Consider the following 56,196-nt stretch of genomic DNA (forward strand, 5'->3'; position numbering starts at 1 on the left):
ATAGCTCAGGGCCGAGCCCTGGCTGGTGAGGCCCAGATCCTGGAGCGCGCCTTGATCCGCGGCGAAGCCCACCTGCAGATTGCCATCCATGCCGGCGCCGGTATGCAGGGAGCCGGTGGCGCTGACGGGGCCGTCGGCCAGGTCGGCCTCGGACAGGGTCAGGGTGTCGCTCTGACCGATCAGCGGGGCACCGTCGATCACCCGGTTACCCGCGAGATCGGTCACCTCGGCCCGCACCTCATAGGGGCCTGAGAGGCTGGAGAGATCCAGCCCGTTCAGCTGCCAGCGACCGTCGCTGCCCACCAGGGCAGCGCCGCTGTAGAGCGTCTGGCCGTTCTGGCCAATCAGGGTGATGGTGACGCTCTGGCCCGCCTCCACCTGAGTGGTGCTGCCGCTCAGGGTGACGTTGTCGTGGCCCAGGATGTTCTGGGTGTCGAGATCGTCGATGTCGATACCGGCCCGGGTATCGACGGTCACGGTCAGAGTATCGCTGGCCCGGTTGCCCGCGATGTCGACCGAGTCGACGCGAAAATCATAGGCACCGTCGGCCATGTCACTGGGGATCTGATATTGCCAGTTGCCGTTGCCATCGACGGTGAGCACGGTCAGAACCTTGCCCCCCAGGCTCAGGGTGACGGTGGCGCCGGGCTCCCCCTTGCCTTGCAGCAGCGGGGTGGTGTCGCGGGTCAGGTCATCCACCTGGCTGGCGCCGGTGTCGCTCTCGTCGCTCAGGTCGAGGGTGATGGTGGTGATGGTATCGAGCAGGGTCTGGCCGAGATCGCTGGCCCGGTTGCCTGCCGCATCCTGGGTATCGGCCTGGATGCTGAGGGGGCCATCCACCAGCTTGCCGGTGACGTCACCGAAATCGGCCTCCCAGACGAAACCGGGCAGCACCACAGTGGTGGTGGTGAGGCGATTGCCATCCTGATCGATCAGGGTAACGGTGACGGTCTGGCCCACCTCGACGTCTTCGACGGTGCCGCGGATGATGACCCCGGTGGCCTCGTCGGCATTGATGATGTTGTCCAGGGTCTGGGGTTCGGTGATGGTGATCTCGGCGACCTGATCCTGATCTTCCACGTAAGGATCATCATTGCCCTGGGGCAGGCGCTGGTGGTCGGTATCAAACCCGGCCTCGGCCAGGGTGGCATCGTTGGCTCTGTCCACCACCACGAAGCCGCCGGCACTGGAGCCGACGACACCGCCACCGGTGGCGGCGGCCGCGTTGCCGGCCGCGGTCTCTTCAAACACCGCGGTCGGGTCGGCGCCCTGGCGGATGGCCTCCTGCAGGCTGGCCAGTTCGGGATCCACCGCGGCGGTCTGCGCCCCCGGTACCGGGTCGGGTTGAGCGGGTTCATGAGTCTCGCCGGCGGGATCGGCCAGCTCGAATCGCCCATCGGATTCGGCGAGCAGACGCTCGCCAGGCTGCAACTGCATCCCCAGGGTGGCACGGCGCGTGGAGCCATCGGCATCCATGACAAGCACGGTGCCCTCCAGTTGCGTGATAAGGGTCGGTTTCTCGATTCGCAGCTCAGCCATATATCCTCCAACTCATGAACACGGACTCTTTCGTATTCATACGAAGGAATGCGTGGTAAATAGACGGCTATTTTACCGTCTCGAGCCGCAGAGATCCCTTCGACATTTTCGAAAATATCGAAAGAAAACCCCCTCTAACGTCCTATTTAATTCAGCAAAACGTTCGCGTCAGCGCAAAATAACCCTGGAGTGATTAATTTAGCCGCTATTGGCACCGAACATGGCTCTCTTGGCACCCATTTATACGACAACTACTGACATCGAGCCCATTCGGAGATGGTTCTACATTATTTCAACAGCCTGACTGGAGCCCCTGCCAAGCGGCATGGAAAGTGAATTTAAATTCAAACAGGCCTGACGATTCAGAGAGGCGAACACAGCCCGCACGCCCCTGGCCTCCATCGGCAGCGCCTGCGTCCCTCCTCTACCTGCGCTTTTCTCATTGCGGCGCGACATTCGGCACTAAAGCCTCAATACAGTTAAAGAATTAAACCTGGATCTCATTTCTGGCATTTGCCTGCATCGGCAATTGATCTAGCGCAAAGGCGCCGGTGATTAATCATCATCCATATTACCCATTTGGTATCATTCCCCTCGAGTAATCGTATAAAAAGCATTGTTTATGCATCAATAACAATTAATCGACCTGCCATGCCCATCGCCGATGAGCACAGATGTCCACGCAACAAGATGGAACGGTCAGGTCCGGCAATGATATTTATCTGGGAGTGATGACCGTGGGTTCACACAACAAGCTATTCAGGCCGGGCCTCGCCGCCCTGCTACTGACCACCCTGCTGAGCACCGGCAGTTGGGCACAGGCCGATGAGGCCAAGGGCAAGATCGAGGCGCGCAGCGAGCTGTTTGCCAAGGATCACGCCGATCAGTTCAACAGCTGGGAGTCGACCAGCGAGAGCCGGGAGCGCACCGACGCCCTGGCCGAGGATCCCCAGATGGTAGTGCTCTGGGCCGGCTACCCCTTCTCCAAGGATTACAACAAACCGCGCGGTCACTTCTACGCCCTGACCGACGTGCGGGAGAGCCTGCGCACCGGTGCCCCCAAGACCGCCGAGGATGGCCCGCTGCCCATGGCGTGCTGGAGCTGCAAGGGACCGGACGTCGCCCGCGTCATCGATGAGAAGGGCGAGGATGGCTACTTCAAGGGGATGTGGGCCAAGGGTGGCCCCGAGATCGTCAACACCATCGGCTGCGCCGACTGCCATGACACCGCCTCGAAGGAGTTCAAGGAGGGCAAACCCGCCCTGCACCTCTCCCGCCCCTATGCCGACCGCGCCATGACCGCCATCAACAAGCCGTTCAAGCAGCAGGGTCGCTTCGATCAGCAGTCCCAGGTGTGCGGCCAGTGCCACGTGGAGTACTACTTCAACGGCCCCACCAAGGCGGTGAAGTTCCCCTGGGACAAGGGCACCACGGTCGAGCAGATGGAAGAGTACTACGACGAGATCGGTTTCTCCGACTGGGTCCATGCCCTCTCCAAGACCCCCATGCTCAAGGCACAGCACCCCGAATACGAGACCTGGCGCGCCGGGATCCACGGCCAGAACAACGTCGCCTGCGTCGACTGCCACATGCCCAAGGTGCAGAACGAGCAGGGCAAGGTCTACACGGATCACAAGGTGGGTAACCCCTTCGATCGCTTCGAGCAGACCTGCCGCAACTGCCACACCCAGAGCAAGGAGATGCTGCAAGGGGTCGTCAAGCAGCGCAAGGATGCGGTGACCGAGATCAAGCTCAAGGTCGAGAAGCAGCTGGTGCATGCCCACTTCGAGGCCAAGGCGGCCTGGGATGCCGGCGCCACCGAGGCCGAGATGAAGGACATCCTGCAGGACATCCGTCACGCCCAATGGCGCTGGGACTTCTCCATCGCCTCCCACGGGGTGCAGATGCACGCCCCGGAAGTGGCGCTGCGCATGCTGGGCACCGCCCTGGACAAGGCCGCCGATGCCCGCACCAAGCTGGCCCGTCTGCTGGCCGCCAAGGGGATCAGCCACGAGATCGCCATTCCTGACATCTCCACCAAGGAGAAGGCCCAGGCCGCCCTCGGCATGGACATGAAGCAGATGAATGCCGACAAGGCCCAGTTCCTCAAGACCACAGTTCCTGCCTGGGAAGCCGAGGCCAAGGCGGCCGGACGGCTCGCACAGTAACGAGGCCTGCGGGCCCGCAAGCCGGGCCCGCAGCTGGATGGAGGCTTCCTATGGGTGATTTAACGATGGATTTCTTACGATTGATGCTGATGGCAGCCATGCTGCTCACCAGCCTGCAGGGCCAGGCCGCGGACAGCGCCGCCGCCCCGGCCGCACTGCCCCAGACACATGAAGTGGAGTTCTTGCGCAACCCCGACAAGGCCTGCACCGACTGCCACAAGGAGCAGCAGGAGGGCATGCACGGCAAGCATGGCCAGGCGACCAACCCCAACAACCTGGCGCCTGTGACCTGCACCAACTGTCACGGCAACCCCTCCCCCCAGCACCGGGAAGGGGTCAAGGATGTGATGCGCTTCAGCGACAGCTTCAATGAGAAGCAAGGTGACAATGGCTATCCCATCGCGGAGCAGAACGGGGTCTGCATGAGCTGCCACGAGCCCAAACCGCTGCGCGAGGCGCTCTGGGCCCACGATGTGCACGCCAGCAAACTCAGCTGCACCAGCTGTCATGCTCTGCACCCGGCCAAGGAGCCCATGGTGGGCATCCCGGAAAAATCCCGCATCAAGCTCTGCGTCGACTGCCACAGCAAGCAGCATGAAGCCAAGGCGGCCGGCCTGCAGGTCAATGCGGGCAAGGAGGCACCATGAGCTGCTCTCGCCGTCAGTTTATGGCTGGCATGGGAGCGGGTGCGCTGATCATGATGACGGGCCCTGCTCGCGCCAACGCCGGCACCCTCGCCCACAGCCAGACCATAGACGGGGTGCGTTACGGCATGCTGCACGACGAGACGGCCTGCATCGGCTGCACCGCCTGCATGGATGCCTGCCGGGAGGTGAACCAGGTGCCACAGGGGGTCTCGCGCCTCGAGATCCTCCGCACCGGCCCCGTCGGCGAGTTCCCCAACGCCGACTACCACTTCTTTCGCAAGTCCTGCCAGCACTGTGACAACGCCCCCTGCGTGCACGTCTGCCCGACCGGCGCCTCCCACATTCGTGCGGAGGACGGCATCGTCGACGTGAACCCGGATCTCTGCGTCGGCTGCATGTATTGCCTGGCGGCCTGCCCCTATCAGGTGCGCTTCATCAACCCGGTAACCCGGGTCGCCGACAAGTGCGACTTCTGCCGCAAGACCAACCTGGCCCAGGGCAAGGAGCCCGCCTGCGTGGCCTCCTGCCCCACCAGGGCGCTGGTGTTCGGCAATCTGGATGATCCGGGCAGCCCGATTGCAAAACGGCTGGTGAAGGAGACCACCTATCGCTACAAGCAGGCGCTCGGCACTTCGCCCAAGATGTACCGCGTGCCCAAAGGGGAGATCAAGTCATGACGATGCAAGCCGCATTTCACTTCCCTTCACTAGTCTGGGACTGGCCAATCGCCATCTACCTGTTCCTGCTCGGCATCTCCGCCGGGGCCACCAGCCTCTCGGTGCTACTGCGCAGGAAAGGGGCCGGCAGCGAGAGCGGCATCATCAAGGCGACCGCCCTGTTGGCGCCGCTGTGCGTGATGCTGGGGCTGTTGATCCTCATCTTCCACCTGGCCCGCCCCTGGACCTTCTGGAAGCTGATGTTCCACTACCAGTTCGACTCCGTGATGTCGATGGGGGTCATGCTGTTCCAGCTCTACATGGCGGTGCTGTTCGCCTGGCTAGGGGTGGTGTTCAGGGCCGAGATCGAGGCGCTGCGCAGCCGCTTGTTCAAACAGAAGTTTGCCTTCGTGGACGGCCTGATAGGCCTGCTGGCCCGGGTCGAGCGGTTGCTGGCACCGCTGCTGTTGCTGCTGGCGGTGCTGCTCGGTGCCTATACCGGCTTCCTGCTCTCCGCCCTCAAGACCTATCCGCTGCTGAACAACCCTGTGCTGCCGGTGCTGTTCCTGGTGTCCGGCATCGGCTCGGGGATAGCCGCCACCATCCTGCTGGCGGTAACGCTCTTTAAAGAGGATCACCACAGTGTGGGGGTGCACTTCGTGCATCGCTTCGAGCGCCCGCTGCTGGCGGTGGAGATACTGCTGCTGATCTGCTTCTTCACCGGCCTCTATTTTGGCGGCGGTCAGAAGGAGGTGGCCATGTGGGCCGCCATCGGCGGCGGCTTCTGGTCCCAGGTGTTCTGGGTCGGGGTGGTCGGCATCGGCATGCTGTTGCCCCAGTTGCTCGGCCTGCTCACCCCGGCCCCATTGCGGGAGAGGCGCGGCCACCTGGTGCTGGTCTGCAGCCTGACCCTGCTCGGCGTCTTGCTGTTGCGCTACTTCGTGCTCTATGCCGGCCAGATGACAGTGGTATAAGGAGAGAGTCATGATTGGTAGCAAAAGCGGCCATACGACGTCTGCTTGCAGACTAACCCTGATGGACATGCTGCTGTCTGTTGATGCTTCATCCTCGTATGCCCACCAGATGACGGTGGTATAAGGAAAAACCACAAGCGCCAGTCACCCCGAGCGGCTGGCGCTTGTCCGTTGTTGAAGCCCCGCGGTTTCTGGTCATGCCACAGCCTCTGTCACCTCAGACGGCGGATGCGGCAGGACCTGATTGGATTCTGGATGTTGGAGGTTGTGTGCTGGCCGAGCTGGGCTATCTCTCACTGTTGTTGGCGACGGCGCTGTCTCTGGTGCAAGGCACCCTGCCCTGGCTGGGGCTGAGACTCGCCTCGCGCCCGCTGCTCGGCTGCGCCAAACCGCTGGCGCTGCTCAATGCCGCCCTGCTCGGGGCGGCGCTGGGGCTGCTCGCCATCGGCTTTGGTCAAAACGACTTCACCCTGGTGTATGTGGCCCAACACGCCAACAGCGCCCTGCCCATGGGCTTCAAGCTCGCGGCCGTGTGGGGCGGCCACGAGGGCTCCATGCTGTTCTTCGTGTTTGCGCTGGCGCTCTGGGGCGCCCTGGTGGCGCTCTGCTCGATGCGGGTTGATCCGCTGATCAGCGTGCGGGTGCTGGCCATCATGGGGCTGATCGTCGGGCTGTTCGGCCTCTACACCCTCGCCTTCTCCAGCCCGTTCGACCGGCAGTTCCCGGGGCCGCTGGAGGGCCGCGATCTCAATCCCATGCTGCAGGACATCGGCCTCATCATCCATCCGCCCCTGCTCTACCTCGGGTACGTGGGTTTCGCGGTCAACTTCGCCTTCGCCATGGCGGCGCTGCACTCGGGCCGGCTGGATGGCGCCGTCGCCCACTGGAGCCGCCCCTGGGCACTCGGCTCCTGGGTGTTTCTCACCGCCGGCATAGTGCTTGGCTCCTGGTGGGCCTATTACGAGCTCGGCTGGGGCGGCTGGTGGTTCTGGGATCCGGTGGAGAATGCCTCCCTGCTGCCCTGGCTGCTGGGCACCGCCCTGCTGCACGCCCTCGTCGTCTGCGAGAAGCGCGGCGCCTACGGCCACGGCGTGCTGCTGCTCTCCATCTTCACCTTCTCCCTGAGCCTGCTCGGCACCTTCGTGGTGCGCTCCGGGGTGCTCACCTCGGTGCATGCCTTCGCGGTGGATCCCAACCGCGGCCTGACCCTGCTGTTGCTGCTCGGCCTGCTGCTCACCACGGCGCTCACCCTGTTTGCGCTGCGGGCCGATACCCGCTCCCCCTACGCCCGCTTCGGTTTCTGGTCAAAGGAGGGGCTGCTCGGCGCCGCCGTCCTGCTGCTCTGCGTGGCCTGTGCCAGCGTGCTGCTCGGCACCTTCTACCCCATGGTGTTCAAGTCGCTGCACCTAGGCTCGCTCTCGGTGGGCGCCCCCTATTTCAATGCCATCTTCGTGCCGCTGGCGCTGGTGCTGATGGCGCTGATGACCCAGATCCCGCGTCTGCGCTGGCAGGGACTGAAGGCCAGCTCCCCCATCAAGACCTTGCTGCCACTGCTGCTGGGCATGCTGGGGGGCGGCCTGCTCAGCCTCTGTTATCGCGAGCAGGGAGCGCTCAGCTGGACTGGTCTTATCGCCAATGTGGTCAGCCTCTGGCTGCTGGCGAGCCTGCTGCTCAACTTCCCTTTCAAGTCGGGCGGTTTGAGTGCCGCCCGGCTGGGGAGCCTGCTGGCCCACCTCGGGGTGGCGGTGTGCGCCCTCGGCATCAATCAGGTGAGCCACCACAGCCAGGAGGGGGGCACGGTGCTCAAGGCGGGCAGCCCCTACTCGCTCGGCGCCTATGAGTTTCGTTATGAGGGGAGTGAGCCGCTGCTCGGCCCCAACTACACCGCCGAGCGCATCACCCTCAGCGTGCACCAGGAGGGCAAGGAGGTGGCCCGGTTGCAGCCGGAGCGGCGCCACTACAGCGTGCGCACCATGAACATGAACGAACCCGGCATCGCCTGGGGCCTGTTTGGCGATCTCTACGTGGTGCTGGGGGAGAAGATGGGGCCGGACGCTTATGCCATGCGCCTGCACCACAAACCGCTGGTGCGCTGGATCTGGCTGGGGGGCCTGCTGATGATGGCGGGCGGTGCCCTGCGTTTGCTGGGTCGCCGCCCGCTGCTGGTGGCCCAATGTCCCTCCGCCAGTCAGGCATGCAATATCTCGCCGGGCCAAACCCGCCAACCCGAGGAGGCACAATGAGCCGGCTACGCCTCTTTATCCCTCTGCTGCTGACCCTGGGCCTCGGCACCCTGCTCTGGCTCGGGCTGGGCAACGATCCCTACGGCCAGGACGAGGCGACCCTGGGCCGCGGCCTGCCCGACTGGCAGAGCGCGGATCTGTTTGGCGGTGATCCCATCCACACCCGGGCTATCAAGGGGAAGCCCTTCGTGCTCAACGTCTGGGCCAGCTGGTGCCCCAACTGCCGCGCCGAACATCCGCTGCTGGCCGAGCTGGCGGGCACAGTGCCGCTCTATGGCCTCAACTACAGAGACAAGGGGGACGCGGCCCGTGCCTGGCTGAAGGCGGCAGGCAACCCCTATAACGCCGTGCTGGCGGATCCGGACGGCAAGTTGGCGCTGGAGCTCGGCGTCTACGGCACGCCAGAGACCTATCTCTTTGCCGCCGACGGCACCCTGCTCTCGCGCCACACCGGCGAGCTGACTCGCGAGGTGTGGCAGCGCCAGTTTGTGCCAAAACTCAACGAAGCTCGCGCCGCACCCCTGGCATCCCCCGCGCCCGCGCGACAAGAGAGCAAACCATGAAAGCCCCCATCATCCTCTGCGCCCTGCTGCTTGTCGTCGACGTGACCCTGAGCCCGGGCGCCCTGGCCAGCGGGGTCGATACCTATCAATTCCGCCACCCTGAATTGCAGAGCCGCGCCCAGGAGCTGGCCCGCGCCCTGCGCTGCCCCCAGTGCCAGAACCAGAACCTGGTGGAGTCCAACTCCCCCATCGCCCGGGATCTGCGGCTCGAGGTCTACCGCTGGGTGGACGAGGGGCAGAGCGACGAGCAGGTGATCGCCCGCATGACGGCCCGCTTCGGCGACTTCGTGCGCTACGATCCCCCCCTCAAGGCCGGCACGGCGCTGCTCTGGGCCGGCCCGCTGCTGCTGTTGCTGCTGGCGCTGCTGCTCCTGCGCCGTAGCCTGCGGCGCAGGCACCAGGCGCGGGCACCCTTGCTCGGCTATCAGCCGCAGGGGGCTCCCGCCCAGGATCCCAGGGCCGAGCTCAATCGGCTGATCATGGTGGAGCAGCAGGCCGGACTGGCCCCGCACTCGCGCCTCCATCGGGAGCTGGAGCAGGCGCGGCTCGCCAATGCCACCCCAGTTGCCGAGCAAGCCTTGCGGGCCAGACTCGCAGACTCGGGCCCCCTCAGGCCCCTGCCCTGGCTGCTGCTGGGCATGGTGCTGCTGGCGCTGGTCAGCGGTTTCTATGCCAGCACAGGCCGCTATCAGGCCTGGCAGGCCTATCAGTCGCGCCCCGACCCCCTGGCGGGGCTGAGCCCCCGCGACTTGCAGGACAAGGAGCTCGGCGCTCTGCACCGGCGGCTGCAAGACAACCCCCGGGATCTCGATGGCTGGGCCGAGCTAGGTCAGCTTTACCTCTATCGGGACGAATACGAGGACGCCTGGCTCGCCTATCAGCGCCTGGCCCTGCTGGAAGGGGGCGCCAGCGCCGCCACCCTGGCCGCCCAGGCCACGGTGCGCTACTACCAGGCGGGCCAGCAACTCACCCCGGAGGCGCACCGCCTGCTCGACGCAGCCCTAGCACTAGACAAGGGGGAAGTGAGCGCCCTGATGCTGCTCGCCGCCGATCACTTCCTGCACGGCCGCTACGGCGACGCCATCGCCCTGTGGCAGCGGCTGCTCGATGGCGAGCGCCCCCGTATCAACCGCGCCGCCCTTATTCAGGCCATCCAGACCGCCCGCATCATGGGGGGATAATCGAATTGGGAGATGCGGATGCAGAAGATGGCGCAAGCACATCGATCAAATCCATAATGCACACCCTGATTGAGCAACCCCAAGGTGCCCACATGATCCCCATTCGCTGTCACGCCGTTGCCGGTGTGGCGCTATCTGAAATCGATGGCCAGACCAAGATGCTGCTGATGAACAGGGTCAAGGGCGGCTTCTGGTGCCATGTGGCAGGTACGGTCGAGGCGGGGGAAACCGGCTGGCAGACCATAGTGCGCGAATTTGGCGAGGAGACCGGCATCGCGGTCTCCGAGCTGTATAACGGCCAATATCTGGAGCAGTTTTACGAGGCGGCCTCGAATACTGTGATGGTGGTGCCGGTCTTCGTGGCCTATTGCCCACCCGACCAGCAGGTGCGGCTCAACGACGAGCACACCGAGTATCGCTGGTGCAGCCTGGCCGAGGCCAAGACGCTGGTGAGCTTTCCCGGCCAGAAGGCGCTCTATGACCACGTCTGGCACTGCTTCGTGGCCAGCCGCCCCTCGGCGCTGATGAAGGTCAACATAGACCCATAACCCCGAGTGCCGGCGGTCATGTCTGCCCTGTGCGGCATCTCTAGCCCCATATCATAGAAGCAAGGAGATGCCTCCATCCTAGGACAGTTGGCATGTCCTCTGGTCATGGTTTTTCAATCCCGGATGACATTCAGGGACCTGGCTGGGGATAAGGCGACAAGGGGCGTAAAAAGAGTGGTAACGGATGGCCATAACAGGCATATAGTGCACCGCCATGGCGGTGAAAACCCGGGGTCATCAGACCCATCCATGGCCCTGTATTGCCGAATGGGATGGCGCCGTAGTCGCCAGGCGGCTTATTTCAAGACGCGCCACCCCATAAAAATGAAAAAAGGGAACTTTTGGCATTGTGAAGCGTCAGTTCCCGTCATATAACTTAGCCAAATATCCCTGTGAGTCGTAGTAGAGCCCAATCATGAACCTTCGCCCTTTTCTTCCTGTGCTGCTCGGTGCCTTCCTGCTTCCCGTCAGCATGGAAAGCGCCCATGCCAATCCATTTTCTGCGACCTCCTCCTCCACCAACAGCCTGATCCAGACACGCAACAACCTCTCATTGAGTTCGGATGCGTTCGTGGTTGCCAACTCCCGCACCGGCGAGATCCTGGCCGAGCGCAACGCCGACCGGGTAATGCCAATCGCCTCCATCACCAAGCTGATGACGGCGCTGGTGGTGCTGGATGGCAATCAACGCCTCGCCGACCCCATCACCGTCACCATGGACGATGTGGACAGGATCAAGGGCACCGGCTCGCGCCTGGCCATCGGTTCGCGCCTGAGCCGTGCCGACATGCTGCACATCGCCCTGATGTCGTCGGAGAACCGCGCCGCCTCGGCCCTGGCGAGGCACTACCCGGGGGGCCGCCGCGCCTTTGTCGAGGCGATGAACGCCAAGGCTCGCATGCTCGGCATGTGGGACACCCACTTCGCCGACAGCACGGGGCTCAATCCGCGCAACGTCTCCAGCGCCCACGACCTCGCCAAGCTAGCGGCCACCGCCTCCAGCTACCCGCTGATCCGCCAGTACACCTCCACCGAACACAGGCTGGTGCGCAACGGCAAACGCCAGATGCAATACCACAACTCCAACCGGCTGGTGCGGGAGGGCAACTGGCCCATTCTGGTCTCCAAGACCGGCTATATCCGCGAGGCGGGCCGTTGCCTGGTGATGGGCACCACCGTCAGCAACGAACCCGTGATCATGGTGCTGCTGCACGCTGATACCACAGCCGAGCGGGTCGCCGATGCCAAGCGGATCAAGACCTGGCTGGAGACTTCTGGCCGCATGACCCTGACCGCCCAATCCACGCCGCAGACCAAGCTCTTCTCGGCACCCTAAGCCCTCAGACTCCCCGCCAACACCGCAGGCCATCCGCCTGCGGTGTTTTGTTATCTGTTCGCCAGGCGGTCGCCCTCGGCCGGCGCCCGGCGGGGTCGCCTGCATTGGCCGATCTCGGCATGCTTCTCCCCCGTTTTTCCTCAGCATCAAACATCAACGAAACATGAACGGCCATGATGAAACACTGGCGTTGAATGTTAAGGTGGTGATAAATCACATTTTCAAGCCATCGGATTTGCCGATCCCGCTGCCGATGATAACGTGATGGGCAACCGGCGATCTCGGCTCGCAGTCGGCGAGGTTGCAGCAGGATTCAACATGCACAAAGGATGATGTGATGAAGATTGTCGTATTGGGTGGCGGGGTGATTGGGGTGACCAGCGCCTGGTATCTGGCCAGGGCGGGTCATCAGGTGACCCTGCTGGAGCGACAAAGCGGGGTTGCGCTCGAAACCAGCCATGCCAATGCGGGCCAGATCTCCCCCGGCTACGCCTCCCCCTGGGCGGCGCCCGGCATCCCGCTCAAGGCGGCGAAATGGCTGCTGCAGAAGCATGCCCCCTTCACGGTCAGGCCCACCTCGGATCCCTTCCAGCTCAGCTGGATGCTGAAGATGTTCGCCAACTGCACCCCGGCGGCCTATGCCACCAACAAGGGGCGCATGGTGCGCCTCGCCGAGTACAGCCGTGACTGCATGAAGCAACTGCGCGATGAGCTGGCGCTGGACTATGAGGGGCGCCAACTCGGCACCCTGCAGCTGTTTCGCAGCGCGGCGCAGCTGGAGGCCAGCAAGCGGGACATCGCCGTGCTGGAAGAGTACGGCGTCCCCTATCAGGCGCTCGATGCCGACGGCTGCGAAGGGGCCGAGCCGGCCCTGGCCCGGGTGCGCGGCAAGATAGTCGGCGGTCTGCGGCTGCCCGGCGATGAGACCGGCGACTGCTTCCGCTTCACCCAGGCACTGGCGGCCGAGGCGCAACGGTTGGGTGTGGAGTTTGTCTTCAACTGCGCCATCGACGAGGTCGAGCTGGCGGCGGGTCGGGCCGTGGCGGTGCGGGCCGGTGAGCGACGCTGGCAGGCCGATGCCATCGTCTGCGCCCTTGGCAGCTACGGCACCGGCTTGTTGCGCCCGCTCGGGATAGCGCTGCCCGTCTACCCGGTCAAGGGCTACTCCCTCACCCTGCCGATGATCGATGCCGAGGCGGCGCCGCGCAGCACAGTGCTGGACGAAACCTACAAGGTCGCCATCACCCGCTTCGATGAGCGGATCCGGGTCGGCGGCATGGCCGAGCTCAGCGGCTTCAACCTGGCGCTCAATCCCAAGCGCCACGACACCCTGGCCATGGTGGTCAGGGATCTCTTCCCCGACGGTGGCGATCTCGCCCGGGCCGAATTCTGGACCGGGCTGCGCCCCATGACGCCGGACGGCACCCCGCTGGTGGGCCCCAGCCCCATACCAGGGCTCTGGCTCAACACCGGCCACGGCACCCTGGGCTGGACCATGGCGGCGGGCTCGGGTCAGCTGCTGGCGGATCTCATCGGGGGCAAGGTGCCCGCCATCAGTGACGAGGGGCTGACCCTGGCACGCTATGGCTGAGCCCCAGGGCTGAGTCGTTACCCACGGGGCGCACCAGCGCCTTATGCAAGAGGGAGTGCCTGGCACTCCCTCTTGTCATCCCGCCCATTCTGCTCCTTCAATCTCCCCTCGCCGTCAGCCCGGGCAGCGACTGCCAGACCCGTTCGGGGTCTGGCTCCTTGATGGCCGCCGCCACCAGCCGTTCGCTCCAGCCGCGATGCAGCAGCCAAACGCGCTGCCCCAGCGCCCCCTGCTCCTTGGCGTACTGCTTCACCACATCCGCCGTCCGGTAGAAGTAGCGCACCAGCACCTCCAGCTCGGGATCGGGCCAGCGGCAACCGAAGTGACGCAGCCGCTCGGACCAAAAGGCAATCTGGCCCCGCTCGTGCTCCTGCTCGACCTCGTGCAGGGCCGGGATCAGATCCATCGCCTGCCAGAGCGCGCCATAGCCGACGAAGCGGCTGTCCAGCGCGTCTAGCGCCTGATCCAGCAGCAGCAGGGTCTGCGGCCAGCTGTGGGCCTGCTGCCGGATCTCCTCCTGCGCCTGACACACCGCCGCCAGCCAGTCCATGGCGAGCCGGCAGATGATGGCCTCCTTGTTCGGGAACAGGTGATAGAGCGACTTGATGCCCACCCCGGCGCGAGCGGCGATGGCATTGGTGTTGAGGGCCGCAAACCCCTGCTCATGCAGCAGCGTCAGGGTGGCCTGCTCGATACGAGCCGCGACCTCCTGGCTACGTTGCTGCCTAGGTTGGCGCCGCATGCACAGCGCGCTCGGCAATGAATGATCCGGCATTGGCTTCCCTACTCCATGGCGACTGGTTGTCATAACTACATGATGAGACAAGGTAAACACAAGTCAAAAAAAAGTGCAGTAATCACTGGCATTTTTCAGAATAGCTGCAATAAACATAAGTGCTCATATATGCAGTAAAAACTGCAATTAACTAAAGGAGAGCATGCAATGGATAGCAAACAGACCAGATTCAGGCTGAGTGTCGCCGCCCTGTTGGTGGGCGGCCTGCTCGGCTGCCAGCAGGACAGCAGTGAGCCCCCGCAGGAAAATACGCTCTATCTCAACGGCAAGATCCACACCCAGGACGGGCAGCGCAGCCAGGCCGAGGCCATGGTGGTCAGCGACGGCAAGTTTACTTACGTGGGCTCCCGCGAGGGGGCCGAGGCCCTCAAGACCAGCGCCACCAAGGTGGTGGATCTGAACGGCAAGATGGTGCTGCCGGGCCTGCACGACAACCATATCCACCTGCTCGGCACCGTGGCGCTGGACATGTGCGATCTCGACGGCCAGAGCATCGATCTGGACCAGCTGGCCGCCAAGGTCAAGGAGTGCCTGCCCCGTTATGCGCCCAAGGCCGGCGACTGGCTGGTGATCAATCAGTGGTCCCCCTACGATGGCAACACCCCAACCCCGAGCTATGCCACCCTGCTGGCGACCCTGGATGCCATGGCACCGGACAATCCGGTGATGCTGGCCGGGGTCGACGGCCACGCCGGTGCCTACAACTCCCGGGCGCTGGCGTTGGCCCAGGACAAGGATGGCAATGTCGTCGGCCTCAACACCACCACCCTGGCGCCGGGCGGCGTGTTCGCTGAGTTCATTCCCTATGTGGACCTGACCAGCGGGGTGATCCGAGACGCGGCCCGCAGCGCCATTCCGGTGCCCGACAGCGGCGTGCTGAGCGCCAGCGGCGATCAGGCCGCCGCTCAATACGACAAGATCCTGCCCGCCATCTCCGAGTTGATGGCCTCTCGCGGCATCACCGGGGTACAGGATGCCTGCTCCTCCGACTTCATCCGCCAGCGACTGCTCAACATGGAGGCGCAGGATCTGCTGCACATGCGCGTCACCGCCGCCACCTGCTTCAACCAGGACGACTACAGCGGCAAGCTCGATCTCGCGGGCCACCTGGCCAAGGCCAAAGAAGTCAGGGAGAGCTTCGCCGAGGATCCGCTGATCAAGGCCGACGCGGTCAAGATCTTCCTCGACGGCGTGATCGAAGGGGATCCCTTCACGGACCCGGTCTTCCTGCCCAATGCCGGCATGCTGGAGAATTACCACCGCCCCCATCTGGCCATGGATCCCGACAGTGCCGAGGTCACCATCACCGCCGACAGCGAGGACGCCGGCAGCAACGGCATCGTCAACTACCGGGATGCGGATCTGAAGCGCTACGTCGGCGCCCTCGACGAGGCGGGCTTCAGCATCCACATGCACAGCATCGGCGATCGCAGCACCCGGATGGCGCTGGATGCGCTCGAGGCGGCCCGCGCCAGCAACGGCGATCACGGCATTCCCCACACCCTGGCTCACTTGCAGGTGGTTCATCCCGACGATCAGAAGCGCCTTGGCGATCTCGGGCTCTATCTCACCTTCACTTACGCCTGGACCACGCCCCAGCTCGCCTACGACATGCTGGTCAGCCCCTTCATCCAGCCGACCAAGGTGGGGCAAAGCTTGAGCGAGGCGATCTACGATCCCCTTGGCTATCTGCATGAGGCCCTCTACCCGGTCGAGAGCACCCGCAAGGCTGGCGCCGTGCTGGTGGCGGGCAGCGATGCGCCGGTGGACAGCCGGGATCCCCGCCCCTTCGAGAACATGGCCGCCGGCATCATGAAGGCGGCGGATGGCAAGGATGACTATCGTGCCAACCAGCGCATCTCCCTCTCCGAGATGTTGGCCGCCTACACCATCAACGGCGCCAAGGCGGTTCGCCAGGGGGACATCACCGGCTCCATCGAGGTGGGCAAGTCGGCGGACTTCATCGTGCTCGATCGGGATCTGTTCGCCCTGGTCAACGCCGGGACGCCGGAGCAGATTGCAGAGACCCAAGTCGAGCGGACGGTGTTCCAGGGGGAGACGATCTACGGCACCCAGTGACCCAAAACGAAACGGGCCCCGCGAGGGGCCCGTTGCTTATGTGCCGGAGGAGGCGGGCTCATCGACCAAGCCGGGCTGCAGGGCCAGGGTAAAGAGGGCGGCCACCATGTCCGACTGGGTCAGGATCCCCACCAAGCGTTCCCCATCCATCACCGGCATGTGGTGCAGCCCGCCATCGGAGAAGGCCGCCACCAGATCGTAGAGCGGCTGATAGCGCCGGGCCGTGCGCACCTCCCGGGTCATCAGATCCCCCACCCTATGTTGCTCGAAGCAGGCGGCCTCCCTCGGCAGCTGCCGCTCCCGGTCGATCATGAGATCGTGCAGGGTGAGGATGCCGACCAGCCGCTGCGCCTCATCGACCACCGGCAGCGCCTTGACCCTGTGCCGGGAAAGCAGCTCCCATGCCGCCATGGCCGACGCCTCCGGCGAGGTGACGATGAGATCCCGCGACATCACATCCTGACAGCGTACCGTGCCCACCCGCTCGCGTAGGGCGTGCAGTTGCGCCTCCTGCAGCAGCTCCTGCAGATCCTGGCGGCTGATGTCGAGCAGCTCGCCGTGCTTCTCCAGGGCGAAGTCGATGTCCGTGGCCTGGGTCGCCAGCCGGGCGCTCGGCTCGGGATCCGCCGTCTGGTGGCGGTTGGGGGCCGCCTTGCCGCCGTTGGGATAACGGCGCCCCAGCAGGCGGTTGTAGAGCAGCCCCAGGCCCAGCAGCAGCACCGAGTTGATCAGCACAGGCAACAGCACATAGCCCAGCCCGAGCTGGCGGATCCCCTCACCGCCGATGACGGCGGTCAGCGCCACGGCCCCGCCGGGGGGATGCAGGCTGCGGGTGAGGAACATGGCCGCGATGGCCAGCATCACCGCCAGCGCCGAGGCGAGCGCCGGCTCCGGGATCAGGCTGGCGCTCGCCACCCCCATCAGCGCCGAGACCCCGTTGCCCACGACGATGGACCAGGGTTGGGCCAGCGGGCTGGCCGGGGCGGCGAACAGCAACACGGCGGAGGCGCCCATGGGAGCGATCAGCCAGTGGGCATCTATCCCCAGCGCCCACTGACAGAGCCAGCCGGTGCCGAGCAACCCGAGGAAGGCGCCAAGGGCGCCGTAACCACACTCTTTGAGGCCGGTATTGGTCGATACCGGAAAAAAATCCCTGAACTGCATCCTGCTCCCGCCGACGATAACATCTATTTAAAATGCGCAATTTTAGCGAGAAGCCGTGGCAAAAGGCCAGCCCGTCGTGCGCGGCATTGCATGAAGGCTGCAAGGCCCGCCCTGCCCCACATGCTGGCCTCCTCGTCTCGGCCCCTCGCCTCTGCGCCTTCGGATCAAAAAAGAGGGAAGGCCTTGGCCTTCCCTCCCTCGTTTATCCCATCGGCTCTGGTGTTGGCGCCTATACGCCCCGGCGCCTCTCGACTCAGGCCAGCTCGGCGCGCAGCGCCCTGGTGGCATCGACCATGACTTTCAGCGCCGCCTCCGTCTCTTCCCAGCCGCGGGTCTTGAGGCCGCAGTCCGGGTTGACCCAGAGCCGGTCGGCCGGGATCTGTCTGGCCGCCTTGCGGATGAGGTCTTCAATCCAGCCCTGGCTCGGCACGTTCGGGGAGTGGATGTCGTAGACGCCCGGCCCGATCTCGTTGGGGTAGTTGAAGCGCTCGAACGCCTCGAGCAGCTGCATCTGGCTGCGGCTGGTCTCTATGGTGATCACATCCGCGTCCAGCGCCGCCACCGCCTCAATGATGAGGTTGAAGTCGCTGTAACACATGTGGGTGTGGATCTGGGTGCTGTCCACCACAGGGCTTGCGCTCAGGCGGAAGGCGCGCACCGCCCAATCCAGGTAAGCCTGATGATCCTGCTTGCGCAGGGGCAGCCCTTCGCGGATCGCCGGTTCGTCGATCTGGATGATCTTGATGCCGGCGGCTTCTAGATCTGCCACCTCGTCGCGAATGGCCAGGCCAATTTGCAGAGCGGACTGCTCGCGGCTCACGTCTTCCCGGGGGAAGGACCAGCAGAGAATAGTCACGGGCCCGGTCAGCATCCCCTTCACCGGCTTGTCGGTCAGACTCTGGGCGAACTTGGTCCACGCCAGCGTCATGGGGGTCGGGCGGTCAATATCCCGGGTGATCACCGGCGGCTTGACGCAGCGGGAGCCATAGCTCTGCACCCAGCCGAAGCGGGTGATGGCAAAGCCGTCCAGCAGCTCGCCGAAATACTCCACCATGTCGTTGCGCTCGGCCTCGCCGTGCACTAGCACGTCCAGCCCGATGGCTTCCTGACGCGCGATGGCATCCTTGATCTGGGCCTGAATGCCCGCCTCGTAGGCAGCGTCGTCGATGCGACCGGCCCGCCACTCCTGGCGCAGCAACCGGATGTCGGAGGTCTGCGGGAAGGAGCCTATGGTGGTGGTGGGCAGGAGCGGCAGCTTGAGATCAATGCGCTGGGCCTCGGCGCGTACCGGATAGGCACTCAAGCGGTCGAAATCGCTGTTGGTGAGGCTGGCCAGACGGGACTGCACCGCCCGCTTGTGGACCCGGCTGTCGGACTCCCGATCGACGATGGGCTGGCTGTAGGCGCTGATCTTGTCCAGATCCCCTCCGTCCAGGTAGTCGGAGAGCAGCCCCAGCTCGTAGCACTTTTGCAGGGCGAAGGCGAACCAGCTGCGGGTCTGGGGATCCAGTTCATGCTCCAGGGTCAAGTCCACCGGGCTGTGCAGCAGGGAGCAGGAAGAGGCAACCCAGAGGCGCTCGCCGAGCTTGGCTTTCAATGCTTTCAGGGTCGGCGCCAGCTTGCCCAGGTTGGCACGCCAGACGTTGCGGCCGTTGATGACGCCAGCGGAAAGCACCCACTGGGCCGGCAGATGCGGCACCAGGGTCTCCAGCTGCTCGGGGGCGGCCACCAGATCCAGGTGCAGGCCATCCACCTTCAGGCTGGTGATGATGTCGCGCTGATGGGCCACGGAACCGAAATAGGTGGTGAGCAGCAGCTTGCAGGGACCGCTCAGGCGCTCGTAGGCGTTGAGGTAGGCCAGGCGCCACTCGTCCGGCAGGTCCAGCGCCAGGGCCGGCTCGTCTATCTGTACCCATTCCACTCCCTGGGATGCCAGTTTCGCCAGGATCTCCTGATAGACGATCAGCAGGCGGTCGAGCAATTCCAGACGAGAGAAGCCGCTCTCTTTCTCCTTGCCGAGCCAGAGGTAGGAGACGGGCCCCAGCAGCACCGCCTTGACCGGCAGTCCCAGCGCCTTGGCCTCTTCGACCTCTTCAAAGAGTTGGCTCCAGCCCAGCTTGAAGCGCTGGTCGCGGCTGAACTCGGGCACCAGGTAGTGGTAGTTGGTGTTGAACCACTTGGTCATCTCGGCGGCGGCAGCTGCGGGGCCGGTGGGCGCACGGCCACGGGCCACCCGGAACAGGGTGTCGAGATCGGTGTCCCCATGGCGGTGACGGGCAGGCACGGCGTCCACCAGCAGGCTGGTGCCGAGCACCTGATCGTACCAGGCGAAGTCGCCCACCGGCAGCAGGTTGACCCCAGCGGTGCGCTGGGCCTGCCAGTGGCGCTCACGCAGGCTCTTGCCCACGGCGACCAGCTCGGCCTGGGTGGTCTCGCCGCGCCAGTAGGATTCCAGGGCAAATTTCAACTCGCGCTTGGCGCCGATACGGGGGAAGCCCAGGGTGTGTGCTCGTGTCATAGGTCCAATTCCTTATGCTCATTCATCTGATGGGAAACTGGATGATTTAGCCATCCAGATGTTTACACATCTAGAGTGACGAGATAAGGTGGCCTTGGCTATTGAATCCTCTTCAACTGGCTCTCAAGAAATCCTCAACTGACGCACAAAGGAGTAGTGCCATGGGTGTGCCCAACCAGTCGACCAGCCATCAGAACACCAACGCGGGCATAGATCTCAAGCACCTGAAGACCATCAGCGCCCTGGCCGAGCAGGGTTCACTGGCGGGGGCGGCCCTCTGCCTCAACCTCACCCAGTCCGCCCTCTCCCACCAGTTGAAAGAGCTGGAGACCCGCCTCAACCTGGAGCTTTATCTGCGCAAGAGCCGCCCCCTGGTGCTGACGGCGGCCGGCCAGCATCTGCTGGCCCTGGCCCGTCAGGTGCTGCCCGCCCTGGCCCAGACCGAGCGCCAGCTGCTGGCCCTGCACAGCGGCGATGCGGGCAGGCTGCACCTGGCGCTCGATTGCCACAGCTGCATCCAGTGGCTGCTGCCGCTGTTGCCGGGCTTTCGCCGCCAATGGCCAGGGGTGGCGCTGGAGGTGGAGTCGGTACCCGGCTTCGATGCCATCAGCGCCCTGCTCGGCGGCCAGCTCGACTTGCTGCTCACCTCGGACGTGCAGGCCCGCGGGGATCTCCACTTCGAACCCCTGTTCGCCTTCGATCTCACCCTGGTGATGGCGCCCGATCACCCCCTCTGTCACCAGGCCAAGATAGCCCCGGAGGATCTCAAGCAGGAGGTGCTGCTGGTCTACCCGGTGGAGCGGGCCCGCATGGACGTGTTCAGCCGCTTCCTGCAACCGGCCGGGGTGGAGCCCGCCCGCTGCAAGCCGGTGGACAACACCTCGGTCATGCTGCAGATGGCCGCCGCCGGGCTCGGTGTCGCCGCCCTGCCGCGCTGGGCCAGCGAGGGGTTCGTGCGCCAGGGCTTGCTCGAGGCGCGTCCCCTGGGCAGCGGGATCCGCCGCCATATGTACGGGACCGTGCGCGCCGCCGACAAGGATCAAGCCTGCCTGCAGAGCCTGTTCGAGCGCATTCGCAGCAAGATGGGCGCCTGACTCAGGACATAAAGCAAAGGCCGCCCAAGGGCGGCCCTACCAACCGTTCAATCCTTTATTCCTGTGCGTGCGCCACCCCATCGCCACAGTGGGCCTGAGGATCCTGCTGCCTTGGGCAGTTGTCGCACAGGCTGCCGTCGCTGCGCTTGTGGTGCAGGCAGCAGCGCTGGCGCACATAGCCGGGAGCGGCGCTCGCCCCACCGGCCGGATCCACCGCCAGGCGCCAACCCGCCAGATGCTCGGCCGGCAGGCCGCAGGCGGCCAGCCAGAGCGGCGCATCGGCCGCGACCTGTTCGCGGCTCACCTCGTCGAAGAAATCCGGTACCCGCACCAGGGCCGCCAGCAGATCGTCCGCCAAGAGCGGGCGCACGAAACCGGGCCTCAGCCGCTGCCCGCTGGCCATCGCCTCGAACAGCGCCTGCCAATGACGGCGCAGCCGCCTGCCCGCCGCCTCGATCAGCACCTCCCGCTCGCCCTTGATCATGGGCACCAGTGGCAGACTGAAACCCGACACCAGCCCTGCGTTATAGCCCTGCCCCATCCGATCCAGGGCGGGCACGGCGCCAATCCGATAGACGGCGACCATGGCGAGGTAGATGGATTGCCAGCAGAGCATGCCCCAGCTGCGGGTCAGCCAGTAGGCGGGGCCCGCCTCCGGGTGTGCCAGCCGCCAGTGATCGTGCAGCGCCAGCGTCACAGCGCCGGGGGCCATGTCGACACCAGCCATCGCCAACAGCGGCATCTCCCCGGCCACCAGCCGCCCCTTGAGGGAGGGAATGAGCTGCACGGCGGCGGCGAACAGGGCATCGTGCTCCGCCTGGTGACGGGCCTGCCGATGGGCGGTCAGACCACCGAACCCCGGCGGCGTGCTGCCAGAGGAGCCGCCACGCGCCGGCATCCCGTGATGAGAGGGCCCCGGCGTCTGGCCGGGGCGCAGGCTTAGAATACGTATTTGAGTCGAGCCTCCACGTTACGCTCGGCGCCGAACCAGCAGTTGTTCTGGTCGTAGCAGGAGTAGTAGGTCTTGTTGAACAGGTTGCTCGCGCTGAGGGATGCCCCCACCCCCTTCAGGCTCGCGCTGAGGGCGGCGAGATCATAGGAGGCGGACATGTCCATCAGCACATAATCCGGCACTGTGTCGGTGTTGGCGGCGTCGAGCTGGGCCTCCCCCACGTAGCGCAGGCCGGCGCCGATGCGCATCCCTTGCAGGCTGCCGCCCGCCTGATAGTTGCTCCAGAGCGACGCCATCTGCTTGGGCACCCAGACCGGGGTCTTGCCCTGCAAGTCTGTGGTGTCCCTGGTGATCTCCATGTCCTGGCGGGTATAGCTCAGCGCCAGATCCAGGTTATTGGTGAGGTCGGCCCGCCCTTCCAGCTCTATCCCCTTGGAGACGATCTCGCCGGTCTGCAGCTTGGGCCCGTAGATGTTGTCCGGATCCATCACCAGGGCGTTCTCCTTGGTGATGTGGAAGGCGGCCACGGTGAAGGTCTTGCTCATATCCTCGGAGAGGAACTTGAGCCCCCCCTCCCACTGCTGACCGGTGGAGGGGTCGAAGGCCTTGCCGCTCTTGTCCGCCCCCGGCACCGGCTCGAAGCTCTCGGCATAGCTGACGTAGGGCGAGAAGCCGTAATCGAGCTCGTAGAGGGCGCCGAGGCGGAAGGAGAGATTGTCCTGATCGATCCGGGCGAGGGACTGGCTGGCGGCGCCCTGGTAGAGGGTGTCGCTGTCGGTGTCCATCCGGTAGCTGTCATAGCGGGCGCCGCCGATGGCCACCAGCCGGTCCAGACGCACCTGATCCTGCAGATAGACGCCGGTCTGGGACTGGCGAATAGTCTTTTTATCCTGATAAGGGAAGCTCAGGGAGTCCGGCACTATCTGGTCGTGGTTCGGGTTGAAGATATCGATGGGGGGCGCCGAGTAGTCGAGCGTGTCCTGGTAGAGGATGTGCGCATCCAGATACTGGTAGTCGAGCCCGAGCAACAGGTTGTGCTGGGCCGCGCCGGTCTGCAGCTTGCCCGCCAGCTGGTTGTCGATGACGAAGCCCCTCGAGTCTTCATCCGTCAGGTAGGCGTTGCGAGCCAGGGTGCGGTTGTCCGCCGCCAGCGGCGCGTTGTAGGTATTGCGCTGATAGGCCGAGGCGTCCATGTAGCGGGCGTTTTGCAGCACCTGCCAGTTGTCGCTGAAGTCGTGGCTCAGCTTGTAGCCGAGCAGGGTCACGTCCCGGTTGTACTCATTCCAGTTCTCGTCGCCGAGGAAGGTATCGCTGCCCAGCTGCCCCAGGGGGTTGCTCTTGACCGAGCCGCTGGCCGGCACCGTGGTGTAGATGCCCGCCTCGGGATCCTTCTGGTAGTAGAGGTTCAGGTTGAGCAGGGTGCGCTCGCCGAGCTGCCAGTCCAGGGAGGGCGCAAAGACATAGCGCTCCTCTTCCGAGGTCACCGCCTGCCCCTCCTTCTGGCGGGCCAGCCCCACCACGCGGTAGGCGAGCTGCTCATTGATGGCGCCGGTGCTGTCGAGGGTCATCTCCTTGAGGGTGCCGGTCCCCGTGGCCAGGCTGACGCTGTGCTTGGCTTCCCGCTGCGGGCGCTTGGCGATCAGATTGACCATGCCGCCGGGCGGCATGCTGCCGTACAGCACCGAGGTCGGCCCCTTGAACACCTCCAGCTGCTCTATGGCCACCGGATCTATCTGGGGTTGCAGGTTCCACTCGTTGTACTGCAGCAGCAGGCCGTCATAGAAGCTCTGGTAGTTGTCAAAGCCGCGGATGTTGAACAGGTCCAGCCGGTTGACAGCCCCGCCGCGCAGCTCGGTGTTGACCCCCGGCACGTAGCGCAGCGCCTCGCTCACCGAACTGACGCCCCGCTGCTCCAGGGTCTCGCTGTCGACCACCGAGATGGCCTGGGGCGTCTCGATGGGATCAAGCTGGGTCTTGGTCGCGGTGTTGCGATAGGTCTGACCCAGCACGATCAGGGTCTCGTCGACCGCACCCTCCTGGGACTCCAGGGGGGCGGCGGCCAGTGCTGAGCCTGCCAACAGGGCGGAAATGGTCGCGGCGACCACGGTCAATGGGGGGTGAACAAGTTGCATCTGATCCTCGACTGCCTACTGCATGTGAATAGTAACAAATCTCATTTGTATTTTATTGTTCTATTTTGCCCCTGAATTAACAATTTGGGGCATGTTGGCAGGCAGAGAGGGGAAAAATGGGCGAGAACAGCCTCAGTCGACAACATGTTGCGTCGATGAGAAAGGGCTATGAATTCAAATGGCTATCTTTTCTGAGGGCGGGCGTTTATTGGGTTTGTTATCAACATCTAGGCGGCTTCGTGCCTGTGCCCCGAGGGGATGGAGCTAATGGGGGTGCCAGGACTCAGTCCTGGCAGGGGGCGATGGGCAGCCAGTACTCCATGCGGGCATCGGCCTGCTGGCCATCGAAATGAGGGGCGTAGCGCTCCAGCTCGAAGCCATCCAGCCCCCGGTAACAGGAGGCGGGCAGCCAGTGCAGGATGAACCAGTTGAGGGTCTCCGCCAGCCGCGCTATGGGACCCACGTGGCTGAGCACCGCATACTCCTGAGGCGGCACCGTCAGACGGGCCAGCCCCGCCGGCAGCGCCGTCCCCTCCTCGACCGCCACCCCCGCCCAGTAGGGCAGTGACGCCCCCGCCTCCGACACATCCACCACCCCGAGCCAGTCGCTGGCGGCGGGCAGACCGCCGGCCTCCCGCACGGCACGCCAGATGGCGGGCACCGTCTGCTGAAAATCGGGCTCGTCGGCGAACAGGCCGCGGATCTGCCCCTTGACCCCCTGCAGAGTGAAGCCAGGCCGGCTCTCGACCCGCACCTGTACCAGTCTGGGCATGCTCGCGAGCGGCATGGGTGCCCGCACCAGGGGAGTGCGCAGCCCCAGCCGCACGCCGCGCTTGCGGTAGGCCAGCGGCGAGCAGCCAAACTGCTGCTTGAAGGCTCGGCTGAAGCTCACCTCGGAGCCGAAGCCGTAGATCAGCGCCAGATCCAGCACCCGCTGCCGGCTCGAGAGCAGGGCCTCCGCCGCCAGGCTCAGCTTGAGCTCGCGCACATAGTGGGCCACCGTCAGCCCAGTCTCGTGCAGGAACACCCGCTGCAACTGCCAGCGGGACCAGCAGCTCTGCTCGGCCAGCTGCTCCAGCGACAGCGGCTCATCCAGATGGGTGTGGATGTAGTCGAGCACCCGCTCGATGCGGGTGAAGTGGGAGCGGGCCTGGGGCACAGGGCCCGGCAAAACGGGGGGAGCGGATGTCATGATGGGCTCGGATCTCTGCCGGCACGGGCAGTGGCTGTCCAAGTGGGCCCATTAAACATGGCCGTGGTGCCGGCGGCAAGCCTTCTGCCGACACTGCCAGCCATGAAGGGGCTCTGCCGCCCCCCACGGGCTTGACCGCTCAGGGCGATAGCCATGTGCTTCAACCGCTGTGCCCCCTGCACTTGGCCATCCCGCAGACTCATAGCGGGCGGGATGAGGCGGCGCCCTGCCCCTCGGCGAAGTGGCTGCGCAGGGCATCGATCACCCGCCGCACCTTCTCCAGGATCTCCCGCTGGGGGGTGATGGCGTGGATCTCCATCGGCGCCACCCGGTAGCCGGGCAGCAGCTCCAGCAGGCGACCAAGGGCCAGATCCTCGGCGATCTCCCCCTCGGGTTGCAGCGACACCCCCTGCCCCGCCAGGGTGAACTGGCGCAGCGGCAAGACGTTGATGCACAGCACCCGTGGCTTGGGCTTGACCCTGTGCCCCTGCCCCTTCTCATCGAACAGGGTCAGCCCCCCGCTCTGCATCTCCGCCGCCAGCCAATCGTGGGCCAGCAGATCGGCCGGGCTGCGCGGGCTGCCCTTGCGCGCCAGATAGGCGGGCGAGGCGCACAGCAACATGCGGGTCTGCCCCAATCTGCGCGCCACCAGGCTGGAGTCGGACAGGCTGCCGACCCGCAGCGCCACGTCGATGCGATCCTTGATGAGATCCCGCTTCTCGTCGTCGGCGATGATCTGGATGCAGAGGCCGGGATGGGCCTGCAGCAGCGGCGACAGGGCCCGGGCCAGCGGCTGGCCCGCCATGCCCACCGGCGCGGTGATCCGCACCTCGCCGAGCAGGCTGTCGCGCACCTCCGAGAGCCGCAACTCGGTCTGGTTCAGGGTCTGTTGCAGCGACTGGCATCCCTGCCACACCACCTCCCCCGCCTCGGTCAGGTTGAGCCGGCGGGTGGAGCGGTGCAGCAGGCTGAGGCCGAGCAGGCTCTCCAGCTGGCTGATGTGCTGGCTGACGGCGGAGGGGGTCATGCCGAGGGCCTTGGCGGCCCCCGTCATGCTGCCCGCCTCCACCACGGCGGCGAAGATGGCGTAGCGTCTGAGCTGTTCCATTATTAAATCCAGCTTACAAGTGAATGTATTTTATGATGGATTATTAAATCATATCCGGGGGCGTAGGATGAGCTCATTCCAACAGTGAAGGAGAATCCCCCATGAAAATTGCCCTGATCGGTGCCAGCGGTTTTGTCGGTACAGCCATCCTCAACAACGCCATCAACCGTGGCCACAGCGTCACCGCCATCGTCCGTGATCTCAGCAAGATCAAGCCCCACCCGCTGGTCACCGCCGTCGCCGTGGATGCCCAGGACCCGCAGGCACTGGCCGAGGTGCTCAAGGGGCACGACAGGGTGATCAGCGCCTACAACCCGGGCTGGGCCGCGCCCGACATCCATGATCAGTACCTCAAGGGAGCCAAGGCCATCATAGCGGCGGCCGTGACCGCCCACAGCTGGCTGCTGGTGGTCGGCGGCGCCGGCAGCCTGGAGATAGCCCCCGGGGTGCAGCTGGTAGATACCCCGGACTTCCCGGCCGAGTGGAAGCAGGGCGCCCTGGCGGCCCGCGACGGTCTCACCGCCCTGCGCCGTGAAACCGCCCTCGACTGGCGCTTCGTCTCTCCGCCGGTGTTCCTCGAGCCCGGCGAGAAGCGCGGTGGCTATCGACTCGGGGACGATCGGGTGCTGTTTAGCGGCGACCAGCCTGCCGGGATCACGGTGGGGGATCTGGCCGATGGGATCCTCGACGAAGTGGAGAAGCCGGCCCACCTGCGCCAGCGCTTTACCCTGGGCTACTGATCCGGCCCATGATCAGGGAGACCTACACCTCCCTGATCACCTTTATCTCACTTGCCGCAGAGCGGCCTCACCACGCCCCCCACCCGACCTTGCCCGCACCCCGTCTTCCCTCCCCGGCACTGGGCATTCGCCAGCTTCGCACGGCAAACCAGAGTGAAATCCGCACAGGATTCGAATTCTATTTCGATTTTTGTATATAACTAAGAATATTTTGTTGTTTCCGTCTTATAACCCAGAACCGTAGCATCACCTCAAGCCAATTGGCGCCATGCGGTGCCAGCCAGCCGGATACCGACATTTCGTCAGCGGGACCAATACCCCGCCACTGGGACAGGAAGAGGTGCACATGGAACATTCATCACTGCCAATCATCGACTATGCCGCCCTGGGTGGCGCCCCCGAGGCTCGTCGCCAGATGCTGGCCAAGCTGGGCCAGGCGGCACGAGAGGTGGGCTTCTTCTATCTGACCGGCCATGGTCTGAGCGAGGCGCAGCAGAAAGAGACCCTGGCGCTGGCGGCCCGCTTCTTCGCCCTGCCCGAGCAGCAGAAGCGCGCGGTGCAGATGGTGCACAGCCCCCATTTTCGCGGCTACAACCAGGTAGGTGCCGAGTTGACCCGGGCCCGGCCGGATCGGCGCGAGCAGTTCGATATCATGGGGGAGGCAGCGGCGCTCAATCCAGACGACATTAGCCAACCCTGGCAGCGGCTGATCGGCCCCAACCAGTGGCCCGCCGCCCTGCCCGGGATGAAGGACCAGTTGCTGGCCTGGCAGGCACGCTTGACCGACATCACCCTCAACCTGCTCTCGGCCTTCGCCGAGGTGCTGGAACAGCCGCAGGGGGTGTTCGATGCCAGCATAGCCGGCGGCCCCTATCAGCACATGAAGCTCATCCACTATCCGGGGCGCGAGGCTGGCGGCAGCGCCCAGGGGGTCGGTGCCCACAAGGATCCGGGCTACCTGACCCTGGTGATGCAGGACGATCACTCCGGGCTCGAAGTGGAGAGCGCCGCGGGCTGGATCCCGGCGCCGCCCCTGCCGGGGGCCCTGGTGGTCAACATCGGCGAGCTGCTGGAGCTTGCCTCGAACGGCTACCTCAAGGCGACCCTGCATCGAGTACAGAGCCCGCCGCCCGGGGTATCGCGCCTCTCCTGCGCCTTCTTCATGGCGGCCAGACTCGATGCCACAGTGCCGCGGCTGAGCCTGTCGCCGGCGCTGGCGCTGGCGGCCCAGGCCGAGGGACCCGAGAGCGATCCCGCCAACCCGCTCTTCTATCAGGTTGGGGAGAACGTGCTCAAGGGGCGGCTGCGCTCCCACCCGGATGTGGCGGCCCGCCACTATGCTTCGGAGCAGACACAGAATACAGTGCGGCGGGAGCCCGAGCCGGCCTGACCCAGGGGAGCCTGCCTCCCTGCCATTCCATTCGACGGGGGATGTCACTGCGTCCCCCGGCAAACCTAAAACAAGCAGATCAGCCAGAGCCTGGCAACACGGAGTAAAGCGATGAAATTCAAGACCATGAGCGTGCACAGCGGCCAGCGGATCGATCCCCAGACCGGCGCCCTCACCACCCCGCTCTACCAGAGCAGCACCTTCAGCTACGTCAACGCCCAGGCGGGCAAGGAGCGGTTCGCTGGCCAGGCCCCCGGCTTCATCTACAGCCGCTTCGGCAACCCCACCACCGCCGAGCTGGAGCAAAAACTCGCGGCGCTGGAGGGGGCCGACGAGGCGCTGGTGCTGGCGAGCGGCATGGCAGCGGTGAGCGCCATCCTCTATGCCCTGGCAGACAGCGGCGATGAGGTGGCCTACATAGGCCCGCTCTACGGCGGCACCGATGCCTTCCTCAAGCAGACCTTCAGCCGCGCCGGCATCAGGGTCTCCGCCTACGACAGCGATCAGGATCTCTTGGCCAACATCAGCCCCGCCACCAAGGTGGTGCTGTTCGAAACGCTGACCAACCCCACCCTCAAGGTGGTGGATCCGCGGGTGGTGGTCGAGGCGGCCCGCAAGGTGAGCGCCATCAGCGTCTGTGACAACACCTTCCTCACCCCCTATCTGCTGCGCCCCCTGGAGCTTGGCATCGATGTCGTGATGCACAGTGGCACCAAGTACCTGGGCGGCCATGGCGACATCATCGCCGGGGTGGTGGCCGGCCGCCACGAACTGATGAAAACCATTCGTACAGTGGCACTCAAGCACATCGGCTCCCCCATAGGGCCGCAGGAGGCCTACCTGCTGCAACGGGGGGTCAAGACACTGCCGCTGCGCATGGATGCCCATCTGCACAACGCCCAGAGAGTCGCCGACTTCCTCGCCGCCCACCCGGCGGTGAAGAAGGTGATCTACCCGGGACTCGCCAGCCACCCGGGTCACGACGCCCTCGGCGCCTTCGCCAGCGGCTTCGGCGGCATGGTGAGCATAGAGCTGGAGGGGGGATTCAAGCGCTGCGCCACCCTGCTCGACAACCTGCAGTTGTTCGTGCAGGCGGTGAGCCTCGGCGATCTCGAGAGCCTGGCCTGCCACCCGGCCAGCACCACCCACGCCGCCATGGACGAGGCGAGCCGGCTGGCGGCCGGGGTGAATGATGATCTCATCCGCTTCAGCATAGGGGTGGAGGATGCCGACGATCTGATCGCCGATCTGGCGGCGGCCCTGGCCATCAGTTGAGAGCCCCCCTGCGAAGGGGATATGGATGATCGGAAACAATAAAGGGAAGGCCAGGCCTTCCCTTTTATCTTGCATCGCCCCTCGCGTGCGCGGCGAGGGCGCTCGTGCCGATCAGGCGTCGTGATAGTCCTGACAGGCGCTCAGGGTGTTCTCCATCAGGCTGGCCACCGTCATGGGGCCCACCCCACCGGGTACCGGTGTGATGAAGGCGGCGTGGCTGCGCGCCGTTTCAAACTCCACATCCCCGACCAGGGAGCCGTCGGCCAGGCGGTTGATGCCCACGTCGATCACCAAGGCGCCCGGCTTGATCCATTCACCGGGAATGAAGTTCGGCTTGCCCACCGCCACCACCAGCAGATCGGCGCGGCGAACCTGGGTCTCCAGATCCTGGGTGAAGCGATGGCAGGTGGTGGTGGTGCAGCCCGCCAGCAGCAGCTCCAGGGTCATAGGACGTCCCACGATATTGGAAGCACCGACCACCACCGCATGCAGGCCGTGGGTCTTGACCCCGGTCGCCTCGATCAGGGTCATGATGCCCTTGGGGGTGCAGGGGCGCAGCGCCGGGATGCGTTGTGCCAAGCGGCCCACGTTATAGGGGTGGAAGCCATCCACATCCTTGTCGGGACGAATGCGCTCCAGCACCTGGGTCGTGTCGCAATGGGCCGGCAGGGGCAATTGCACCAGGATCCCATCCACTTCTGCGTCCTCATTGAGCCGATCGATCAAGGCCAGCAACTCTGCCTGACTCGCGGTGGCACTCAAGTCATAGGAGCGGGAGACAAAGCCCACCTCTTCACAGGCGCGGCGCTTGCTGCCGACATAGACCTGAGAGGCCGGATCCATCCCGACCAAGATCACCGCCAACCCCGGCGCCCGCTTGCCCAAGGCCAACCGCTGTTGGACCTTCGCAGCGACCTGACTGCGAATCGTTTGCGCAACCTGTTTTCCATCAATGATTTTGGCAGACATCGTTCTTCACTCACCATGTGTTCAACTGCCGCGCATTGTCGCATTTTTTTGGCACGGATGTTAGCGGCTCGCGCTGGGCGGGCAATAAGTAGGCATTTGAATTTACTGACGGAAAAAGTCGTTGACGCTGCGTTTGTCGCTTGGGTATGATGCCCGCCCGTTGCCCAGCCGCCTCGCTCTGAGTATGCTGGACGGATAATTTCTCGGTGATTAGCGCAGCCCGGTAGCGCATCTGGTTTGGGACCAGAGGGTCAAAGGTTCGAATCCTTTATCACCGACCAAGTTCATCGAGGTGTCAGATAGACTTCTCGATACAGAGCGCCCTTAGCTCAGTCGGATAGAGCAACGGCCTTCTAAGCCGTGGGTCGCAGGTTCGAATCCTGCAGGGCGCACCATTAATGTTTACCCTCGTCTGGGGGTGTTCATTAACGGACAATTTCAGTGGTGGCTGTAGCTCAGTTGGTAGAGTCCCGGATTGTGATTCCGGTTGTCGTGGGTTCGAGCCCCATCAGCCACCCCATTATTTTCTGTTTGTGCCTTAGCGCCAACAGAGATCAGTCTGACTGACCGCGTGCACGCCTCGTCGCACGCTCAAGAACCGGCCATGTGCCGGTTTTTTTGTTTTTGGCGCCGGCATTTGCGAAACCGCCAGCCGCCCTCTTCCTCTTTCTCTCCTGCCCGCCGTGCCCTCCCCTGCGCGTATGTCCCTCTGCCTGATCCTGTCGGCACCGCGCTAAGCGCCTCTGGACCCATCCTCTATCCCGGCAAGAGCATCGCCAAAATAACTAATGATTCATGTAGTTAGCCTGAGGTCACAGAAATGAACTGGGCCATACTCCCTGCCTGACCTATCCCTAGGCACCATGACGCAGCGCAAACTTTGCCGCTTGGCACTGTGCTATTGCTGCAGGAACGCATGCATTCTGTTCACATATTGCCAACCGGGAGCGCTCGCCCAGGCAGAGCCATGCTGGGCACCGCGGTGAGGGTGCAAGAGAGCCGGATCAAGAGTTATCGGGGACGCTGCGCCACCTGGGGGTAGCAATCGTGAATATATTGTTAAAATAGATAGGCTTAATCCAATTCTTCGCGCGCCAGGCGCGAAACAAATGAACAACATACTGATAAATAAGGATTAATGGATAATGGCCCTGCCAGGTGATGACGACGGCCGTGCAATAACCACAGATAGCAAAGTGGAAATCTTCCCCATAATGAGTTGTTAGCCTTACAAACGACAGCCAAGGAGAGACTGAGATGAGTGAAGAAAGCAAATGCCCCTTCAACCACACCGCCGGCGTCGGCAGAACCAATCGGGACTGGTGGCCGAGCCAGCTGCGGCTGGATCTTCTGCACCAGCATTCCTCCAGCTCCGATCCCATGGACAAAGACTTCGATTACGTCAAGGCGTTCGAGAGCCTTGACTACAAGGCGCTCAAGAAAGACCTGGTCAGGCTGATGACCGACTCTCAGGAGTGGTGGCCGGCGGACTTCGGCCACTACGGACCGCAGTTCATCCGCATGGCCTGGCACGCCGCGGGGACCTATCGCACCACAGATGGCCGCGGCGGCGGCGGCCGCGGCCAGCAACGCTTCGCCCCCCTCAACAGCTGGCCCGACAACGTCAACATCGACAAGTCACGGCGCCTGCTCTGGCCCATCAAGCAGAAGTACGGCAGCCAGATCTCCTGGGCCGATCTGCTGATCCTCGCCGGCAACGTCGCCCTGGAGTCGATGGGCTTCAGAACCTTCGGTTTTGGCGGTGGCCGCGCGGACGTGTGGGAGCCGGATCAGGACGTCAACTGGGGCGATGAGATCGCCTGGCTCGGGGTTGATCCCGATCGGGTCAAAGGCGACCGCGAGCTTGCGGCCCCCTTTGGTGCCACCCACATGGGGCTGATCTACGTCAACCCCGAAGGCCCCAATGCCAGCGGCGACTACATGGAGGCGGCCAAAGACATCCGCTCCACCTTCGGCCGCATGGCCATGAATGACGAAGAGACGGTCGCCCTCATTGCCGGTGGCCACACCTTCGGCAAGGCCCACGGCGCCGCCCCCGAGTCCCACAAGGGGCCCGAGCCGGAAGCCGCGCCCCTGGAAGCCCAGGGCCTCGGCTGGGTGAGCAATTACGGCAGCGGCCATGGCAAGGACACCATCTCCAGCGGCATCGAGGTGACCTGGACCAAGACCCCGGCGCTGTGGAGCAACAACTTCTTCGAGAACCTGTTCAACTACGAGTGGGAGCTGACCAAGTCACCGGCTGGCGCCAAGCAGTGGGTGGCCAAGGATGCACCGGAGATCATTCCCGATGCCCATATCCCGGGCAAGTTCCACAAGCCGACCATGCTGACCACCGACTTGACCCTGCGGTTCGATCCGGAATTCGGCAAGATCTCCCGCCACTTCTACGAGGATCCGCAGGCCTTCGCCGACGCTTTCGCCCGTGCCTGGTTCAAGTTGACCCACCGCGACATGGGCCCCGTGGCTCGTTATCTGGGCCCGGAAGTGCCGAAGGAAGAGTTGATCTGGCAAGACCCCATCCCCGCCGTCAATCACGAGCTGGTCGATGACAAAGACGTCGCCGCGCTCAAGGAGAAGATCCTCGCCTCCTCCCTGTCCGTCGCCGAGCTGGCGTCGACCGCATGGGCTGCGGCCTCGAGCTTCCGTGGCTCAGACAAACGCGGCGGCGCCAACGGTGCGCGCATCCGGCTCGCCCCGCAAAACCAGTGGGAAGCCAACCAGCCGGCACAGTTGGCGAAGGTGCTGAAGGTGCTCGAGGGTATCCAGGCGGACTTTAACAAGGAGGCCAAGGGCGGCAAGCGGGTATCCCTGGCCGATCTGATCGTGATCGCGGGCGGTTCCGGCGTCGAACTGGCGGCGAAGAAAGCCGGTGTCGTGGTGACGGTGCCGTTCAGGCCAGGCCGCATGGACGCCTCCCAGGCACAGACCGACGTCGAGGCGTTCGCCGTGCTGGAACCCCTCGCAGACGGTTTCCGCAACTATCTGGGCGGCGACTACGCGGAGCTCTCGGAAGCCATGCTGGTCGACAAGGCACAGCTGCTGACGCTCACCGCGCCCGAGATGACGGTGCTGGTCGGTGGCCTGCGCATGCTGGGGGCCAACGCCGGCGCCAAACACGGGATCCTGACCTCGACCCCCGGGACGCTCTCCAACGACTTCTTCGTCAACCTGCTCGACATGGGCACGGAGTGGAAGCCGGCCGGCGTCAAAGGCGTCTACGAGGGAATAGATCGCAAGACGGGCAAGGCGAAGTGGACGGGGACGCGCGTCGATCTCGTGTTCGGCTCGAACTCCCAGCTGCGGGCACTGGCCGAGGTCTACGCCAGCGCCGATGCGAAGGAGAAATTCGTGAAGGACTTCGTGGCGGCCTGGACCAAGGTGATGAACCTGGATCGCTTCGATCTGGCCTGAGTTTGAAAGAGTAGCGACCAACGCTCCGGTTTCCGCGGATGGCATTCAGGCCATCGCGGGCATCGGAGCGTTGTTTTTGATGGACTAGACAGGCCCCAATGCAAAAAGCCCGACCATATGGTCGGGTTTTGCTATTTGGCGATAGGCCGGGATTGACTCGCACCATCCCTGGCACTCGCCCTGCGGGCAGCCTTCAGCTGTCCAAGCGGGCTATCCTGCCCGCTTGTCGAACAGGGTTCGAACCGAGCCGCCCGTCACCGGAAAAAGTAAGAGGGCCTGTCTTGCGACAGGCCCTCTTACTTTATTTGGCGGTGAGGGAGGGATGATTCGCCACTGCGTGGCTCACCCCTTCGGGGCGGCCTACGGCCGTTCATCGCAGCAAGCTGCTCTGCTCGAACCCGGGCGAGGGTTCTCACCCTCCCTCTATTGGCATCAGGGAATGTGGTGTTCCCGGATGCGAAAAACCGACCCTGAGGTCGGTTTTTCAATTTGGCGGTGAGGGAGGGATTCGAACCCTCGATACGTTGCCGTATACACACTTTCCAGGCGTGCTCCTTCAGCCACTCGGACACCTCACCAAATTTTTGTCTGTTGTTTAAGGTGTTCAGCCAACACCGGTTCGTTGCGCCATTGCACCGGAACGGGGCGTAATTTAGGGGAAAGCCCCGCCTGCGTCAACGGCTTTTTGGCTGCCACGAACCGTTCGCACATTTAACGAACAGATCAATGCACCGATTCAGGTGCGACCTGGATTTCTGGCAGGTTCAGGAAGCCCAGCCGCTCACATTCGGCCACCACTTCGTGGGTCGCCGCCGTGGTGCTCTCGACGAACAGCAGGAACTGCTCCACGCTCAGCCCCGCCTTGGTGAAGACGGTATGGCCCACGATGAGGCGCGGCAGGTTGTCGTCGATGATGTCGAGGAACACCTTGAGCGAGGGATATTGCATGTTGAGGCGACCCAGCTCGGCCATCACTGGCAGCAGCGACGAGGGGCGGACCTCCAGTTCGGATGAGAACAGCAGCCCTTCCTCTTCGACAAAGATCCGGCTCTCCTGGATACCCTCGACAGACTGCAGGGACACCATGTGGATGCCATGACACTGATCGCACACATAGTGCTCGATCCTGGCCTGTTGCAACCACCGCATTATCATTTCAGAGCTGGGGATATTCATCATTTTCACGAACACAATAAGGATCAAGGGGCGCAGTCTAAACCAATTTTCCGACAACCAAAAGTACACAGGCCGGATAAGCCGGCGTCTCGCTTCTTTTTGGCAAGCGCTATGCATATACTCAGCCATTCTCGCCTCACACTCGCCCCACAGGGGGCCCGATGACCATCCAAGAAAAATATCGCCTGCATCTGAAGTCCCTCTCGGATGAATTGCTTGCCCTGCAAAAGCCCATCCGCATCCTGGATTCCATCAAGTGGCCCCGCCACCTGCAGACCGAGTTTCTGGCCAAGGGCGGACGAGAGTTGCCGGCCATCGACGCCAACTTCTATCAGGCCCTCCCCCTCGGCTTCGATCCGCGCAACAAGTATCTGGAGCTCAAGGAGCTGAGGGACAGGATCCGCCGACGACTCGGCCCTCAGGACGATCTGGGCCGGATCCTGCAAGAGACGGTCGATCAGTACATGGTGGTGATCGAGATGCTGCGCCAGCGCGGGCAGCCGGACTTCCAGCGTTACAGCCAGCTGCTGTACGGCTCCGCCAGCGACCACCTGCGCGGGGATCGCAAGACCCTCAAGGAGCTGGGTGCCAGGCTGTGCGACATCTTCTCGCTGCCCGGCGCCCGCCACCTGGTACGCCCCTACCCCAAGGAGTTTGAGGGGGAAGCGGCGGTAGCCAAGCTACAGGGCAAGCTGTCGAACTACTTCAGCGACGGCACAGTGCAGGTCAAGCTGAGCGATGGCATCGTCTCGGACGCCGCCGCCGGGGGGGATTATATCAAGCTGAGCTCCCACGCCCGTTTCTCCGAGCTGGACCTGCAGGTGCTGGAGGTGCACGAGGGCTGGGTGCATGTCGGCACCACCCTCAACGGTCGCCAGCAATCCTATGCCACCTGGCTCGGAGCGGGTTCGCCGCGCATCACCGCCTGCCAGGAGGGATTGGCGGTGCTCATCGAGACGCTCACCTTCAGCTCCTTCCCGGACAGGGCCAAACGTATCTCGGATCGGGTGATGGCCATCGACATGGCGGAGCGTGGCGCCGACTTCATCGAGGTGTTCCGCCATTTCGTCGAAAAGGGGGCCAGCGAGCACGATGCCTACAAGATCACCCAGCGGGTGTTTCGCGGCGGCATGGTCGAGGGGGGCGCCTGCTTCACCAAGGATCTCTCCTACGTGAAGGGCTATGTGGAGACGGTCAACTTCATCCGCAGCGCCGTGCTGGAGGGGGTGCCCGAGATCCTGCCCATGCTGTTCGTGGGCAAGGTGACCCTGGACGACATCCCGGTGCTCTACCAACACTACCTGGAGGGGCTGATCGATGCGCCCCGCTACCTGCCCCCCATGTTCCGCGATCTCACCGGCCTCTATGTCTGGTTCGGCTTCGCCTCCGGCATGTCGCTGGTGGACATAGGCCGGGTGCAGCAGCATTTTCGTCAGCTGTTCCACCGCCTGCCGGTGGCCGATCCCATCATAGCGCCGGTGGACATCGAGATAGACTGAGCCACCCGCGGATGCAAGAAGGGCGCCCTGTCGGCGCCCTTTTGCTTTGCATGCTCGGTTACTTGAAGGCCTGGCCATCCAGGTAGTGCTTGCGGCAAAGCGACACATAGCGATCGTTGCCGCCGATCTCCACCTGCTCGCCGTCACGCATCACCTGCCCCGCCTCGTTGACTCTGGAGTTCATGTGCGCCTTGTTGCCGCACCAGCAGATGCTTTTCAGCTCCTCGAACTTGTCGGCCAGGCAGAGCAGATGGTAGGAGCCGGGGAACAGCTCCCCCCGAAAATCGGTCTTGAGGCCATAGGCGATGACCGGGATCTTGAGCTCATCGACGATGCGGGCGAGCTGGTACACCTGCTCGCGGGTCAGGAACTGCGCCTCGTCGACGATGAACACATCGATCTTCTTCTCGCCGTGACGAGCCTTGACCATCTCGAGCAGATCGCAGCTGTCACTGAACACCTCCACCTTCAGCTCCAGCCCCACTCTGGCGCTGATCACCCCGGCCCCGAAGCGATCGTCGATGACGGGCGTCATGGCCAGCGGAACCATGCCGCGCTCCAGGTAGTTGAAGTGGGCCTGGATGAGCTGGGTGGACTTGCCTGAGTTCATGGTGGCAAATTTGTAGTGCAGTGAAGCCATGGTGCTGTTCCGAAACTGAATTTATGGGGCGCATGCTAACCAAAGCCCCCGCCAAAACCAAGGGGCCCGTGGGCCCCTTGTTCTATTTTATGCGATAGCCAGGTCTCGCTGGATCCGGGCCTTGCGCAGATGGTAGCCGGAGAAGATCACGAACCAGAGCGCGCTGACCGTGAAGCCCGCCAGCACCGAGTGCATCAGCCCCATCACCAGGTAACCGAGCGCGGCACCGAAGGCGATGGCCAGCGCATAGGGCAACTGGGTCATCACGTGATCGATGTGATGGCAGCCGGCGCCGGTGGCCGACAGTATGCTGGTACTGGAGATGGGCGAGCTGTGATCGCCGAACACCGAGCCCGCCAGCACCGCGGCCAGCATCGGCAGCATCAGGCTGATGTCGCTGGCGGCCGCCATGTCGCCGGCCAGCGGCAGCATGATGCCGAAGGTGCCCCAGCTGGTACCGGTGGCAAAGGCCATGGCACAGGAGAGGATGAACACCACCGCCGGCAGCACTTCGATCGGCAGGTTGCCATTGGCCATGGAGGCCAGATACTTGCCGGTCTCCACGTCACGCACCACGGCGCCTATGGTCCAGGCGAACAGCAGTATGTTGATCGCCGGCAACATGGCCATGATCCCTTGCGGTGCGGCCTTCATCCAGTTTCTGGCCCCAAGCTTGAGGCGCATGGCCAGACCGATGGAGACCACCAGGCTGCACAGGGCACCGTAGACCAGGGAGGAGCCGACATTGGTGTTCTCGAACGAGCCGAGCACACTGAACGGCAGGCCTTTGCCCTCCAACACGGCGGCGCCGGAATCGATCATGAAGTAGACGGTCGCCAGGGTCAGGGTCAGGATCGGCAGCACCATGTCGATCATGCCGCCATTGCTCTCCTCCGGAGACTCCATGTCCAGCCCGATGGGACGGCCCTTGGACTCGTCCCACAGCTTGCCCTCCAGCGCCCACTGCTCATGCTGACGCATGGAGCCGATGTCGAGCTGGAACGCGATCACCACCAGTACCATGATCAGGGTGAACACGGCATAGAGGTTCATCGGGATCATCTCGACGAAGGCGGAGATGGGACTCTGATCGGTCAGGCCATGGGCCGCCATGATACCCCCCACCAGGGCGATGATGTAGGCCCCCCAGGAGGAGATGGGCATCAGCACGCAGACCGGTGCGGCGGTGGAGTCGAGCAGATAGGCCAGCTTGGCGCGGGAGATCTGGAAGCGATCGGTGACCGGACGGCAGATGGCCCCCACCGACAGGCTGTGGAAGAAGTCATCGATGAAGAAGGCAAACACCATCATGCCGGTGAGGGCCTTGGCCCCCTTGCGGGTCTTGGCACGGCGCTCGGCCCACTCGGCGAAGGCCCGGGTCGCACCGGAGACGCTCATCAGGCTGATGAGACCGCCCAGCAGCAACATGAACAGGATCATGTTGACGTTGTCACGGTTCAACGCACCGTCGACCCAGACGATCTTGAGCACGGTATTCAGCATGTAATGCAGGGAATCGAGCGGGGAGAACTGGTTGAGCAGCAGGCTGCCGGCCACGATACCGACCCCCAGCGACACCAGAACGCGACGGGTGATGATCGCCAGGGCGACGGCCAATAAAGGGGGAATGACTGACCAACCGGAGTCGGCGTAATGAACGATGTCCATGATCTCTTTGCACCTAAAGACAGCAGGTGGAGATCTACCGAGAGGATCTAAAGAAACAAAACCCGGGGCGGGCATACTCCTCAGCCCCTTCAGGTAGCGCTCCATAGTGGATGACTATGGCAGTCCTGCACCTATTAGATGCAGAACCAGCAACCCGGTATGATGGCCTGGTCACTTCGGCGCCGGCTCCTTTCATCGAGCATCGCAGGCATCACCCTCCGCTCGGTTACTCATAGGCAGCGCGCCTCTACTTAAAGGTATTCGGGGCACATTTTATCGGGACACCGCGTGATAGCAAGTTTTTTGATTAAAATTCAATGTTAGTGCAGGGATCTTACGCAAAATGGTAGTCAAATGGTGCGAACAATCCAATATAGACAACATTTTCATCTACTTGAATCTCATTTGGAGATGACAACCTCAATACCGATGCTATATCTTCCCGCCAATTATTCACCTGGCTTAATTTACCTGCCGAATTAATTAATTCAGTTTGCTTGACTTGATGCCAAACCACCCTTTAAATTATCGAAAAGCACATCTCATTTCCTTAATATTCCTGCGCGCGTGGTAGCCTATATGAACGAATTTCTGAAAGTCCTGCTGAATATCCGTAGCCTGCGGGCGACTTGCCGTGAATTGACTCTGGAACAACTGGAAGAGGGTCTGGAAAAACTCACCGCCATCGTCACCGAGCGCCAGCAGGATGAATCCGCCGAGCGTCAGGCCCGTGCAGAGCACCAGCGAAAAATTACCGAATATGCCGAGATGTTGAAGGCCGCAGGCATAGATCCAGCCGAATTAGTGGGTAGTGTTGCCATCGATGCTCCCAAGGCCGGCAAGGGCAAGCGAGCGCCCCGCCCCGCCAAATATCGTTATCTGGATAACGGGGTGGAAAAAACCTGGACCGGTCAGGGTCGCATGCCCTCCGCCATTGCCAAGGCCGTGGCCGAAGGGAAATCCGTGGAAGATTTTGCCATCTGATGCATCCCGTATTGTTCAAATAAAAAAACCTCGCCTGGCGAGGTTTTTTTATTTCCGTAGATGGTGGTCACTCAGCCCCGATCGGCCGCCTTGACCCACAACACCTCGGGGGTGCCGGTGCAGGCCAGCAGGTATCTGGCCACGGTGAAGAACCAGTCACTCAGCCTGTTCAGATAAGGCAGGATGGCCGGATTCACCTGCTCTGCACGGCTCAAGCCCAGCAGCAGGCGCTCGCAGCGCCGGGTCAGGGTACGCACCACATGAGCCTGTGCCGCCGCCCGTGAGCCGCTCGGTAAAATGAAATTGCGCAATACCGGCAACTGGGCGCTATAGGCATCGATCTGTTGCTCGAGTCTGGCGGTCCAGTCCTCGTTGACTTGCCACAGGCTGGCATTCTGCGCCGCACTGGAAAAAGCCAGCTCCCCGCCCAGATCAAACAACTCCTGCTGCAACTGCACCAGCTGGGCCAATAACACCGCCTCTTGCGACGGTATTTCGGCAATAAGCAGACCTATCTGGGAATTCAATTCATCCACGGCGCCATAGGTCTCGACCCGCATATCATCTTTGGCAAGCTGGGCACCGTCCGCCAGACGGGTGAGGCCCTTGTCCCCTTGTCGGGTATATATTCTCATACTGACATCCTGTTAATAATGGGAATAATCATGGTCTCCAGCCCATTGAGCTTGATCTCGTACGCCAGCGCCAATGACTGGCCCAGGCTACCGGCTGGAAAACCTGTCCGTGCCATCCACACCAGATAGGGCTCGGGAATATCGATGATGCGTCGCCCCTGATATTTACCGTATGGCATCTTCTTCGCCAGGCTGAGCAATACCCGCTCGTCAGATAATCCATCCATATTAATCAATATTCAGATATTTGTGGGTCTGGATGGAGAGCCGCCAATTACGGGCGATACAGGTCGCCATGGCCAGCTCGGTCGCCCTGGGCTTCTGGCTGATGGGCTGCAGCGCTATCATCACATCGGGACGCAGGCTGGCCGTCGCCAGCAAGGCGTCGAGCTCCTCGATATGGCGTTCAGTGGCCACCGGGTGCTTGATCTCGTTGGCACGCTCGAGCGCCGACACCAGCACCGGCAAGCCCCCCTTCATGCCTATCTTGGGAGAGACGGTGACCCAAGTGTCGTCGTGGGTCTGGATCTCGCTGGTACCACTGGTCTCGATCTGCACCTGATACCCCGCCGCCAGCAAGGCCGCTGATAGCTCATGCAGGTCATACAGGCAGGGCTCACCACCGGTTAACACCACGTGGCGGGCCCGGTAACCCAGCGTCTCGAAGCTGGCCAGGATCTGCACCGTGCTCATCTTGCTCCAGCCATCGGACTCGTTGGAACGATCAAGCACCTCGCTACTGCCCACCTCACGCGCCGGATCCACCACCCAGGTATGACGGGTGTCACACCAGGGACAGCCCACCGGGCAGCCCTGCAGGCGAACGAAGATGGCGGGCAGGCCGGTGAAGACGCCCTCCCCCTGGATGGTCTGGAAGATCTCGTTGATTGGGTAGTGCATGCTGATCACGGCTTGTTGCAAAAGGCGCGGATTATACCCCAAACCGGGGCAAGACGCAGGCTCAGGATCCGCTTTTCTCACCCAGCCCGGTTTTCTCACGCAGGCGGGCCATGACCCCGACCCGATCGGCCAGATAATGGTTCAAGCCACGGCTGCGCAGCTCGCAGGCGGGACAGCTGCCACAGCCATCCCCCAGGATGCCGTTGTAGCAGGTGAGCGTCTGCTGGCGCACCCTGTCGAGCTGACCATAATGATCCGCCAGCGCCCAGGTTTCGGCCTTGTCGAGCCACATCAGCGGCGTCTCGAAGCGAATGCCGCGATCCAACCCAAGGGAGACCGCTTGGTTGAGCGCCTTGACGAACTCGTCGCGGCAATCCGGGTAACCGGAGAAGTCGGTCTCGCAGACCCCGGTGATCACCGTCTCGGCGCCGACCTGATAGGCGTAGATGGAGGCCAGGGTCAGAAACAGGATGTTGCGGCCCGGCACGAAGGTGTTGGGCAGGCCGTTGTCCTGCAGCTCGCCGCTGACCGGGATCTCGTCCCGGGTCAGGGCCGAAACCGCCAGCTCCCCCAGCATGGTCACATCCATCACCTTGTGAGCGGCGATGCCAAACTCGCTGGCCAGACGGCGAGCGGTGTCGATCTCCTCCCGGTGGCGCTGGCCATAGTCGAAGGTGATGGCGTGCACTTCATCATAGCGGGCCAGGGCCTGCACCAGGCAGGTGGTACTGTCCTGACCACCACTGAATACCACGACGGCTTTTTTCACGTTCATCACTCCTGTTTGCAATTCAGATTCAAGCGCGGCGACCTTGTGCAAAGTCATGCCACTGCTGGTTCAACTGGGAAAAGAGGTTCATCAGCGGGGCGAAGCGCTCGGGCTCCCCCTCCCACTGGGATAACAGATGGTAGCCCGCCTCCAGGGTCGACAGCGCCTCGGGGAACGGCTTCTTGCGAATGGAATATTGACCCGCCATGGCGCCGAGTTTGATCCTCGGCAACTGCAGCAGGGCCGGGTTGCTGTGCAACATGCGATACGCCTTGCGCCAGGTACCATCGAGCAGGATAAAATGCACCTCATGGGCTGGCGGGATGCGCTCGCGCACCTGCGCCAGGGTCAGGGCCTGATCGTCTGGCCACAGCAAATAGCATTGCACCTTGGGATCAGCGAGCAGGGCATTGAGCCAGTCGGCATCGGCGAAGCTCTCCCCCACATGAATGCGGGCCTGGCTGAGGGAGGCAGCCAGCAGGGCGGCCGTGCCCTTGGGGTGAGCCACCTCGGTCGGATGCTGCAGAATGTGGAGCGGGGCAAGATGGGTCACCTGCTGAATATAATCACACAGGCAGGCTTTGAGGGCTCGGGTGCAGCGTGTACAGTAACGGCTCTCTTTGTCGTTGGACCGTTTCATGTTGTCAGAAAAATCGGGTTTGCTCTGGGTCATCACGCTTTCGCTCGTCACTGCCTTGCTCTTCCTCACAGTACCAAATCACCTGATCTCCTTCGATCGTACCCTGATAGCCCATGGCGAAGGGTGGCGCATCATAACAGGCAATCTGGCCCACACCAACGGATGGCACCTGCTGCTCAATCTGAGCGGCCTGGGCGTGCTCTACAGCCTGTTTCGCGAGTACCTGGCGGGCTGGCGCCTGCCCGTGCTGCTCTTGCTGCTGGGAACGGCCGTCGGCCTGGGGATCTGGTGGTGGTGCCCGCAGACCCAGTGGTACATGGGGTTGTCCGGCGCCTTGCATGGGCTCTTCGTGTGGGGCGCCTTGCAGGATATCCGCCATCGCCGCCATTCGGGCTGGCTGATGTTGCTGGGGATCCTCATCAAGCTCGGACTGGACTTCTACAGCGCCGGTGAGAGCCCGGCCTCCCTGCTGATCGGCGCCCGGGTTCACATCGAATCACATCTGATTGGCTCAGCCGCAGGCCTGTTGCTCGGCCTGCTGCCATTCGGTCTGGGTGCCCAGACCGTCAAGCCCTGAGCCCAACTGATGGCCGGGCGGCCAGACCGCTCAGGGTCTGATCACCGTATCTCCCCGCATCGCTACCGTTCCACAGACAACAGGCCGGATGTTCAATCCGGCCTGTTGTCATCCAGGTCTTATCGGCTCAACTCGGCGTTGATGCTGGCCAGCACCGCGGCCGGATCGGCGGCCTGGGTGATGGGACGCCCTATCACCAGGTAATCTGCCCCCGCCTCTATCGCCGCCAGCGGCGTCATGACGCGGCGCTGATCCCCCGCCGCCGAGCCGGTCGGGCGAATGCCCGGCGTGACCAGCTTGAAGTCGGCCCCGAGCAAGGTTTTCAACTCATGGGCCTCCTCGGCGGAGCAGACCACCCCATCCAAGCCAGCCTCCTTGGTGAGCTTGGCCAGCCGGATCACCTGCTCGGCCGGGCCGACGCTGAGGCCGAGGGGCGCCATATCGGACTGCTCCATGCTGGTCAGCACTGTCACGCCGATCAACAGGGGCGCCTTGTCGCCATAGGGCGCGAGCGCTTCTTTGGCGGCCCGCATCATGCGCTCGCCCCCGCTGGCGTGGACGTTCACCATCCAGACGCCCAGCTCGGCACTGGCCGCCACCGCCTTGGCGACTGTGTTCGGAATGTCGTGAAACTTCAGATCCAGAAACACATCGAATCCCTTGGCGACCAGCTGACGTACGAATTGGGGGCCAAACAGGGTGAACATCTCCTTGCCTACCTTGAGGCGGCACTGGGCCGGGGAGATCTGTTCAATGAAGGCGAAGGCATCGGCCTCGTGCTGATAGTCCAGCGCAACCAGTACTTTGGGATCTAGCATTTCACTTCCTATGGGTTGTTGTTCACCGTCCAGACCAAGGCTCAGCTTGAGGCCCTGGGATCTGGTATTTCATCATTTTTCTGAGCAGCGATTCATCGTCTAGGCCAAGGCCCAGCCTGAGGCACTTGGGCGCTGACATTTCGCCTCTTACCAGCGGCTATTCACCATCCAGGCCACGGATCGGTTTGATGGAGCCCCACTGCCGGCAGGAGGGGCACTGCCAGAACAGCGAGTGGGTGGCGAAGCCGCACTGACGGCACTTGTGGGTGGATTTGATCTTGATCTGCTCGCCGACCAGCTGCTGCAGCAGCTCTAGGCTCTCCTTGGCGGGCCCCTCCTCGGCGCTGGCCAGCTGGAAGCCGACCAGCTGATAGAAGCCCTTCATGGACGGGTGGCGGCGCAGCTGGCGCAGCACCAGCGCACGGGCCTGGTTCAGGCCGTCACGCGCCTCCACCAGATTGGCTAGGGCCAGGGTCACGCTGACACCGGCATGATCCTCCACCGCCTTCTCCAGCAGCGGGATCAGCTCCTGGCTGCGGCCCATCTGCTGATAGCAGCTCAGCAGCTTGGGCATGGCTTCTGAGGCAAAGTCTATGTCCTGCTCGAACACCCGCAGCAGCTCCTTGCTGGCCTCTTCATGCTTGCCTTCCTCCATGGCCAGCTCGGCCAGCCGTAGACTGGCGCGGGCACAGGCGGGATTGACGCCGAGCGCCCGCTTCAACTTGGCGCACCCCGCCGCCTTGTCCCCTTCACGTAGGGCACTCTCTGCCTGCTCGCAATAGAAATGGGAGATGGGGTCGGCCAGCTTCTTGCCCTGGAACTTCTGCAGACGAACCGCGACCTCGATGGCCTTGTCCCAGTCACGCAGCTGCTGATGGATGACGAGCAGCTGCGCCAGCGCCGTCTCCTCGTAGTCACCGTCCTCGCACAGCTCGTTCCAGAGCGCCTCGGCCCTGTCCAGCAAGCCGGCGGCGAGGAAGTCACGGGCCAGCTCCTGCAGCGCGAGTTGACGCTGCTCCCGGGTCAGCTGGCGGGTAACGAGGTTCTGGTGGATCTTGATGGCGCGATCGACTTCGCCACGCTGGCGAAACAGATTGCCGAGAGAGAGATGGGTTTCGATGGTTTCGCTGTCCACTTCCAGCAGCTGGATGAACAGATCCACTGCCTTGTCCGACTCGTCAGACAGCAAATAGTTGAGACCCGCCACATACTGGCGGGAGAATTGGTTACTCTGTTGCTGGGTGTCCTGGCGAACACTCCTGCGTCCCATGTACCAGCCATAACCAGCGGCAATCGGCAACAGCAGGAAAAGCAGTTCAAGCATCGAGGGACATTATTCCTTGGCTGTCGACCGGGCCAGCTCCAATTCGCGGGATTGACGACGCATGGTGCGATTGAGGGTGCGGTTTTGCAGTTTGAGACGCACGAAGAGCAGACCGAATACCAGCCAGCCCAGCAGGAAACCGCCGGCGAGGAAGAATCCCAGTAGCATGGAGAGCGAGAACTCACCCTGGGCTATCAGATAATTGAACTGCACCTGTTGACCGTTTTGCGAACCGATGGCGAGGGTCAGCACAAACACCAGTACCAAGGGGATGAGGGCCAAGATACGCTTCATAGGAGCTCCCTGTCTGTGGCTAATGAGAGATTGATTATCCTTAAAATCACGGGAAGACTCTAGAGCGAATGGGAAAAGACTTCGAGAAACCGGACTATTGGCATAATCCAAGTCACAAAAATAAAAAAGGCATACCCAGGTATGCCATTTTCTGCATTATTCGATGATGTTCACGCGCTCGCGTAACTCTTTGCCGGGCTTGAAGTGCGGGACATATTTCCCGGTCAGTTCAACCTTGTCCCCGGTCTTGGGATTGCGACCCACACGGGGGGCACGATAGTGCAGTGAAAAACTTCCAAATCCTCGGATTTCAATCCGGTCGCCGTTTTGCAAGGTCGACGCCATCTGCTCAAGGATCTCCTTGATCGCGGCTTCGACATCTTTGGCCGGCATATGCATGCGGCTGGCAGCCAATTGTTCGATGAGATCTGATTTGGTCATAAGGTTAAATCTCCTTCCCCGATCACATGCAATATTCATTATGCCAAGATAAAAAAGGGCGGCGTGAAGCCGCCCTTTTCTTGCATCAAGGATTACTCACCCTTGGCGGCTTTGAACGCTTCCATCATAGCATTGCTGAACACAACTTCTTCTTGTTGGTTCAGGCTATCGATAGCAACACGCTCGTCAGCCTCGTCCTTAGCACGGACAGACAGGCTTACGGTGCGGTTCTTACGATCAACACCCATGAACTTGGCTTCAACTTCATCACCGACAGACAGAACCAGAGTCGCGTCTTCTACACGGTCACGAGCAGCATCGGAGGCACGCAGGTAGCCTTCTACGCCGTCAGCCAGTTCGATCACGGCACCCTTGGCATCAACCTCGGTAACCTTACCCTTCACGATAGCACCTTTCTTGTTATCAGACAGGTACTTATTGAACGGGTCTTCTTCGATCTGCTTGACGCCCAGGGAGATGCGCTCGCGCTCCGGGTCCACTTGCAGAACAACGGCTTCGATCTCGTCGCCCTTCTTGAATTCACGAACTGCTTCTTCGCCCTGGTTGTTCCAGGAGATGTCAGACAGGTGAACCAGGCCGTCGATGCCGCCGTCCAGACCGATGAAGATACCAAAGTCAGTGATAGACTTGATTTTACCGGAAACACGGTCGCCCTTGGCGTGAGTTTCGGCAAACAGCTGCCACGGGTTGGATTTGCACTGCTTCAGACCCAGGGAGATACGACGACGCTCTTCGTCGATGTCCAGAACCATCACGTCAACCACGTCGCCAACGTTAACAACCTTGGACGGGTGGATATTCTTGTTGGTCCAATCCATCTCGGATACGTGTACCAGGCCTTCAACGCCTTCTTCGATTTCAACGAAGCAGCCGTAGTCGGTCAGGTTGGTCACGCGGCCAGACAGACGGGTGGTCTCCGGGTAACGCTTGGCGATAGCAACCCAGGGATCTTCGCCCAGCTGCTTCAGACCCAGGGATACACGGGTACGCTCGCGGTCGAACTTCAGAACCTTGACTGCGATCTCGTCGCCAACGTTGACGATTTCGGAAGGATGCTTAACGCGCTTCCACGCCATGTCGGTGATGTGCAGCAGGCCGTCAACACCGCCCAGATCTACGAATGCACCGTAGTCGGTCAGGTTCTTGACGATACCCTTAACTTCTTGACCTTCTTGCAGGTTGGCCAGCAGGCTTTCGCGCTCGGAGGTGTTCTCGGTTTCGATCACGGCACGACGGGAAACGACAACGTTGTTGCGCTTCTGGTCCAGCTTGATGACCTTGAACTCGAGTTCTTTGTTTTCCAGGTGAGCGGTGTCACGGATCGGACGCACGTCAACCAGAGAACCCGGCAGGAAGGCACGGATGCCATTCAGTTCAACGGTGAAACCACCCTTGACCTTGCCGTTGATGATACCGATAACGGTAGCTTGATCTTCGTATGCCTTCTCAAGCTGCAGCCAGGCTTCGTGGCGCTTGGCTTTTTCGCGGGACAGCTTGGTTTCGCCGAAACCATCTTCGATAGAGTCCAGAGCCACGTCAACGGTGTCGCCTACATTGATTTCCAGCTCGCCCAGGGCGTTCTTGAATTCTTCAGCAGGAATGGCAGACTCGGATTTCAGACCGGCGTCAACCAGTACAAAACCGTTCTCGATAGCAACGACGGTACCCTTGACGATGGAACCTTGACGGGTTTCAACGGCGTTCAGGGACTCTTCAAAGAGTTGAGCAAAAGATTCGATCATTGTTTGTGTCACAAATGAAACATCCACTCGCAATCCGGCACAAGCGGGGTTGTTTTAAATTATCTGCGCCATCCATGGTGCAGACGACTGACATCAGCTCGTGCTGATATCACCAAGTTGTTGCTCCGCATAGGCAAGCACCGTCACCAGCACTTCATCTATGGTCATAGACGTTGAGTCTACCACAAGAGCATCTTCTGCGGGTTTCAGGGGGGCTACGGCGCGATTTCTGTCGCGATCGTCACGTTCCCGAATCTCGGTTAAAAGACGCTCAAAGTTAACATCAAAGCCCTTATCTTGCAACTGCTTATAACGGCGCTGTGCCCGCTCTTCCGCGCTGGCGTCGAGGAAAATCTTCACCTCGGCCTCAGGGAAAACCACGGTGCCCATGTCACGGCCATCGGCAATGAGACCAGGGGTCTGGCGGAAAGCACGCTGACGGCGCAGCAGCGCTTCGCGGACGCGGGGGAAGGCGGCGATCTTGCTGGCAGCGTTACCCGCCTCTTCGGTGCGGATGGTGCGAGAGACGTCCTCTCCTTCCAGCACCACCTTGACCTGTTCGCCGTCGACCTGGAATTGCACATCCAGATTGGCGGCCAGGGGCACCAGCGCCGCTTCGGAATCGAGTTCCACATCGTGATGCAAGGCGGCCAGAGCCAGCACCCGGTAGATGGCGCCAGAATCGAGCAGGTGCCAACCCAGCTTCTCGGCCAGCAGTTGGCACAGGGTGCCTTTACCGGCACCGCTCGGGCCATCGATTGTCATCACGGGGGCCATATGAGGCATAAATCTTCTCCTGCACAGGGGGTCACACATCCCTGTTGGGATGGGGAAATAGGCGCCGATTATACCCAAATGCGCTGGCTCTGGCAGTCGTCAGGCCACACAATTGCGCAGAAGTCGTCGTGATTGCCCCCTTTCTGACCAATCAGGCAAAGCATTCCTCAATGCAAGGTTTTGTTCTTATGGTTGTTATGGGCAAGGCGCGCTAAACTGGCCGCCTTTTTTAAGCAGCTGTAGTCAGGAGCAACCCTATGAGCAGCATTAGCCTCGTGGCTAAATCCAAGTTGCCGACCCCCTGGGGCACCTTCACGCTGGTAGGCTTTCAGGAAACCGGTACAGGCAAGGATCACGCCGCACTGGTGATGGGCGATATCGCAAATGGTGAGCCCGTGCTGGGCCGAATTCACTCTGAGTGTCTGACCGGGGATGCCCTGTTCAGCCTGCGCTGCGACTGCGGCTTCCAGCTGCAGGCTGCCATGCAGAACATCGCCAAGGCCGGTCGTGGCGTCCTGTTGTACGTGCGACAGGAGGGCCGTGGCATCGGCCTGCTCAACAAGATCCGGGCCTACCACCTGCAGGATCAGGGCGCCGACACCGTCGAGGCCAACGTGGCGCTGGGATTTGCCGCCGACATGCGCGATTACACCATCTGCGCCGACATGCTCAAGGCGCTGGAGGTCAAGAGTCTCAAGCTGATGACCAACAACCCACGCAAGCTGAAGGCGATGGAGAGCTTCGGCATCCCGGTGGTGGAGCGGGTTCCCCTGCAGGAGGGGCGCAACCCCCACAACGAGTTCTATCTCTCCACCAAGGCGGACAAGCTGGATCATCTGTTCAAGAAGTAACGAACCGATCATCCGCAGCCTCGGCAAACGCCTCCCATCGGGAGGCGTTTTTATTTGTGCGGGGCACGGCTCAATCCGGTGTGCTGCCTCATGGCTGGGCCTGCGCCAGCAGAAAATCCCGCAGCGCGCGATTGGCCATGGAGAGCGGATCCCCCCGCCGCCAGGCCACACAGAGATCGAGGAAGATCGGCGGCGCGAAGGGCACCCCGATCAGCGCCGTCTCCTCATCCAGCGCCATCCGCAGGAAGGTGGTCACGGCAAATCCCTGGCGCACCACCGCCTTGAGCAGTGGAATAAGGTTGCTCTCAAAGCCGATGTTGGGCTCTATGCCCAGGCCCTGCGCCAATGCCTCCATGTGTTCGCGGTGATAGAAGCCACGGCGGAACATGGCGAGCTCCTGGCTGAAGAATTGCGGCAGCGAGACGGCGCCGGCCTGGCGCAGCGGGTGCTCCTCCCCCACCACCATCAGCATCTCCTCGCGCAGCAGCTGGGCCCCCTCCAGCCCAGGCGGCAGATCGCTAGTGATGAGGATGGCGAGATCCAGGCTGCCATCCACCATGCGGCTGAGCAGCTCGCGGGTGCCGGCCTCCTCCACCCGGATCTTGAGGCCCGGGTAGCGATGCTTGAACGCCATCAGGATCGGGGGGAAGTAATAGGACCCCATCATGTAGGGGATGCCGATGCGCACCTCGCCCCGCTCCAGCCCCTTGAGCTCGGCCATCTCCGCCTCGGCCTGATGCATCTGCAGCAGCAGGCGCTCGGCATGGCGGCAGAGCACCTCCCCCTCCGGGGTGAGCCGCACGCTGCGATCCTGCCGATCGAATAGCCGCAGCTCGAGCTGCTGCTCCAGCTTGGCGATGGCCATGCTGACGGCCGGCTGCGCCACGTGCAGCCCATGGGCGGCCCGGGTGAAGGAGCCGGCGTCGCGCACCGCCAGCAGATAGGTTAGCTGTTTCAGATCCATATCAATTATCTTTATCAGATTGATAACATAAATATATTATATTTATATCAAGCGACCCACTACTCTGCAAAAAAGTCGTCGGGACAACGCATATGATCGAAGCAGGTAGTCGCGAGTGGATACGCGCCACCCTGGCCCTGAGCCTGGGATCCTTCCTGGTGTTTCTCAATCTCTACCAGACCCACCCATTGTTACCCCTGCTGGCGGACGTCTTCTCCGTCAGCTCACTGTCGGCGGGCTGGACGCTGGCGGGCTGCACCGCCGGGCTCGCGGGCTCACTGCTGATCTGCGCCCGGCTGGCCGATCGCTTCGGGCGACGCCGGATCATGCTATGGACGCTGACCGGCGCCATCCTGCTCTCCCTGTGCATTCCCTGGGTGACCCAATTCGAGCAACTGGTGACGCTGCGCATCCTGCAAGGCGTGCTGCTGGCTGGACTGCCCGCCACCGCCATCGCCTACATGGGGGAGGAGTTCAGCAAACGCGCCCTGCTCTCTGCGGTCGGCGTCTACATCGCCGCCAACTCCCTCGGCGGGATCGCGGGCCGGGTAGTCGGCGGCCTGCTGGCCGGCTGGTTTGGAGATTGGCAACATACCTTCCTCGGGATAGGGCTGATAAGCCTCGCGCTGCTGCCGCTGGTCATCTGGCTGCTGCCGGCCCAGACCCGTTTCGTGGCCGTGGTGGCGGCGCCCGGACAACTGCGCGGGGCCATCAAGAGCCACCTCAGCAACCCGCTGCTGGTCGGTGCCTATCTCATCGGCGGGCTCAACTTCATGGTCTTCCTGAACCAGTACAGCTATCTCACCTTCCTGCTGGCCAAGGCCCCTTTCTCATTGCCGACCCAGTGGCTGGGGATGCTGTTCCTGACCTACCTCACCGGCACCCTGGCCTCCTCCCTGAGCGGGCGCGGCGCCCAGCGCTGGGGTGCCCAACGGCTGCTGCTGGCCGGGATAGCGCTGATGGCGCTCGGCAGTCTCATGCTGTTGCATGGCTCGTTGACCGCCATCCTCGGCGGTCTGCTCATCTCGAGTTTCGGCTTCTTCCTCGCCCACGCCTGTGCCAGCGCCTGGGTCGGCCAGCATGTGGAGCACAACCGGGCGCTCGCCTCGTCACTCTATCTGGTGGGGTACTACCTGGGGGCCAGTCTGGGGGGGCTCTACTTGCACCCCTTCTGGGAGCGGGGAGGTCTGGGGGGATTGGTGCTCGGCATCGAGCTGGTGCTCTGTGTCACCGCCGCCCTGAGCCTCTGGCTCGGCCAGCTGAAGGGGCGCAGCACGCGTCCCCTCTCCTGTCACTCCTCCTGAGGCTCCAAGTCCAACAAGATCAGGCCCCGATGTCGGGGCCTGATCTTGTTGGGTATAGGCGGGCTCACAGGCCGTCGTAATAGTCCGTTGGCACCGGCACCACGGCGCCGCTGCGCAGCTCCTCGTCGATCACCTCGCTCAGGGGGCGCAGGTGAAACTTGATCTGCCCGGAGGGTAGCATCAGCCCCACATCCGGGTTGCGGCCATCATCGATGTTGCCGGTCTTGAACGGCAGACCGGGATGGTTTGCCACCAATTCATGCAACGACGGCACCACCAGCTCGATATGCTCGAGCCCCGCCTGATGGCTGCGGCCCGGCTTGGGCGCGGCCAGCTCGATGCAGGGCACGCTCAGCGCTTGCCAGCACAGGGGTTGATGCAGCCGATAGGTGGCGATGGGGCGACCCCCTATCATCCCCTCCACCAGCAGCACGCCATGACGGGCCAGTTCGGCTTTCAGGCTCAGGTATTCGGGCAGGCTGGCGGCACGGTAGCAGAGGTGATCCACCACAGGGGTAGTGATCTCCCCCATCAGCGGCGTCAATTCGGCCAGCAGTTGGCCGACAAATGGGGCCATGGGCTCCAGTGTGGTATCCAGTGGATGGGACATGTTCACCATTTCTTCTTGGGTTGGAACAGGACGTCCAGCTCGTCCGCCTCTTTGTCCTTGATGGTCTGCAGCTCCTTCTCGCTGTGCTGCTGCAGATGCTCTTCCAGCTGACGCATCCCCTGACGCATGTCCTCTTCCCGCGCCAGCAGGTAGGGATCCTTGTCGGAAACATTGACCAGGGCCCCCAATCCCTTGGTGTAGAGCTGGCGGCAGGTGCCGTATTGCCCCTGGATCTGGGCATCCATGGCCCGCTTGATCAGGTTGGCGATGTTGATCTTGAGCTGCATCAGCTCTAGGCGGCGATCCTCCTGGGCGAAGCCGTGGGGATCTATCTTGCCCTTGTTATGCTCGACCCGCAGCACGGCCCGCATCTTCTTGGCCAGCTGCAACATCTGGATGGCCTGGCGATCGGATTCCGGGGTCTTGAAGTGACCCTCGTCCTGGCCGCTGTAGTTCTCCTGCACGCTCTTGATCTGGGTCTGGACGTCGGCGATGCGCTGCTTGATCTGGCCGCTCGGCATCACCTGCGCGATGGCGCGGTAAGCGTCCAGGATCCGGTGTTGCAACAGCAGCACCATGTTCTTGGAGAAGGGCACCAGGTTGACGTTCAGCAGCACTTCTTCGGTCTCGTCCGCCACGGCTTTGTGGCGGGCGATGGCCTGGCGCTTGTCCGCCTCGGCCTTCTGTTTGTATTGCTGCACCACGTTATAGGCGATAACCAGAAACAGGAGTGCGCCAATAGACAGCAATATCAAGGTCAAAATCATAGGGTATTCAAACTCCTGTCCCAAATCAATTGCGCGATCCTACAACAGCTTACCCGCATTAGGTAGCGCGGGGTTCTGCCCTGCCTCACAGAATGCAAGCCGGCGCCGCCGCGGGTCGCGACAGGCACGCGCCATCACTCATATCGCCCGCGGCCCTCATTACTTGAGGCAAAAACCCTTGGATTGCAGGAATCCCAGCATGAAGGGGCGCGCCTCCTTGCCGAGGATCGCCTTGATCTGGCCGCTCCAGGTCTGCTGCTTGTTGTTGCCGCTGCGGGCCAGGTAGTAGTCGTGGATCTGCCGATCGTAATCCGCCAGCAAGGGGCGATCGAGCTCGGCCGGATAACGGTTCTCGTGCACGACAAGATCGCGGGGCAGCCTGGGCTTCTGCTCCGGCTGCTGGGCGGGGTGGCCAAGGCAGAGGCCGAACAGGGGGATCACCTGATGGGGCAGCCCCACCGCCTCGCTCACCGCCGCCGGGTTGTTGCGGATCCCGCCGATGTAGACGCCGCCGAGCCCCAGGGATTGGGCGGCCAGCAGGGCATTCTGGGCCATCAGGGCGCCGTCGATGGCCCCGATCAGCAGCTGCTCCACATAGCCGGTCTGGGCGTCCGGCACTATCTGGCTGTGGCGTTGATAGTCGGCGCAAAACAGCAGGAACTCCGCCGCCTCGGCCACATAGGTCTGGTGCCCGGCCAGCTCGGCCAGGGTGGCGCGCAGCGCCTTGTCCGTCACCCGGATGATGCTGTTGGCCTGCAGGAAGCTGGAGCTGGAGGCGGACTGGGCGGCGCTCAGGATCTGATCGAGCTGCCGGGGGGTGATGGGCTCGGGGGTAAACTGGCGAATGGAGCGATGGGCGAGAATAAGATCGATGGTCGGGTTCATGGTGCCTCCGGAAAGAAGGCCTCACTTTACCCAAAAAAAGCGAGGGGCCCAAGGCCCCTCGTCACCCTCAGGGGGCAGGATACACATAGGGCGCCTGCAACCCGAGCGGGAAGCCCATCGCCCAGTACAGCAGCAGGAAGATGCTCCAGCTCACCAGGAAGGCCAGCGAATACGGCAGCATCATGGAGACCAGGGTACCGATCCCGGTGCTCTTCACATACTGCTGGCAATAGACCACCACCAGCGGGAAGAACACCATCAGCGGGGTGATGATGTTGGAGGCGGAATCCCCCACCCGGTAGGCCGCCTGGGTCAGCTCGGGGGAGATCCCGACCGCCATCAGCATGGGCACCAGGATGGGGCTGATCAGCGCCCACTTGGCCGAGGCCGACCCCACCACCAGGTTGACGCTGGCGGTGAGCAGTATGATGCCGACTATGGTGACCTCCCCCGGCAGCGCCAGGGCATGCAGCACCTCGGCACCGGACAGCGCCAGCAGGGTGCCCAGATTGGAGTCACCGAAGGCCTTGATGAAGAGTGCGCAGAAGAAGGCCATCACCATGTAGGAGCCCATCTTGTTCATGGTGGCCGACATGGCATCGATCACGTCCTTGCCGCTCTTGAAGTTCCCCGCCACGAAGCCGTAGACGATGCCAGGCAGGATGAACAGCAGGAAGATGAGCGGCACTATGGACTTCATCACGGGCGCGGCGAAGGTGGTCAGCGAGCCATCAGCCGCCCGCATCGGCGAATCGCCCGGTGACAGGGCCAGCCCCAGCAGCACTATGGCCGCCAGCATGGCAAAGCCGGCCCAGTTGAAGGCGCGGCTCTCCTGCGCGCTGTAGCGCCCCATCTCGTCGGCGCTCTCGAGCTCCTCGTTGAGGGGGATGTGTCTGAGACGCGGCTCCACCACCTTCTCGGTGATGACCCAGCCCACGCAGATGATCAGCAGGGAGGAGGCACCGGTGAAGAAGATGTTGCACAGGGTGTTGACCATGTAATCGGGGTCTAGCAGCTGGGCCGCCGACTGGGTGAAACCCTGCAACAGGGCATCACCGCCCGAGGGGAGGAAGTTGGCGGCAAAGCCACCGGAGACCCCGGCAAAGGCCGCGGCTATCCCGGCCAGCGGATGGCGCCCGGCGGCGTGGAAGATGATGCCACCTATGGGGATGACCAGCACATAGCCCGCATCGGCCGCAGTGTGGCTGACGATGGCCACCAGGATCAGCATGGGGGTCAGGAAACGGGCGGGGGTGACTTTCAGCAGCTTCTTCAGGCCGGTGTTGATGAAGCCGGACTGCTCGGCCACCCCGACCCCCAACATGGCCACCAGCACTATGCCAAGCGGGGCGAAGCTGGTGAAGGTCGTGACCATGCTGGCGAGGAACTCGGCCAGGCCAGCCCCGGTCAGCAGGTTGTTGACCACGACGGCCTCCCCGGTGCGAGGATTGACCAGATCGAAGGAGAACTGGGAGAGGATCCAGGAACCGACCCAGACGATCAGCAAGGCATAGAGGAACAGCATGGCGGGATCCGGCAGTTTGTTGCCTGCCTTCTCGACCCCGTTCAGGAAGCGGTTCAACCAGCCGTTGGGCGGGCTGGCCGGACGCTCGTTCACTGTGG

At 62.9% G+C, this 56,196-nt stretch carries 49 protein-coding genes, 4 tRNA genes, 1 other RNA gene and 1 riboswitch (2 of these 55 cut by a window edge); of the genes, 24 read left to right on the forward strand and 30 right to left on the reverse strand.

Annotated features, from left to right (window positions below):
* Positions 1 to 1,539, reverse strand: the 5' portion of a protein-coding gene (locus EL255_RS11500; protein WP_126623333.1) for a retention module-containing protein. Its footprint begins 13,854 nt before the window's first position; only the first 1,539 of its 15,393 coding nucleotides appear in the window; it begins with the start codon at positions 1,537 to 1,539; the stop codon falls past the left edge of the window.
* A 731-nt stretch (positions 1,540 to 2,270) separates the two neighbouring features.
* On the opposite strand from EL255_RS11500, the gene nrfA reads away from it, so the two are divergent.
* The 10 genes from nrfA to EL255_RS11550 all read left to right on the forward strand — a co-directional run bounded on the left by nrfA (position 2,271) and on the right by EL255_RS11550 (position 13,446).
* Positions 2,271 to 3,707, forward strand: coding sequence for an ammonia-forming nitrite reductase cytochrome c552 subunit (gene nrfA / locus EL255_RS11505; RefSeq protein ID WP_042652315.1), 1,437 nt, complete (start codon positions 2,271 to 2,273; stop codon positions 3,705 to 3,707).
* A 50-nt stretch (positions 3,708 to 3,757) separates the two neighbouring features.
* Positions 3,758 to 4,354, forward strand: a complete 597-nt coding sequence (gene nrfB / locus EL255_RS11510) for a cytochrome c nitrite reductase pentaheme subunit (protein WP_042652316.1) — start codon at positions 3,758 to 3,760, stop codon at positions 4,352 to 4,354.
* The gene (locus tag EL255_RS11515) at positions 4,351 to 5,031 is read left to right on the forward strand and encodes a 4Fe-4S dicluster domain-containing protein (RefSeq protein WP_042652317.1); all 681 of its coding nucleotides are present in this window, start codon (positions 4,351 to 4,353) and stop codon (positions 5,029 to 5,031) included. The genes nrfB and EL255_RS11515 overlap by 4 nt, the downstream gene beginning before the upstream one ends.
* Complete coding sequence (nrfD, locus tag EL255_RS11520) at positions 5,028 to 5,984, forward strand: cytochrome c nitrite reductase subunit NrfD (RefSeq protein WP_042652318.1); 957 nt, start codon at positions 5,028 to 5,030, stop codon at positions 5,982 to 5,984. The genes EL255_RS11515 and nrfD overlap by 4 nt, the downstream gene beginning before the upstream one ends.
* 269 nt (positions 5,985 to 6,253) lie before the next feature.
* Positions 6,254 to 8,227, forward strand: coding sequence for a heme lyase NrfEFG subunit NrfE (gene nrfE, locus EL255_RS11525; RefSeq protein ID WP_042652319.1), 1,974 nt, complete (start codon positions 6,254 to 6,256; stop codon positions 8,225 to 8,227).
* A complete protein-coding gene (locus EL255_RS11530) occupies positions 8,224 to 8,790 on the forward strand; it encodes a DsbE family thiol:disulfide interchange protein (RefSeq protein WP_042652320.1) in 567 nt (188 codons plus the stop codon). The genes nrfE and EL255_RS11530 overlap by 4 nt, the downstream gene beginning before the upstream one ends.
* A complete protein-coding gene (gene nrfF, locus EL255_RS11535) occupies positions 8,787 to 9,971 on the forward strand; it encodes a heme lyase NrfEFG subunit NrfF (protein WP_042652321.1) in 1,185 nt (394 codons plus the stop codon). The genes EL255_RS11530 and nrfF overlap by 4 nt, the downstream gene beginning before the upstream one ends.
* Positions 9,972 to 10,063: 92 nt before the next feature.
* Positions 10,064 to 10,519, forward strand: coding sequence for an NUDIX hydrolase (locus EL255_RS11540; protein ID WP_042652520.1), 456 nt, complete (start codon positions 10,064 to 10,066; stop codon positions 10,517 to 10,519).
* 415 nt (positions 10,520 to 10,934) lie between these two features.
* Complete coding sequence (gene pbpG, locus EL255_RS11545) at positions 10,935 to 11,855, forward strand: D-alanyl-D-alanine endopeptidase (protein ID WP_042652322.1); 921 nt, start codon at positions 10,935 to 10,937, stop codon at positions 11,853 to 11,855.
* Positions 11,856 to 12,192: 337 nt separating this feature from the next.
* Positions 12,193 to 13,446 carry a D-amino acid dehydrogenase gene (locus EL255_RS11550; RefSeq protein ID WP_042652323.1) on the forward strand — a complete coding sequence of 418 codons (1,254 nt, stop codon included), beginning with the start codon at positions 12,193 to 12,195 and terminating at the stop codon, positions 13,444 to 13,446.
* 97 nt (positions 13,447 to 13,543) lie between these two features.
* Here EL255_RS11550 and EL255_RS11555 read toward each other — a convergent pair whose 3' ends face one another.
* A complete protein-coding gene (locus EL255_RS11555) occupies positions 13,544 to 14,221 on the reverse strand; it encodes a TetR/AcrR family transcriptional regulator (protein WP_042652324.1) in 678 nt (225 codons plus the stop codon).
* Between the two features lie 168 nt (positions 14,222 to 14,389).
* Between EL255_RS11555 and EL255_RS11560 the strand changes: the two genes are divergently transcribed.
* Positions 14,390 to 16,321 carry an amidohydrolase gene (locus tag EL255_RS11560; RefSeq protein WP_042652325.1) on the forward strand — a complete coding sequence of 644 codons (1,932 nt, stop codon included), beginning with the start codon at positions 14,390 to 14,392 and terminating at the stop codon, positions 16,319 to 16,321.
* Between the two features lie 36 nt (positions 16,322 to 16,357).
* On the opposite strand, the gene EL255_RS11565 is transcribed toward EL255_RS11560, so the two are convergent.
* A complete protein-coding gene (locus tag EL255_RS11565) occupies positions 16,358 to 17,485 on the reverse strand; it encodes an HPP family protein (protein WP_042652326.1) in 1,128 nt (375 codons plus the stop codon).
* A 253-nt stretch (positions 17,486 to 17,738) separates the two neighbouring features.
* Positions 17,739 to 20,003 (reverse strand): 5-methyltetrahydropteroyltriglutamate--homocysteine S-methyltransferase, encoded by a 2,265-nt coding sequence (metE, locus tag EL255_RS11570; protein ID WP_042652327.1) that lies wholly within the window; start codon positions 20,001 to 20,003, stop codon positions 17,739 to 17,741.
* Between the two features lie 161 nt (positions 20,004 to 20,164).
* On the opposite strand from metE, the gene EL255_RS11575 reads away from it, so the two are divergent.
* Positions 20,165 to 21,097, forward strand: coding sequence for a LysR substrate-binding domain-containing protein (locus EL255_RS11575; RefSeq protein WP_042652328.1), 933 nt, complete (start codon positions 20,165 to 20,167; stop codon positions 21,095 to 21,097).
* A gap of 55 nt (positions 21,098 to 21,152) precedes the next feature.
* Here the strand turns inward: EL255_RS11575 and EL255_RS11580 are convergent, their stop codons facing one another.
* The 4 genes from EL255_RS11580 to EL255_RS11595 all read right to left on the reverse strand — a co-directional run bounded on the left by EL255_RS11580 (position 21,153) and on the right by EL255_RS11595 (position 26,481).
* Complete coding sequence (locus tag EL255_RS11580; RefSeq protein WP_084228279.1) at positions 21,153 to 21,995, reverse strand: siderophore ferric iron reductase; 843 nt, start codon at positions 21,993 to 21,995, stop codon at positions 21,153 to 21,155.
* 41 nt (positions 21,996 to 22,036) lie between these two features.
* The gene (locus tag EL255_RS11585) at positions 22,037 to 24,181 is read right to left on the reverse strand and encodes a TonB-dependent siderophore receptor (protein ID WP_042652329.1); all 2,145 of its coding nucleotides are present in this window, start codon (positions 24,179 to 24,181) and stop codon (positions 22,037 to 22,039) included.
* Between the two features lie 283 nt (positions 24,182 to 24,464).
* On the reverse strand, positions 24,465 to 25,373 hold the full coding sequence (locus EL255_RS11590; RefSeq protein ID WP_042652330.1) for an AraC family transcriptional regulator: 909 nt from the start codon (positions 25,371 to 25,373) through the stop codon (positions 24,465 to 24,467).
* A gap of 199 nt (positions 25,374 to 25,572) precedes the next feature.
* Positions 25,573 to 26,481: a LysR family transcriptional regulator gene (locus tag EL255_RS11595; protein WP_042652331.1), complete on the reverse strand. Its 909-nt coding sequence runs from the start codon at positions 26,479 to 26,481 to the stop codon at positions 25,573 to 25,575.
* A gap of 101 nt (positions 26,482 to 26,582) precedes the next feature.
* Between EL255_RS11595 and EL255_RS11600 the strand changes: the two genes are divergently transcribed.
* The 3 genes from EL255_RS11600 (at position 26,583) to EL255_RS11610 (ending at position 29,886) form a co-directional block, all read left to right on the forward strand.
* Positions 26,583 to 27,221, forward strand: a complete 639-nt coding sequence (locus EL255_RS11600; RefSeq protein ID WP_042652332.1) for an NAD(P)-dependent oxidoreductase — start codon at positions 26,583 to 26,585, stop codon at positions 27,219 to 27,221.
* A gap of 346 nt (positions 27,222 to 27,567) precedes the next feature.
* Positions 27,568 to 28,611 carry an isopenicillin N synthase family dioxygenase gene (locus EL255_RS11605; RefSeq protein ID WP_042652333.1) on the forward strand — a complete coding sequence of 348 codons (1,044 nt, stop codon included), beginning with the start codon at positions 27,568 to 27,570 and terminating at the stop codon, positions 28,609 to 28,611.
* A 111-nt stretch (positions 28,612 to 28,722) separates the two neighbouring features.
* Positions 28,723 to 29,886 (forward strand): trans-sulfuration enzyme family protein, encoded by a 1,164-nt coding sequence (locus tag EL255_RS11610; RefSeq protein WP_042652334.1) that lies wholly within the window; start codon positions 28,723 to 28,725, stop codon positions 29,884 to 29,886.
* Between the two features lie 111 nt (positions 29,887 to 29,997).
* On the opposite strand, the gene folD is transcribed toward EL255_RS11610, so the two are convergent.
* Entirely contained in the window at positions 29,998 to 30,855 is an 858-nt protein-coding gene (folD, locus tag EL255_RS11615; protein WP_042652335.1) for a bifunctional methylenetetrahydrofolate dehydrogenase/methenyltetrahydrofolate cyclohydrolase FolD, read from the reverse strand.
* Between the two features lie 204 nt (positions 30,856 to 31,059).
* On the opposite strand from folD, the gene EL255_RS11620 reads away from it, so the two are divergent.
* From EL255_RS11620 to katG, 4 genes are all read left to right on the forward strand, one after another.
* Positions 31,060 to 31,136 (forward strand) — tRNA-Pro (locus EL255_RS11620).
* Positions 31,137 to 31,173: 37 nt separating this feature from the next.
* Positions 31,174 to 31,250 (forward strand) — tRNA-Arg (locus EL255_RS11625).
* A 49-nt stretch (positions 31,251 to 31,299) separates the two neighbouring features.
* Positions 31,300 to 31,375, forward strand: a tRNA-His gene (locus EL255_RS11630).
* Positions 31,376 to 32,112: 737 nt separating this feature from the next.
* Positions 32,113 to 34,287: a catalase/peroxidase HPI gene (gene katG, locus EL255_RS11635; protein WP_042652336.1), complete on the forward strand. Its 2,175-nt coding sequence runs from the start codon at positions 32,113 to 32,115 to the stop codon at positions 34,285 to 34,287.
* 306 nt (positions 34,288 to 34,593) lie between these two features.
* Here katG and EL255_RS11640 read toward each other — a convergent pair.
* The 3 genes from EL255_RS11640 to EL255_RS11650 form a co-directional block, all read right to left on the reverse strand.
* A non-coding RNA gene (locus EL255_RS11640) (RtT sRNA) lies at positions 34,594 to 34,723 on the reverse strand.
* A 54-nt stretch (positions 34,724 to 34,777) separates the two neighbouring features.
* A tRNA-Ser gene (locus tag EL255_RS11645) sits at positions 34,778 to 34,865 on the reverse strand.
* Positions 34,866 to 35,010: 145 nt separating this feature from the next.
* Positions 35,011 to 35,466: a type III secretion system chaperone family protein gene (locus EL255_RS11650; RefSeq protein ID WP_084228281.1), complete on the reverse strand. Its 456-nt coding sequence runs from the start codon at positions 35,464 to 35,466 to the stop codon at positions 35,011 to 35,013.
* A gap of 158 nt (positions 35,467 to 35,624) precedes the next feature.
* Here EL255_RS11650 and EL255_RS11655 point away from each other — a divergent pair, with 158 nt between their 5' ends.
* On the forward strand, positions 35,625 to 36,962 hold the full coding sequence (locus EL255_RS11655) for a flavohemoglobin expression-modulating QEGLA motif protein (RefSeq protein ID WP_042652338.1): 1,338 nt from the start codon (positions 35,625 to 35,627) through the stop codon (positions 36,960 to 36,962).
* A 58-nt stretch (positions 36,963 to 37,020) separates the two neighbouring features.
* Here the strand turns inward: EL255_RS11655 and EL255_RS11660 are convergent, their stop codons facing one another.
* Together EL255_RS11660 and EL255_RS11665 are read right to left on the reverse strand one after the other, a co-directional pair.
* Positions 37,021 to 37,602, reverse strand: coding sequence for a thymidine kinase (locus tag EL255_RS11660; protein ID WP_042652339.1), 582 nt, complete (start codon positions 37,600 to 37,602; stop codon positions 37,021 to 37,023).
* 87 nt (positions 37,603 to 37,689) lie between these two features.
* Positions 37,690 to 39,270: a Na+/H+ antiporter NhaC family protein gene (locus EL255_RS11665; RefSeq protein WP_042652340.1), complete on the reverse strand. Its 1,581-nt coding sequence runs from the start codon at positions 39,268 to 39,270 to the stop codon at positions 37,690 to 37,692.
* Between the two features lie 86 nt (positions 39,271 to 39,356).
* Positions 39,357 to 39,528: riboswitch (Lysine riboswitch) on the reverse strand.
* 321 nt (positions 39,529 to 39,849) lie between these two features.
* On the opposite strand from EL255_RS11665, the gene EL255_RS11670 reads away from it, so the two are divergent.
* Positions 39,850 to 40,254 (forward strand): H-NS family histone-like protein, encoded by a 405-nt coding sequence (locus EL255_RS11670; protein ID WP_042652341.1) that lies wholly within the window; start codon positions 39,850 to 39,852, stop codon positions 40,252 to 40,254.
* A gap of 71 nt (positions 40,255 to 40,325) precedes the next feature.
* Here EL255_RS11670 and EL255_RS11675 read toward each other — a convergent pair whose 3' ends face one another.
* From EL255_RS11675 to EL255_RS11695, 5 genes are all read right to left on the reverse strand, one after another.
* A complete protein-coding gene (locus tag EL255_RS11675; protein ID WP_042652342.1) occupies positions 40,326 to 40,889 on the reverse strand; it encodes a cob(I)yrinic acid a,c-diamide adenosyltransferase in 564 nt (187 codons plus the stop codon).
* Positions 40,886 to 41,116 carry a DUF3820 family protein gene (locus tag EL255_RS11680; protein WP_042652343.1) on the reverse strand — a complete coding sequence of 77 codons (231 nt, stop codon included), beginning with the start codon at positions 41,114 to 41,116 and terminating at the stop codon, positions 40,886 to 40,888. Before EL255_RS11680 ends, EL255_RS11675 begins: the two co-directional genes overlap by 4 nt.
* Position 41,117: 1 nt before the next feature.
* On the reverse strand, positions 41,118 to 41,789 hold the full coding sequence (gene queE, locus EL255_RS11685; RefSeq protein ID WP_042652344.1) for a 7-carboxy-7-deazaguanine synthase QueE: 672 nt from the start codon (positions 41,787 to 41,789) through the stop codon (positions 41,118 to 41,120).
* 61 nt (positions 41,790 to 41,850) lie between these two features.
* Positions 41,851 to 42,558 carry a 7-cyano-7-deazaguanine synthase QueC gene (gene queC / locus EL255_RS11690; RefSeq protein ID WP_042652522.1) on the reverse strand — a complete coding sequence of 236 codons (708 nt, stop codon included), beginning with the start codon at positions 42,556 to 42,558 and terminating at the stop codon, positions 41,851 to 41,853.
* Positions 42,559 to 42,586: 28 nt separating this feature from the next.
* A complete protein-coding gene (locus EL255_RS11695) occupies positions 42,587 to 43,198 on the reverse strand; it encodes a tRNA-uridine aminocarboxypropyltransferase (RefSeq protein WP_042652345.1) in 612 nt (203 codons plus the stop codon).
* On the opposite strand from EL255_RS11695, the gene rrtA reads away from it, so the two are divergent.
* The gene (rrtA, locus tag EL255_RS11700) at positions 43,197 to 43,775 is read left to right on the forward strand and encodes a rhombosortase (protein ID WP_197720886.1); all 579 of its coding nucleotides are present in this window, start codon (positions 43,197 to 43,199) and stop codon (positions 43,773 to 43,775) included. The two genes, EL255_RS11695 and rrtA, sit on opposite strands and share 2 nt — an antisense overlap.
* Positions 43,776 to 43,894: 119 nt before the next feature.
* Here rrtA and pyrF read toward each other — a convergent pair whose 3' ends face one another.
* The 6 genes from pyrF to cmk form a co-directional block, all read right to left on the reverse strand.
* On the reverse strand, positions 43,895 to 44,593 hold the full coding sequence (pyrF, locus tag EL255_RS11705) for an orotidine-5'-phosphate decarboxylase (RefSeq protein ID WP_042652347.1): 699 nt from the start codon (positions 44,591 to 44,593) through the stop codon (positions 43,895 to 43,897).
* Between the two features lie 157 nt (positions 44,594 to 44,750).
* Positions 44,751 to 45,917: a lipopolysaccharide assembly protein LapB gene (gene lapB, locus EL255_RS11710; RefSeq protein ID WP_042652348.1), complete on the reverse strand. Its 1,167-nt coding sequence runs from the start codon at positions 45,915 to 45,917 to the stop codon at positions 44,751 to 44,753.
* A 9-nt stretch (positions 45,918 to 45,926) separates the two neighbouring features.
* The gene (locus EL255_RS11715) at positions 45,927 to 46,211 is read right to left on the reverse strand and encodes a LapA family protein (RefSeq protein WP_042652349.1); all 285 of its coding nucleotides are present in this window, start codon (positions 46,209 to 46,211) and stop codon (positions 45,927 to 45,929) included.
* Positions 46,212 to 46,367: 156 nt separating this feature from the next.
* Positions 46,368 to 46,652, reverse strand: a complete 285-nt coding sequence (ihfB, locus tag EL255_RS11720) for an integration host factor subunit beta (protein WP_005299934.1) — start codon at positions 46,650 to 46,652, stop codon at positions 46,368 to 46,370.
* Between the two features lie 92 nt (positions 46,653 to 46,744).
* A complete protein-coding gene (rpsA, locus tag EL255_RS11725) occupies positions 46,745 to 48,415 on the reverse strand; it encodes a 30S ribosomal protein S1 (protein WP_042652350.1) in 1,671 nt (556 codons plus the stop codon).
* A gap of 93 nt (positions 48,416 to 48,508) precedes the next feature.
* Entirely contained in the window at positions 48,509 to 49,201 is a 693-nt protein-coding gene (gene cmk, locus EL255_RS11730; protein ID WP_042652351.1) for a (d)CMP kinase, read from the reverse strand.
* A gap of 248 nt (positions 49,202 to 49,449) precedes the next feature.
* Here cmk and ribA point away from each other — a divergent pair, with 248 nt between their 5' ends.
* Positions 49,450 to 50,043, forward strand: coding sequence for a GTP cyclohydrolase II (ribA, locus tag EL255_RS11735; RefSeq protein WP_042652352.1), 594 nt, complete (start codon positions 49,450 to 49,452; stop codon positions 50,041 to 50,043).
* Positions 50,044 to 50,131: 88 nt separating this feature from the next.
* Here the strand turns inward: ribA and EL255_RS11740 are convergent, their stop codons facing one another.
* Positions 50,132 to 51,007 carry a LysR family transcriptional regulator gene (locus EL255_RS11740; RefSeq protein ID WP_042652353.1) on the reverse strand — a complete coding sequence of 292 codons (876 nt, stop codon included), beginning with the start codon at positions 51,005 to 51,007 and terminating at the stop codon, positions 50,132 to 50,134.
* Positions 51,008 to 51,099: 92 nt separating this feature from the next.
* Here EL255_RS11740 and EL255_RS11745 point away from each other — a divergent pair, with 92 nt between their 5' ends.
* Positions 51,100 to 52,311, forward strand: coding sequence for an MFS transporter (locus tag EL255_RS11745; protein WP_042652354.1), 1,212 nt, complete (start codon positions 51,100 to 51,102; stop codon positions 52,309 to 52,311).
* A gap of 64 nt (positions 52,312 to 52,375) precedes the next feature.
* On the opposite strand, the gene EL255_RS11750 is transcribed toward EL255_RS11745, so the two are convergent.
* The 4 genes from EL255_RS11750 to EL255_RS11765 form a co-directional block, all read right to left on the reverse strand.
* Entirely contained in the window at positions 52,376 to 52,930 is a 555-nt protein-coding gene (locus EL255_RS11750) for a VOC family protein (protein WP_042652355.1), read from the reverse strand.
* Positions 52,924 to 53,688, reverse strand: a complete 765-nt coding sequence (locus EL255_RS11755; protein ID WP_042652356.1) for a hypothetical protein — start codon at positions 53,686 to 53,688, stop codon at positions 52,924 to 52,926. The genes EL255_RS11750 and EL255_RS11755 overlap by 7 nt, the downstream gene beginning before the upstream one ends.
* A 159-nt stretch (positions 53,689 to 53,847) precedes the next feature.
* Positions 53,848 to 54,573, reverse strand: a complete 726-nt coding sequence (gene nfsA, locus EL255_RS11760) for an oxygen-insensitive NADPH nitroreductase (protein ID WP_042652357.1) — start codon at positions 54,571 to 54,573, stop codon at positions 53,848 to 53,850.
* A gap of 67 nt (positions 54,574 to 54,640) precedes the next feature.
* Positions 54,641 to 56,196, reverse strand: partial view of an AbgT family transporter gene (locus EL255_RS11765; RefSeq protein ID WP_042652358.1) — the 3' portion only. 10 nt of this gene lie beyond the right edge of the window; only the last 1,556 of its 1,566 coding nucleotides appear in the window; the start codon falls outside the window, past its right edge; its stop codon occupies positions 54,641 to 54,643.

Source organism: Aeromonas encheleia, assembly GCF_900637545.1.
GTDB classification, from domain to species: domain Bacteria; phylum Pseudomonadota; class Gammaproteobacteria; order Enterobacterales; family Aeromonadaceae; genus Aeromonas; species Aeromonas encheleia.

What these genes read in the sequence shown, in the direction of transcription:
- cmk (WP_042652351.1), bottom strand. Translation starts at nt 49,201, where the DNA reads ATGCCTCATATGGCCCCCGTGATGACAATCGATGGCCCGAGCGGTGCC.
- EL255_RS11650 (WP_084228281.1), bottom strand. Translation starts at nt 35,466, where the DNA reads ATGATGAATATCCCCAGCTCTGAAATGATAATGCGGTGGTTGCAACAG.
- EL255_RS11670 (WP_042652341.1), top strand. Translation starts at nt 39,850, where the DNA reads ATGAACGAATTTCTGAAAGTCCTGCTGAATATCCGTAGCCTGCGGGCG.
- EL255_RS11680 (WP_042652343.1), bottom strand. Translation starts at nt 41,116, where the DNA reads ATGGATGGATTATCTGACGAGCGGGTATTGCTCAGCCTGGCGAAGAAG.
- EL255_RS11665 (WP_042652340.1), bottom strand. Translation starts at nt 39,270, where the DNA reads ATGGACATCGTTCATTACGCCGACTCCGGTTGGTCAGTCATTCCCCCT.
- nfsA (WP_042652357.1), bottom strand. Translation starts at nt 54,573, where the DNA reads ATGAACCCGACCATCGATCTTATTCTCGCCCATCGCTCCATTCGCCAG.
- rrtA (WP_197720886.1), top strand. Translation starts at nt 43,197, where the DNA reads ATGTTGTCAGAAAAATCGGGTTTGCTCTGGGTCATCACGCTTTCGCTC.
- EL255_RS11660 (WP_042652339.1), bottom strand. Translation starts at nt 37,602, where the DNA reads ATGGCTTCACTGCACTACAAATTTGCCACCATGAACTCAGGCAAGTCC.
- nrfF (WP_042652321.1), top strand. Translation starts at nt 8,787, where the DNA reads ATGAAAGCCCCCATCATCCTCTGCGCCCTGCTGCTTGTCGTCGACGTG.
- katG (WP_042652336.1), top strand. Translation starts at nt 32,113, where the DNA reads ATGAGTGAAGAAAGCAAATGCCCCTTCAACCACACCGCCGGCGTCGGC.
- rpsA (WP_042652350.1), bottom strand. Translation starts at nt 48,415, where the DNA reads ATGATCGAATCTTTTGCTCAACTCTTTGAAGAGTCCCTGAACGCCGTT.
- EL255_RS11515 (WP_042652317.1), top strand. Translation starts at nt 4,351, where the DNA reads ATGAGCTGCTCTCGCCGTCAGTTTATGGCTGGCATGGGAGCGGGTGCG.
- metE (WP_042652327.1), bottom strand. Translation starts at nt 20,003, where the DNA reads ATGACACGAGCACACACCCTGGGCTTCCCCCGTATCGGCGCCAAGCGC.
- EL255_RS11530 (WP_042652320.1), top strand. Translation starts at nt 8,224, where the DNA reads ATGAGCCGGCTACGCCTCTTTATCCCTCTGCTGCTGACCCTGGGCCTC.
- nrfB (WP_042652316.1), top strand. Translation starts at nt 3,758, where the DNA reads ATGGGTGATTTAACGATGGATTTCTTACGATTGATGCTGATGGCAGCC.
- EL255_RS11740 (WP_042652353.1), bottom strand. Translation starts at nt 51,007, where the DNA reads ATGGATCTGAAACAGCTAACCTATCTGCTGGCGGTGCGCGACGCCGGC.
- EL255_RS11755 (WP_042652356.1), bottom strand. Translation starts at nt 53,688, where the DNA reads ATGATTTTGACCTTGATATTGCTGTCTATTGGCGCACTCCTGTTTCTG.
- EL255_RS11695 (WP_042652345.1), bottom strand. Translation starts at nt 43,198, where the DNA reads ATGAAACGGTCCAACGACAAAGAGAGCCGTTACTGTACACGCTGCACC.
- EL255_RS11580 (WP_084228279.1), bottom strand. Translation starts at nt 21,995, where the DNA reads ATGCCGGCGCGTGGCGGCTCCTCTGGCAGCACGCCGCCGGGGTTCGGT.
- nrfD (WP_042652318.1), top strand. Translation starts at nt 5,028, where the DNA reads ATGACGATGCAAGCCGCATTTCACTTCCCTTCACTAGTCTGGGACTGG.
- EL255_RS11675 (WP_042652342.1), bottom strand. Translation starts at nt 40,889, where the DNA reads ATGAGAATATATACCCGACAAGGGGACAAGGGCCTCACCCGTCTGGCG.
- ribA (WP_042652352.1), top strand. Translation starts at nt 49,450, where the DNA reads ATGAGCAGCATTAGCCTCGTGGCTAAATCCAAGTTGCCGACCCCCTGG.
- EL255_RS11590 (WP_042652330.1), bottom strand. Translation starts at nt 25,373, where the DNA reads ATGACATCCGCTCCCCCCGTTTTGCCGGGCCCTGTGCCCCAGGCCCGC.
- EL255_RS11555 (WP_042652324.1), bottom strand. Translation starts at nt 14,221, where the DNA reads ATGCCGGATCATTCATTGCCGAGCGCGCTGTGCATGCGGCGCCAACCT.
- lapB (WP_042652348.1), bottom strand. Translation starts at nt 45,917, where the DNA reads ATGCTTGAACTGCTTTTCCTGCTGTTGCCGATTGCCGCTGGTTATGGC.
- EL255_RS11595 (WP_042652331.1), bottom strand. Translation starts at nt 26,481, where the DNA reads ATGGAACAGCTCAGACGCTACGCCATCTTCGCCGCCGTGGTGGAGGCG.
- pbpG (WP_042652322.1), top strand. Translation starts at nt 10,935, where the DNA reads ATGAACCTTCGCCCTTTTCTTCCTGTGCTGCTCGGTGCCTTCCTGCTT.
- nrfA (WP_042652315.1), top strand. Translation starts at nt 2,271, where the DNA reads ATGACCGTGGGTTCACACAACAAGCTATTCAGGCCGGGCCTCGCCGCC.
- EL255_RS11655 (WP_042652338.1), top strand. Translation starts at nt 35,625, where the DNA reads ATGACCATCCAAGAAAAATATCGCCTGCATCTGAAGTCCCTCTCGGAT.
- EL255_RS11585 (WP_042652329.1), bottom strand. Translation starts at nt 24,181, where the DNA reads ATGCAACTTGTTCACCCCCCATTGACCGTGGTCGCCGCGACCATTTCC.
- folD (WP_042652335.1), bottom strand. Translation starts at nt 30,855, where the DNA reads ATGTCTGCCAAAATCATTGATGGAAAACAGGTTGCGCAAACGATTCGC.
- EL255_RS11550 (WP_042652323.1), top strand. Translation starts at nt 12,193, where the DNA reads ATGAAGATTGTCGTATTGGGTGGCGGGGTGATTGGGGTGACCAGCGCC.
- EL255_RS11750 (WP_042652355.1), bottom strand. Translation starts at nt 52,930, where the DNA reads ATGGTGAACATGTCCCATCCACTGGATACCACACTGGAGCCCATGGCC.
- EL255_RS11565 (WP_042652326.1), bottom strand. Translation starts at nt 17,485, where the DNA reads ATGCAGTTCAGGGATTTTTTTCCGGTATCGACCAATACCGGCCTCAAA.
- EL255_RS11715 (WP_042652349.1), bottom strand. Translation starts at nt 46,211, where the DNA reads ATGAAGCGTATCTTGGCCCTCATCCCCTTGGTACTGGTGTTTGTGCTG.
- EL255_RS11745 (WP_042652354.1), top strand. Translation starts at nt 51,100, where the DNA reads ATGATCGAAGCAGGTAGTCGCGAGTGGATACGCGCCACCCTGGCCCTG.
- EL255_RS11540 (WP_042652520.1), top strand. Translation starts at nt 10,064, where the DNA reads ATGATCCCCATTCGCTGTCACGCCGTTGCCGGTGTGGCGCTATCTGAA.
- pyrF (WP_042652347.1), bottom strand. Translation starts at nt 44,593, where the DNA reads ATGCTAGATCCCAAAGTACTGGTTGCGCTGGACTATCAGCACGAGGCC.
- EL255_RS11610 (WP_042652334.1), top strand. Translation starts at nt 28,723, where the DNA reads ATGAAATTCAAGACCATGAGCGTGCACAGCGGCCAGCGGATCGATCCC.
- EL255_RS11600 (WP_042652332.1), top strand. Translation starts at nt 26,583, where the DNA reads ATGAAAATTGCCCTGATCGGTGCCAGCGGTTTTGTCGGTACAGCCATC.
- EL255_RS11605 (WP_042652333.1), top strand. Translation starts at nt 27,568, where the DNA reads ATGGAACATTCATCACTGCCAATCATCGACTATGCCGCCCTGGGTGGC.
- queE (WP_042652344.1), bottom strand. Translation starts at nt 41,789, where the DNA reads ATGCACTACCCAATCAACGAGATCTTCCAGACCATCCAGGGGGAGGGC.
- EL255_RS11560 (WP_042652325.1), top strand. Translation starts at nt 14,390, where the DNA reads ATGGATAGCAAACAGACCAGATTCAGGCTGAGTGTCGCCGCCCTGTTG.
- ihfB (WP_005299934.1), bottom strand. Translation starts at nt 46,652, where the DNA reads ATGACCAAATCAGATCTCATCGAACAATTGGCTGCCAGCCGCATGCAT.
- EL255_RS11575 (WP_042652328.1), top strand. Translation starts at nt 20,165, where the DNA reads ATGGGTGTGCCCAACCAGTCGACCAGCCATCAGAACACCAACGCGGGC.